The 44,743-nt window shown below is 43.8% G+C and carries 44 protein-coding genes (1 of these 44 cut by a window edge); 22 read left to right on the forward strand and 22 right to left on the reverse strand.

Annotation, left to right across the window (positions count from 1 at the left end; genetic code table 11):
• The 13 genes from lpxB to rpsB all read right to left on the reverse strand — a co-directional run.
• A protein-coding gene (gene lpxB / locus ACXAH6_RS06200; protein ID WP_474875770.1) for a lipid-A-disaccharide synthase crosses the window boundary here: on the reverse strand, positions 1–368 show its beginning. 784 nt of this gene lie to the left of the window's left edge; 368 of the gene's 1,152 nt are visible here — the first part of the coding sequence; it begins with the start codon at positions 366–368; the stop codon falls past the left edge of the window.
• 3 nt (positions 369–371) lie between these two features.
• Complete coding sequence (lpxA, locus tag ACXAH6_RS06205) at positions 372–1,142, reverse strand: acyl-ACP--UDP-N-acetylglucosamine O-acyltransferase (RefSeq protein ID WP_474875821.1); 771 nt, start codon at positions 1,140–1,142, stop codon at positions 372–374.
• A 1-nt stretch (position 1,143) separates the two neighbouring features.
• A complete protein-coding gene (fabZ, locus tag ACXAH6_RS06210) occupies positions 1,144–1,593 on the reverse strand; it encodes a 3-hydroxyacyl-ACP dehydratase FabZ (protein WP_474875771.1) in 450 nt (149 codons plus the stop codon).
• Between the two features lie 206 nt (positions 1,594–1,799).
• Positions 1,800–2,315 carry an OmpH/Skp family outer membrane protein gene (locus ACXAH6_RS06215; protein ID WP_474875772.1) on the reverse strand — a complete coding sequence of 172 codons (516 nt, stop codon included), beginning with the start codon at positions 2,313–2,315 and terminating at the stop codon, positions 1,800–1,802.
• 48 nt (positions 2,316–2,363) lie between these two features.
• Complete coding sequence (bamA, locus tag ACXAH6_RS06220) at positions 2,364–4,838, reverse strand: outer membrane protein assembly factor BamA (protein ID WP_474875773.1); 2,475 nt, start codon at positions 4,836–4,838, stop codon at positions 2,364–2,366.
• Between the two features lie 48 nt (positions 4,839–4,886).
• On the reverse strand, positions 4,887–6,239 hold the full coding sequence (gene rseP / locus ACXAH6_RS06225; protein WP_474875774.1) for a sigma E protease regulator RseP: 1,353 nt from the start codon (positions 6,237–6,239) through the stop codon (positions 4,887–4,889).
• Positions 6,240–6,243: 4 nt separating this feature from the next.
• Positions 6,244–7,422: a 1-deoxy-D-xylulose-5-phosphate reductoisomerase gene (gene ispC, locus ACXAH6_RS06230; protein WP_474875775.1), complete on the reverse strand. Its 1,179-nt coding sequence runs from the start codon at positions 7,420–7,422 to the stop codon at positions 6,244–6,246.
• The gene (locus tag ACXAH6_RS06235; RefSeq protein ID WP_474875776.1) at positions 7,422–8,285 is read right to left on the reverse strand and encodes a phosphatidate cytidylyltransferase; all 864 of its coding nucleotides are present in this window, start codon (positions 8,283–8,285) and stop codon (positions 7,422–7,424) included. The genes ispC and ACXAH6_RS06235 overlap by 1 nt, the downstream gene beginning before the upstream one ends.
• Before the next feature lie 47 nt (positions 8,286–8,332).
• Positions 8,333–9,112, reverse strand: a complete 780-nt coding sequence (uppS, locus tag ACXAH6_RS06240; RefSeq protein WP_474875777.1) for a polyprenyl diphosphate synthase — start codon at positions 9,110–9,112, stop codon at positions 8,333–8,335.
• An 8-nt stretch (positions 9,113–9,120) separates the two neighbouring features.
• Positions 9,121–9,678 (reverse strand): ribosome recycling factor, encoded by a 558-nt coding sequence (frr, locus tag ACXAH6_RS06245; protein ID WP_474875778.1) that lies wholly within the window; start codon positions 9,676–9,678, stop codon positions 9,121–9,123.
• Positions 9,679–9,699: 21 nt separating this feature from the next.
• On the reverse strand, positions 9,700–10,437 hold the full coding sequence (pyrH, locus tag ACXAH6_RS06250; protein WP_474875779.1) for a UMP kinase: 738 nt from the start codon (positions 10,435–10,437) through the stop codon (positions 9,700–9,702).
• A gap of 188 nt (positions 10,438–10,625) precedes the next feature.
• Positions 10,626–11,498 (reverse strand): translation elongation factor Ts, encoded by an 873-nt coding sequence (tsf, locus tag ACXAH6_RS06255; RefSeq protein WP_474875780.1) that lies wholly within the window; start codon positions 11,496–11,498, stop codon positions 10,626–10,628.
• A 117-nt stretch (positions 11,499–11,615) separates the two neighbouring features.
• Entirely contained in the window at positions 11,616–12,347 is a 732-nt protein-coding gene (gene rpsB / locus ACXAH6_RS06260) for a 30S ribosomal protein S2 (RefSeq protein WP_474875781.1), read from the reverse strand.
• Positions 12,348–12,726: 379 nt separating this feature from the next.
• On the opposite strand from rpsB, the gene map reads away from it, so the two are divergent.
• From map to dapD, 3 genes are all read left to right on the forward strand, one after another.
• The gene (map, locus tag ACXAH6_RS06265; protein ID WP_474875782.1) at positions 12,727–13,521 is read left to right on the forward strand and encodes a type I methionyl aminopeptidase; all 795 of its coding nucleotides are present in this window, start codon (positions 12,727–12,729) and stop codon (positions 13,519–13,521) included.
• Positions 13,522–13,739: 218 nt separating this feature from the next.
• Complete coding sequence (gene glnD / locus ACXAH6_RS06270) at positions 13,740–16,382, forward strand: [protein-PII] uridylyltransferase (RefSeq protein ID WP_474875783.1); 2,643 nt, start codon at positions 13,740–13,742, stop codon at positions 16,380–16,382.
• Positions 16,379–17,203 carry a 2,3,4,5-tetrahydropyridine-2,6-dicarboxylate N-succinyltransferase gene (gene dapD, locus ACXAH6_RS06275; protein WP_474875784.1) on the forward strand — a complete coding sequence of 275 codons (825 nt, stop codon included), beginning with the start codon at positions 16,379–16,381 and terminating at the stop codon, positions 17,201–17,203. Before glnD ends, dapD begins: the two co-directional genes overlap by 4 nt.
• A 97-nt stretch (positions 17,204–17,300) precedes the next feature.
• Here dapD and ACXAH6_RS06280 read toward each other — a convergent pair whose 3' ends face one another.
• The 3 genes from ACXAH6_RS06280 to ACXAH6_RS06290 are packed head-to-tail and all read right to left on the reverse strand — an operon-like array spanning position 17,301 to position 18,844.
• On the reverse strand, positions 17,301–17,750 hold the full coding sequence (locus tag ACXAH6_RS06280; RefSeq protein WP_474875785.1) for a flavodoxin domain-containing protein: 450 nt from the start codon (positions 17,748–17,750) through the stop codon (positions 17,301–17,303).
• A gap of 3 nt (positions 17,751–17,753) precedes the next feature.
• A complete protein-coding gene (locus tag ACXAH6_RS06285; protein WP_474875786.1) occupies positions 17,754–18,530 on the reverse strand; it encodes a pseudouridine synthase in 777 nt (258 codons plus the stop codon).
• Positions 18,530–18,844 (reverse strand): YqcC family protein, encoded by a 315-nt coding sequence (locus ACXAH6_RS06290; RefSeq protein ID WP_474875787.1) that lies wholly within the window; start codon positions 18,842–18,844, stop codon positions 18,530–18,532. The genes ACXAH6_RS06285 and ACXAH6_RS06290 overlap by 1 nt, the downstream gene beginning before the upstream one ends.
• A gap of 90 nt (positions 18,845–18,934) precedes the next feature.
• Here ACXAH6_RS06290 and ACXAH6_RS06295 point away from each other — a divergent pair, with 90 nt between their 5' ends.
• From ACXAH6_RS06295 to ACXAH6_RS06305, 3 genes are all read left to right on the forward strand, one after another.
• Complete coding sequence (locus ACXAH6_RS06295; protein ID WP_474875788.1) at positions 18,935–19,987, forward strand: DUF3549 family protein; 1,053 nt, start codon at positions 18,935–18,937, stop codon at positions 19,985–19,987.
• Positions 19,984–20,289, forward strand: coding sequence for a DUF3301 domain-containing protein (locus ACXAH6_RS06300; RefSeq protein ID WP_474875789.1), 306 nt, complete (start codon positions 19,984–19,986; stop codon positions 20,287–20,289). Before ACXAH6_RS06295 ends, ACXAH6_RS06300 begins: the two co-directional genes overlap by 4 nt.
• Positions 20,290–22,050: 1,761 nt before the next feature.
• Positions 22,051–22,614 (forward strand): hypothetical protein, encoded by a 564-nt coding sequence (locus ACXAH6_RS06305; protein WP_474875790.1) that lies wholly within the window; start codon positions 22,051–22,053, stop codon positions 22,612–22,614.
• A 56-nt stretch (positions 22,615–22,670) separates the two neighbouring features.
• On the opposite strand, the gene ACXAH6_RS06310 is transcribed toward ACXAH6_RS06305, so the two are convergent.
• The gene (locus tag ACXAH6_RS06310) at positions 22,671–23,042 is read right to left on the reverse strand and encodes a DUF3192 domain-containing protein (RefSeq protein WP_474875791.1); all 372 of its coding nucleotides are present in this window, start codon (positions 23,040–23,042) and stop codon (positions 22,671–22,673) included.
• A 234-nt stretch (positions 23,043–23,276) separates the two neighbouring features.
• Here ACXAH6_RS06310 and ACXAH6_RS06315 point away from each other — a divergent pair, with 234 nt between their 5' ends.
• Positions 23,277–23,564 carry a hypothetical protein gene (locus tag ACXAH6_RS06315; protein WP_474875792.1) on the forward strand — a complete coding sequence of 96 codons (288 nt, stop codon included), beginning with the start codon at positions 23,277–23,279 and terminating at the stop codon, positions 23,562–23,564.
• A gap of 9 nt (positions 23,565–23,573) precedes the next feature.
• Here the strand turns inward: ACXAH6_RS06315 and syd are convergent, their stop codons facing one another.
• Positions 23,574–24,128 carry a SecY-interacting protein gene (syd, locus tag ACXAH6_RS06320; RefSeq protein WP_474875793.1) on the reverse strand — a complete coding sequence of 185 codons (555 nt, stop codon included), beginning with the start codon at positions 24,126–24,128 and terminating at the stop codon, positions 23,574–23,576.
• A 153-nt stretch (positions 24,129–24,281) separates the two neighbouring features.
• On the opposite strand from syd, the gene queF reads away from it, so the two are divergent.
• The 7 genes from queF (at position 24,282) to ACXAH6_RS06355 (ending at position 32,090) form a co-directional block, all read left to right on the forward strand.
• Positions 24,282–25,127 (forward strand): NADPH-dependent 7-cyano-7-deazaguanine reductase QueF, encoded by an 846-nt coding sequence (gene queF / locus ACXAH6_RS06325; RefSeq protein ID WP_474875794.1) that lies wholly within the window; start codon positions 24,282–24,284, stop codon positions 25,125–25,127.
• A 58-nt stretch (positions 25,128–25,185) separates the two neighbouring features.
• Positions 25,186–26,697, forward strand: coding sequence for a GGDEF domain-containing protein (locus ACXAH6_RS06330; protein WP_474875795.1), 1,512 nt, complete (start codon positions 25,186–25,188; stop codon positions 26,695–26,697).
• An 18-nt stretch (positions 26,698–26,715) separates the two neighbouring features.
• On the forward strand, positions 26,716–28,074 hold the full coding sequence (ppnN, locus tag ACXAH6_RS06335; RefSeq protein WP_474875796.1) for a nucleotide 5'-monophosphate nucleosidase PpnN: 1,359 nt from the start codon (positions 26,716–26,718) through the stop codon (positions 28,072–28,074).
• Positions 28,075–28,179: 105 nt separating this feature from the next.
• Entirely contained in the window at positions 28,180–28,554 is a 375-nt protein-coding gene (locus tag ACXAH6_RS06340; RefSeq protein ID WP_474875797.1) for a DUF3192 domain-containing protein, read from the forward strand.
• A 60-nt stretch (positions 28,555–28,614) separates the two neighbouring features.
• Positions 28,615–30,270, forward strand: a complete 1,656-nt coding sequence (locus tag ACXAH6_RS06345; RefSeq protein WP_474875798.1) for an HDOD domain-containing protein — start codon at positions 28,615–28,617, stop codon at positions 30,268–30,270.
• 335 nt (positions 30,271–30,605) lie between these two features.
• Complete coding sequence (locus ACXAH6_RS06350; protein WP_474875799.1) at positions 30,606–31,613, forward strand: isocitrate dehydrogenase; 1,008 nt, start codon at positions 30,606–30,608, stop codon at positions 31,611–31,613.
• A 150-nt stretch (positions 31,614–31,763) separates the two neighbouring features.
• The gene (locus ACXAH6_RS06355) at positions 31,764–32,090 is read left to right on the forward strand and encodes a ComEA family DNA-binding protein (RefSeq protein WP_474875800.1); all 327 of its coding nucleotides are present in this window, start codon (positions 31,764–31,766) and stop codon (positions 32,088–32,090) included.
• A 42-nt stretch (positions 32,091–32,132) separates the two neighbouring features.
• Here ACXAH6_RS06355 and galU read toward each other — a convergent pair whose 3' ends face one another.
• From galU to wecA, 4 genes are all read right to left on the reverse strand, one after another.
• Positions 32,133–33,026 (reverse strand): UTP--glucose-1-phosphate uridylyltransferase GalU, encoded by an 894-nt coding sequence (galU, locus tag ACXAH6_RS06360; protein ID WP_474875801.1) that lies wholly within the window; start codon positions 33,024–33,026, stop codon positions 32,133–32,135.
• A 342-nt stretch (positions 33,027–33,368) separates the two neighbouring features.
• Entirely contained in the window at positions 33,369–34,232 is an 864-nt protein-coding gene (locus ACXAH6_RS06365) for a glycosyltransferase family 2 protein (RefSeq protein ID WP_474875802.1), read from the reverse strand.
• On the reverse strand, positions 34,229–35,116 hold the full coding sequence (locus tag ACXAH6_RS06370; RefSeq protein ID WP_474875803.1) for a glycosyltransferase: 888 nt from the start codon (positions 35,114–35,116) through the stop codon (positions 34,229–34,231). Before ACXAH6_RS06370 ends, ACXAH6_RS06365 begins: the two co-directional genes overlap by 4 nt.
• A gap of 79 nt (positions 35,117–35,195) precedes the next feature.
• Positions 35,196–36,266 (reverse strand): UDP-N-acetylglucosamine--undecaprenyl-phosphate N-acetylglucosaminephosphotransferase, encoded by a 1,071-nt coding sequence (gene wecA, locus ACXAH6_RS06375; protein WP_474875804.1) that lies wholly within the window; start codon positions 36,264–36,266, stop codon positions 35,196–35,198.
• Between the two features lie 300 nt (positions 36,267–36,566).
• Here wecA and ACXAH6_RS06380 point away from each other — a divergent pair, with 300 nt between their 5' ends.
• From ACXAH6_RS06380 to galE, 8 genes are all read left to right on the forward strand, one after another.
• The gene (locus ACXAH6_RS06380; RefSeq protein WP_474875805.1) at positions 36,567–36,911 is read left to right on the forward strand and encodes a hypothetical protein; all 345 of its coding nucleotides are present in this window, start codon (positions 36,567–36,569) and stop codon (positions 36,909–36,911) included.
• Complete coding sequence (locus tag ACXAH6_RS06385) at positions 36,911–38,740, forward strand: polysaccharide biosynthesis/export family protein (RefSeq protein ID WP_474875806.1); 1,830 nt, start codon at positions 36,911–36,913, stop codon at positions 38,738–38,740. The genes ACXAH6_RS06380 and ACXAH6_RS06385 overlap by 1 nt, the downstream gene beginning before the upstream one ends.
• Positions 38,740–39,522 (forward strand): ABC transporter permease, encoded by a 783-nt coding sequence (locus ACXAH6_RS06390; protein WP_474875807.1) that lies wholly within the window; start codon positions 38,740–38,742, stop codon positions 39,520–39,522. Before ACXAH6_RS06385 ends, ACXAH6_RS06390 begins: the two co-directional genes overlap by 1 nt.
• Complete coding sequence (locus ACXAH6_RS06395; protein WP_474875808.1) at positions 39,519–40,169, forward strand: ABC transporter ATP-binding protein; 651 nt, start codon at positions 39,519–39,521, stop codon at positions 40,167–40,169. The genes ACXAH6_RS06390 and ACXAH6_RS06395 overlap by 4 nt, the downstream gene beginning before the upstream one ends.
• Positions 40,162–41,331 carry a KpsE/RkpR family capsule polysaccharide export protein gene (locus ACXAH6_RS06400; protein WP_474875809.1) on the forward strand — a complete coding sequence of 390 codons (1,170 nt, stop codon included), beginning with the start codon at positions 40,162–40,164 and terminating at the stop codon, positions 41,329–41,331. The genes ACXAH6_RS06395 and ACXAH6_RS06400 overlap by 8 nt, the downstream gene beginning before the upstream one ends.
• A gap of 228 nt (positions 41,332–41,559) precedes the next feature.
• Complete coding sequence (locus ACXAH6_RS06405) at positions 41,560–43,044, forward strand: peptide MFS transporter (RefSeq protein WP_474875810.1); 1,485 nt, start codon at positions 41,560–41,562, stop codon at positions 43,042–43,044.
• Between the two features lie 132 nt (positions 43,045–43,176).
• Positions 43,177–43,479 carry a DUF6170 family protein gene (locus ACXAH6_RS06410; protein ID WP_474875811.1) on the forward strand — a complete coding sequence of 101 codons (303 nt, stop codon included), beginning with the start codon at positions 43,177–43,179 and terminating at the stop codon, positions 43,477–43,479.
• Positions 43,476–44,495 (forward strand): UDP-glucose 4-epimerase GalE, encoded by a 1,020-nt coding sequence (gene galE / locus ACXAH6_RS06415; protein ID WP_474875812.1) that lies wholly within the window; start codon positions 43,476–43,478, stop codon positions 44,493–44,495. Before ACXAH6_RS06410 ends, galE begins: the two co-directional genes overlap by 4 nt.
• Positions 44,496–44,743: the final 248 nt, after the last annotated feature.

Consider the following 44,743-nt stretch of genomic DNA (forward strand, 5'->3'; position numbering starts at 1 on the left):
ACAGTTGGGCTAACATAATGAACGGTTTTGATCCCTGCTGCTTTAAGTTCTTTTTCTACGCGCAGGTTAAAATCTGGAGCGTCGACACCAATAAAGACATCGGGAGGATTTTGCAGAAAGTGAGCGACGAGGTCTTTCTTTACTTTGAGGATAGGACGAATACTTGATAGTACTTCGACTAACCCCATCACCGACAGGGTTTCCATATCAAATAAGCTATGACAGCCCGCGGCTATCATGTTGTCACCGCCGATACCTTCAATAATCGCGTCGGGGTGTTGGGCTTTAAGGGCTTTGATCATCCCTGCTGCAAGTACGTCGCCGGAAGGCTCTCCGGCAACAATACCGATTCTCAGTGGTCTGGTCATGGATTAACGAATAATGCCACGATCAGATTGCGCCAAGAAGGTAATTAGCGTACCCACTTCTGGATGACTTTCAGCCATGGTAGCGAGTTTGCGAATAGCTTCGTCAACGGTATTTCCTTCGCGATAAATTGCTTTGTAAGCACGTTTTATCGCCATGATGGTTTCTTTACCAAAACCTCGACGTCGCAAACCTTCAGAGTTAATGCCTTGTGGAATATGCTTCACACCGCTGATCATTACAAATGGAGGAACATCACGCAGGATTATCGCGCCGCCACCAGTAAATGCATGCGAACCAATTTTACAAAATTGGTGAATGGCTGTGTTACCACCCAAAATAACGTGATCACCCACTTCTACGTGACCCGCAATCGCGACGTTGTTTGCAACCACAATATTGCTGCCCAACACGCAATCGTGCGCGACATGGCAATTCACCATAAAGAGGTTGTCAGAGCCAATTTTGGTTAGGCTTTGATCTTGTACCGTACCGCGATGCACAGTTACGCCTTCACGGAAAATATTGTTGTCGCCAACAATCAACTCGGTAGGCTCACCAGCATATTTTTTATCTTGGCAATCTTCACCAATAGAACAAAATTGATAAAACTGGTTACCTTTGCCAATACGACTTGGGCCTTTTATCACAACGTGTGATTCTAGACGGCAATCGTCACCTAAAACCACATCGTCGCCAATCACACAAAAAGGTCCCACCGTGACGTTATTTCCCAGCTTGGCTTTCGGGGAAATCACGGCAGTTGAATGGATCACGTTATGCATTCTCTCTCATTGCACACATAAATTCAGCGCTACAGGCTTCCTCTCCATCGACCCTGCCTACGCCACGAAACTTCCAAATACCTCGTCGTTCTTTCACCAATTCGACATCAAATTCCAATCTGTCGCCTGGTACAACGGGGCGTTTGAAACGCGCATTATCAATGCCCGCATATAAGTATAGTTTATCGTTTTTACCGACAGATTTAAATCCAAGAACTCCGGCGGCCTGTGCCATAGCTTCAAGAATTAACACACCCGGGAAAATCGGGCGACCTGGGAAGTGCCCAGTAAAGCAAGGCTCATTGAATGTTATATTTTTATACGCCTTGATAGATTTACCCAATTCGTAATCAGTCACTCGATCGATCAATAAGAACGGATAACGATGTGGTAGTAAGTCTAAAATTTCTTGAATATCGATGGTATTTAGTGAATTGGCCAAAAAGTTTCTCCTCTGCCGCATACCCTTGGTAGGACGATAATTGCTTTGTTCAAGCAAGATCCCCGCCACACTACGTTTAATGGTGGGCAACCATACGTGTATTATCGCCAAAAACAAATCAGACCAACGTAAAAACGTTAGTCTGATGAGTGGGGTACGGCATCAAACTCACTGATTATCAGGGAGTTTGATGTTAATCCTAATACTTAGTTAATTTTGTTAACTTGCTCAAGTACGCGCTCTGACAAGTCATGCTCTTCTTTTGCAAACGCAACTGAATTCGCATTAAGTACCATGTCGTAGCCTTCTTTTGCTGCAACAGCGTCAATTGCTTGCTTGATCAAACCTAGCAATTTATTGCGCTCTTCTGTGCTGCGACGTTGGATTTCTTGTTGTAGTGGTTGGCCCTTTTCAGCAAGTTGCTGGCGAACACCTTGAATTTTCTTCTGTAGGTCTTCTTTTTCTGCCGCACTCATCGTTGCCGCGTCGCGTTGAAGACGTTCAGCGTATACCTGGCCTTCGCGCTGAAGCAAGTTTACTTCTTCGATTTGCTCTTTAAATTCTGCTTCGATAGACGCAGAGATTTCAGCCGCTTTAGGCATTGATTGAAATACACCTTGTACATCAACAACAGCAATTTTCTGTTCTGCCATTGCTGCGGTACTGAACAGTGCGCTGCCTAACATCGCGGTTGCGACGAACTGTTTTGCTAATTGTTTCAAAAGGAGCTCCTTTTTATTATTACCCACTAGCTCTGCCAGTGTTGAAAATTAGAATGTTTGACCAATGTTAAACGTGAAGAATTTAGCATCATCGCCATCACGTTCTTGTAACGCTTGGGAGAAACTGAATACCATGGGCCCCATTGGAGAGATCCATTGTACCGAAACACCGGCCGAACTTCTAAATAAAGTCCAGTCTGAGTAATCAATCAGATTTTGAGAGCTTACGTTATTGAGTCTGTTGTACTCATCAAAATCAAATTCGGTATCCCACACGTTACCTACATCTAGGAAAATACTGGTACGAACTGAGTTGTCTGACCCTTCTTCAATGAACGGTGTAGGCACAATCAATTCAACACCACCCAGCGCCATCGCGTTACCACCAAGGCTTCTTCTGGACAAGCTAATACTGTCATCTACCGTGTTACCCGGAATAGTCACGCCATCAGGGCCCGTAATAGTGGTACCAGATGCCGCACGTTGGATACCACGAGGACCAACAGTATTGTTTTCAAAGCCGCGGAGCGTATCAGAACCACCAGCTGTGAAGTTTTCAGTAAATGGCAAGATTTGGTCATTGCCATCAGTACTACCATAACCGTTTCCGTAACCTAAACGCAATCGCGCTAAGACGGACCAGCGTTGATCTCGCGATAAAGGGAAGTAAAACTTCGAGTCAAATACGGTTTTAAAGTAATTAACGTCTGAATTCGGTGTGGTCATGCTAAACGTAGCACGTTGCGATGAACCAGCTGTTGGGAACAAACCGCGGTTCAATGTGCTTCGGCTCCAACTCACACTCGCCAAGAAACTTGAATAATCAATTGGCGCATCAGGGTCGTCGTCGTTCTGGAATTGCTCGTAGAAGCGGTTTGTTTGCTCGTAATAACCACGGTTAGATAGTTCAACATCAGAATAGGTTAAACCAAAACTAATACGGTTAAATTCATTGATTGGGTAACCAATGTTCGCGCCGACAGACCATTGCTTAGAGTTATACTGAATAACGTTAAAGCTCGAACCATCAAACTCACTGAAGCCGATACTACCGCCGAGGCTGATACCATCAATCGTGAAATAAGGGTCGGTATAAGACAGCTGAATTGACTGCTGATAAGACACAGTGCTGACGTTCAAGGCAATTTTCTTACCTGTACCCAAGAAGTTGTCTTGTTGGATACCGGCTTGTAAACCTAACTTGGTACGGTCACCGTAGCTCACACCCGCGTTAAATGAACCAGATGGTTGCTCTTTAACGTTAAAGTCGATGTCTACTTGGTCTTCAATGTTTGGAATACGGCGTGTTTCAAACTCAACTTCTTCCATGTACGTCAAACGCGACAAGGCATTTTTAGACGACTCAAGCATGGAATTAGACAACCATGTGCCTTCCATTTGTACCACATTTTGGCGCAATACGTCGTCGGCAGTAATCACGTTACCATTGAAGTTAATTCGGCGAACATAAATACGCTTACCTGGGTCAACAGACAAGGTTAATTTAACCGTTTTATCTTCGTCGTTGATCTCTGGCACAGTCGTCACTGTTGGGTACGCATACCCAAAACGACCAAGGTACTTGCTGATAAACTCTTCAGTGTAAGTCACCGTGGCTTGGTTATATAACTCACCAGGTAGCAGAGGTAACACGCGTTTAATGTACTCTTCGTGCCCCAATACATCGCCCACAAGTTCTACGTCAGATATAGTGTATTGTTCACCTTCCTGCACGTTCATCGTTACGTAAATCGCAGACTTGTCTGGCGTCATCGAAACCTGTGTAGAGTCGATGTTAAATCGCAAATAACCGCGGTCCATATAGTGACTGCGAAGGGTTTCCATATCACCCTGAAGCGTTTGTTGTTGATAACGCGTTTCTGACAGGAAGTCCCACCACGCAGTATCAAACTGTAGTTCCATGTTCTCCATCAACTCTTGATCAGAGAAGACTTCGTTACCCACGATATTAATTTGTTTAATCGCCGCTGCATCGCCCTCTTCGAATAAGAGTTTGAGGTCAACGCGGTTACGAGGAAGCGGTGTGACGATGGCAGTTACATCTGCATTGTATTTACCAATGCTGTAGAAGAAGTCTTTTAAGCCGTTTTCAATAGATGTAAGAACGGTTTTATCCAAGGGTTCGCCGATGCGGACGTTATTGCCGTCTAAGCTCTCTTGTAGCTGCTCATCTTTGATGTCGTCATTGCCTTCAAAAATAATATTACTGATGGTCGGACGCTCAGCCACCCGAATGACTAAGGTATTACCATCGCGTAATACTTCGATATTTTCAAAGTGAGTAGAAGAATACAGCGAACGGATCAACTGCGTTACCCTAAACGCGTTAAGCTCATCTCCCACCTGCACAGGGATGTAGGTTAGTGCGGCACCTAATGCTACACGTTGTAAACCTTCAACCCGAATATCCTCGACCGTAAATTCACTGTCTGATGATGCAGCTTGGGCAAAGCTAGCACTGGATAACATCATTCCGGCTGCTACTAACTGTTTCAACTTCATCTAATTATAATCTTCCTGGCTGCGTTCGCTGTTATTGTTCACTCTCACTCACATTAAGCGAGCAATATCATTGAATAAGGCGATGCTCATTATGGTAAATAACAACATTCCGCCAATTCTAAACCCCCATTCCTGCACAGCTTCAGAAACAGGCTTCCCTCTGATCCACTCTATAGTGAAATACATCAGGTGACCGCCATCCAACATGGGTAGCGGCAATAAATTAATAATGCCAAGGTTTACACTAATGAGCGCCATAAAGCTTAAAAAGTAAACCAAGCCGTACCCCGCACTCATTCCCGCACCTTGTGCGATTGAAATGGGGCCACTTAAATTTTTTACCGAAACATCGCCGGTGATCAGTTTGCCTAGCATCTCTATACTTAACGTCATTAAACGCCAAGTGCGATCCATTGCTCTTGATAGCGCTTCAATCACGCCATACTGATGCTTAAATACATAACCTTCGGGCCATGCTTCAAACTGTGTTCCCACACCTAAATGGCCAATTTGCCCATCGGGTGTATCAAGACGGTCAATTGTGGCAGAAACCAACTGGGTTTGACCACCCCTGTTAATTGTGATTTCGACATTTTCTCCCGGCTTTGCGTGAATCATTTCCACAAAACGCTGCCAATTGTCGATTGTTTCGCCATTAAAGGCCAAAATTTTATCACCGACTTGCAATCCGGCTCGACTCGCTGCTGAATTTTCAGCGACAACACTGAGCACTTGAGTCGCTTTTGGAGAAAATGGCGTCAGCCCTAAGCTGTCTAATGCTGACGCTTCATCAGGATTAAAAGACCAGTGTTTTGTCACTAAGTTCAGTTGTTTTTCAAATCCTGACGTATCACTCACAGTGACCGGTACACTATCTTGACCAATAAAAGAAACAAGTTCCAGATTAACCGCTTCCCAATCGGGTGTTTCTCGGTCTCCTACTGCCACAATTTGTTGCCCAGCTAACACGCCGGCATCGGCGGCAATAGACGCAGGCTCGACACTTCCCACAACCGGTTTCACCGTCTGTAGACCAATTAAATACATGACAAACAAAGCAAAAACGGCAAACACAAAGTTAATAAACGGACCAGCGAAGATGATCGCCATACGTTTGGCCACATGCTTGTTATTAAACGCTAAATGACGCTTTTCATCTGGTACATAATCAATGCGCTCATCCAACATGCGCACGTAACCGCCTAATGGAATTGCTGCGATGACATATTCAGTGCCTAGCATGTCCTTTCTGCGCCACAGCGGCTTGCCAAAACCCACTGAAAAACGCTCCACGTGCACGCCACAGCGGCGAGCCACGTAAAAATGCCCCCACTCATGCACAGCAACTAGAATGCCTAAACAAACAATAAATGCGAGCACGCTCTGAATAATTTCGAACATCTGTCTACAACTCCTTGATCAGCTGTTCAGCAGTACGTCTGGCTAATGCGTCTTGTTCGAGAATATGCTGCACTGAATTTACCTCTACTGGCGCAAGGTTATCTAGCACTTTAGCGTTGATCTCAGCGATTTGAGTAAAACTCACCTTGCCGTTGAGAAATGCCGCTACGCTGACTTCGTTACTCGCATTAAGCCTAGTCGTAGCCGCCTGACCTTCTCGACATGCATCGATTGCCAGTTTCAAATTAGGGTAGCGATTGTAACAGGGCTGACTAAAAGTCATATCCGCAAGGTCGGCAAAATTTAACTGTGCAACCCCTGCGGCGATTCGGTCTGGGTATGCTAATCCGTACGCGATAGGCGTACGCATGTCTGGGTTACCCATTTGCGCAATCACGCTACCATCAACATATTGCACCATAGAATGGATAGTGCTTTGTGGGTGCAATACCACTTGTATATCGTCTGCATTTACGCCAAATAACCAACAGGCTTCAATAAACTCCAAGCCTTTGTTCATCATGGTTGCAGAATCCACGGAGATTTTACGCCCCATACTCCAGTTAGGATGTGCGCATGCTTCATCAGGAGTAATACTGGCGAACGTATTGACGTCTCGTTCTCTAAACGGTCCGCCAGATCCGGTTAACAAAATAGACTGAATCCCCGAACTGGCTAAATCACCGTATTGGTAATCATGTGGCAAGCATTGAAAAATAGCATTGTGCTCACTATCGATAGGCAGAACTTGTGCGTTTGACTGACGGGCAGCGTCAATGAATAGCTCCCCCGACATGACTAACGCTTCTTTGTTAGCAAGTAGCACGCGCTTGCCTGCGCGAACCGCTGCCATTGTCGGCAAAAGTCCAGCGGCACCGACTATAGCAGCCATAACCACTTCGACTTCGGCAGCACTTGCCACTTGTTCTAGTGCATCCGCACCACAGAGAATTTCAGATTCGAGTTGCATGCTTGCTGCAAGATCACGCGCTTCAGCGTACTTCTCGTCGTCAGCAAGCACAACGTATCTCGCTGCACACGCTTTCGCTTGTTCCAACAACAAGGCAACTTGACGATGACCGGTAATTGCGAACACGCGGTAGCGTTCAGGGTGACGCGCAATGACGTCTAAGGTATTTCGACCAATCGAGCCAGTAGCTCCGAGTACCGTAACAGTTTGCATTATGCCATCCACATCACGTAGCAAAACGCGAATACAGGAAAGGCAGCTGTTAGCGAGTCGATGCGATCGAGTACCCCACCATGACCTGGCAAGATTTTCCCGCTATCTTTAATACCAGCACAGCGTTTAAACATACTTTCATTCAAGTCGCCCAATGCTGACACCGCCACAGTAATACCACCAATAGCGATATTGAGCCAAATGCGGGAAGGTTCCCATTGATAATGCAACGCGGCGAAAGCAATAATCGCAAATGAAGCTGTAATACCACCGAATAGGCCTTCTAAAGTTTTACCTGGCGATACATTAGGACGTAATTTTCGGCGCCCAAATTTAACGCCAGTGAAAAACGCTCCGATATCGGCCGCCCACACTATGCCTAATACATAAAAAATCAACGACGCACCGTAATAAATATCGACATCATAAAGGCTGGTTCTTAGCGTCACGAGCGCAACCCAAGTAGGCACAAGGGTAAGCACGCCAAACCCCGCACGAATAGCGCGGTTATTGCGCCAAAACGCACTGTATTTGGGATACGCTAAAATCATCAGTAAGGAAAACGCCCACCACACCACGGCAACCATCAGTATGTGCTGATAAATGGGAACCAATTGCCCCTGCACCCAAATTTGTTCTGGGTGTACGAGCATACTGAGCGCCACACAGATAGACGCGACAACTACAGCGTATATTGCTTTTGCAGGTCGTTGGGTAATCCCTGACATATTGGCCCACTCATAAGCACCGATGGCGACAACGCCAGCAATAGCAAGAGCAAACCATGGAATTGAGAGATAGAGAATGGCAATAAGTGCCAAGGGTGCCAGAATAAGGGCGGTAATAATTCTTTGCTTTAACATACTCAGAAGCTACATGTTAGTGACAAGGCCAGCGAGAGATGAGTACATTAAGCCTCACTCCCGCAGGTAACGACTTGCTCTCCGGTCAGCCCAAAACGTCGCTGACGGCTACAAAATTCTTCAATAGCCTTCTGGAAAACTTCTTCGTTAAAATCTGGCCACAATACGTCGGTAAAGAATAACTCCGCGTATGCACATTGCCACAATAAAAAGTTACTAATGCGATGCTCGCCCCCTGTGCGAATGAGTAAATCTAACTCAGGCAAACCCGCTGTTGAAATGTATTGGTTGAACAGTGTTTCGTTGATCTGCTCTGCTTGCAAATTACCATCAGCAACTTGTTGTGCGAGCGATTGTGCAGCGTTAACAATGTCCCATCGGCCGCCATAATTAGCCGCAATGTTGAGTGTTAAGGCTGTGTTGTTCTCGGTTAACGCTTCTGCTTTGTTAATTTTTTCTACGAGTTTTTTATCAAAACGCGAAGTATCACCGATCACTTTCAATTTTACGTCGTTTTTGTTCAGTCGTTTTGCTTCCTTGTTTAATACAAGATTAAACAATTCCATCAATACGCTGACTTCTTCTTCTGGTCGCTTCCAATTTTCACTGCTGAAAGCAAACAGGGTAAGTGACGCGATTCCGTTTTCTCGAGCGAACTTAACCACAGCGCGCACCGACTCAACACCGGCCTTATGGCCAAATGTACGAATTTTCCCTTTCTTTTTCGCCCAACGTCCGTTGCCATCCATAATGATGGCAACGTGCTGAGGCATATTGCGTGTATTGTCTGCCGCTACCGGCGTCAATTCAGACTCACTACCCTGCATAATGCTTATTATACTTCCATCAATTCTGCTTCTTTATCACTTAACATGCTGTCCACTTTCTTAATGAACTCATTGGTCAGTGATTGAACATTTTCTTCACCAGCGCGACTTTCGTCTTCACTGATTTCCTTTTCTTTAAGCAATTCTTTGATGTCACTGTTTGCGTCACGACGAATGTTACGGATCGCAACACGTCCTTGCTCAGCTTCTTTACCTACCACGCGGATCAGGTCTTTACGACGTTCTTCCGTTAGCGGTGGCATAGGAATGCGGATAGTGGTGCCAGCGCTCATAGGGTTCAAGCCTAGGTCTGCTTGTAAAATCCCCTTTTCCACTGCTTGGATTGCACTTTTATCAAAAACAGTCAGCGCCAATGTACGGCTGTCTTCAGCAATCACGTTAGCCACTTGGCGAAGTGGTGTATCAGCGCCGTAATAAGAGACCATTACGCCGTCCAACAAGCTCGGGTGAGCACGGCCAGTACGAATTTTACTAAACTGGCTCTTCAGTGCACTGATGCTTTTTTCCATACGCTCGCGCGCATCCTGTTCGATTTCATCAATCACGATAACGTTCCTATCTTAATTTTAATCTTTGTCTGCGTGGTCAATTAGGGTCCCTTCTTGCTCACCCATTACGACACGTTTTAGGCAACCAGGCTTGTTCATGTTGAACACACGAATAGGCAAACTGTGGTCACGTGCTAGGGTAAACGCAGAGAGGTCCATGACCTTCAGCTCTTTTTCTAATACTTCTTGGTATGTCAATGTCTCATAAAGTTCCGCATCTGGGTTCTTTACAGGGTCATCACTGTACACACCGTCCACCTTTGTCGCTTTTAATACTGCGTCGGCTTCAATTTCGATGCCGCGTAAACAAGCTGCAGAATCTGTAGTAAAGAATGGATTGCCTGTGCCGGCAGAGAAAATAACAACTCGGCCTGATTTTAACAAGCTGATTGCTTCGGCCCAGTTGTAAGCGTCGCACACGCCATTAAGAGGAATGGCTGACATCAAACGAGCATTCACAAAAGCACGATGCAATGCATCACGCATTGCTAGGCCATTCATGACGGTTGCTAACATCCCCATGTGGTCACCCACAACGCGGTTCATACCGGCTTTTGCTAAACCTTCGCCTCGAAACAAGTTACCGCCACCGATAACAAGCCCGACTTGTACACCAAGTTCAACCAGTTCTTTGATTTCCTGCGCCATGCGATCCAGTACTTTAGGATCGATGCCGAACCCTTCGCTTCCCATTAGCGCTTCGCCACTAAGTTTCAACAAAATACGTCTGTAGGCTGATTTTGGTGTGATACTCATCTGTCTTTTATCCTCTGAACTCGGCTTGGCTCATTCCTTGACCTGCAAGCGCTGAGCCAAGCCGACTATTATAATCGTTTGATAATGGTAGAGTGGATTTTTCTTGTAAATATCTATAAAAAAGCACCTCCGAAGAGGTGCTCGATAGTCTAACTGACATTCACTGGATGCAAAAGTCAAACGCTGAATTATTTCTTAGCCGCTTCCATTTGAGCAGCAACTTCAGCAGCGAAGTCTTCTTCTTTCTTCTCGATACCTTCACCCACTTCAAAGCGGATGAAGTTAACAACGTCTGCGCCTTTAGACTTAAGCAAGTCTGCAACAGAAGTTGAAGGATCTTTAACGAAAGGCTGACCAGTTAGGCTGATTTCGCCAGTGAATTTCTTCATGCGGCCAACAACCATTTTTTCTGCGATTTCAGCAGGCTTACCAGATTGAATAGCGATTTCAACTTGGATAGCTTTTTCTTTCTCTACAACGTCAGCAGGTACATTGTCAGGCTTAACGTATTGTGGGCTAGCTGCAGCAACGTGCATAGCGATGTCTTTTGCTAGATCTTCGTCGCCACCGTTAAGGATAGCGATAACACCAATACGGCCACCGTGTACGTATGCGCCAAGGTTGTCACCTTCAACAGTTACAACACGACGTGGAGAAATGTTTTCACCGATTTTAGCAACCAATGCATCACGCACGTCGCTCACTACGCCGCCTTCAACTTCAGCTGCGTTTAGTGTTTCGATGTCGTTGATGCTGTTTGCAGCAGCAACGTCAATAAGTTTGCTACCGAATGCTAGGAAACCTTCGTCACGAGCAACGAAGTCAGTTTCACTGTTCAATTCGATCATTGTCGCTTTACCAGCGTCAACTTTAGTAAGGATTACACCTTCAGCCGCGATACGACCCGCTTTTTTAGCGGCTTTCGCTTGGCCTGATTTACGCATGTTTTCAATCGCTAGCTCGATGTCACCATCAGTTTCAACCAACGCTTTTTTACAATCCAACATGCCTGCGCCAGTACGCTCGCGCAATTCTTTAACTAGTGCTGCAGTCACTGCCATTTTTCAATTCCTCAGCAAGTAAATAGATAGTAATAGGTAAAAGGGGCAATTTGCCCCTTACTACATATTCTGCAAATAATTTAAGGCAGATAGATGACATCTGCCTTGGGCTAATAATTACTCAGCCGCTTCTACGAAATCGTCTTGCTCAGCTTGCACTTCAAGGTTGCTTTCGCGACCTGAGTTGATAGAGTCTGCTGCAGCGTTCAAGTACAACTGGATCGCACGGATCGCATCGTCGTTACCTGGGATGATGTAATCAACACCATCTGGGTTTGAGTTAGTATCAACAACAGCAACTACAGGAATACCCAAGTTACGTGCTTCAGTTACTGCAATGTGCTCGTGATCAGCGTCGATTACGAAGATTGCATCAGGCAAACCGCCCATGTCTTTGATACCACCCAAGCTGTTTTCAAGCTTGTCCATTTCGCGTTGAAGCATCAATGCTTCTTTTTTGGTCAACTTCTCAAAAGTACCGTCTTGGCTCTGTTGCTCAAGCTCTTTCAAACGTTTGATTGACTGACGAACTGTTTTCCAGTTAGTCAACATACCACCTAACCAACGCTTGTTTACGTAGAACTGGTCACACTTTTGTGCTGCTTCTTTAACAGCTTCGCCAGCTGCGCGCTTAGTACCTACGAAAAGTACTTTGCCTTTTTTAGAAGCAACGCCAGAAAGGTAGTTCAACGCGTCGTTGAACAAAGGAACCGTTTTTTCTAGGTTGATGATATGAACTTTGTTACGAGCGCCAAAGATGAAAGGCTTCATTTTTGGGTTCCAGTAACGAGTTTGGTGACCAAAGTGCACGCCGGCTTTCAGCATGTCACGCATAGATACGTTAGCCATGATATTTTCCTCTAAATGGGGTTAGGCCTCCATATACCCCTTGTATCGATCCGCTTTTCAGCAGACACCCCGATAAGCAAGTGTCGGTATATGTGTGTGTTTAAATTAAAGTTTTACAAGTTTCCTGCACCCTGTTTCACATCTAGAAAAACTAGGGGTTTGGAATTTGCGCGCGCTTTATACCATGACTACAACACAGACTCAAGTTTTTAGCGTTTTATTGGCCTAGATACACAGGGCTAAAAACCATTCATTACCACTGCTAAGCTATACAGAAAGCGCCGTATTCGCTACCATATATCCATAAAGAAGCATTATCGACAGTAAACCATGGGGGCGATTGTGTTGATTGCCTCCAGAAAATAGAAAGAGGGTAGCAGTGGCTGCAATTATAAAGACTGCGGAAGAAATCGAAAAAATGCGCATTGCTGGCAAGCTCGCCAGTGATGTGTTGGTAATGATTGGTGAACACGTCAAGAAAGGCGTTACTACCGATGAACTCAATACACTTTGCCACGATTATATAGTGAATGTTCAGGGCGCCATTCCTGCGCCATTGAATTACGGTCATCCGCCTTTTCCAAAGTCTATTTGTACTTCTGTAAACCACGTGATTTGTCACGGTATACCTGGCGACAAGAAGCTCAAAGATGGCGATGTGTTAAACATTGATGTGACCGTAATTAAAGACGGTTACCACGGCGACACCTCAAAAATGTTTGTGGTAGGCAAACCGAGTATTTTGGCCGAGCGTTTAATGCGCGTTACGCAAGAATGCTTGTACAAAGCCATTGAAATAGTGAAGCCCGGTGTGCGTTTGGGAGATATCGGCCATATATGCCAACAACACGCTGAGTCGCATAACTATTCAATTGTGAGAGAGTTTTGTGGGCATGGTATCGGGGCGAGTTTCCATGAAGAACCGCAAGTGGTACATTATGGTCGACCCGGCACAGGTGATGAACTCCTTCCTGGGATGTGCTTAACCATCGAACCAATGGTAAATGCCGGAAAACGTTATTCAAAAATTCTACCCGACCAATGGACAGTGGTAACTAAAGACCGTAGCTTGAGTGCACAATGGGAGCACACATTACTGGTCACGGACGACGGCGTAGAAATTCTGACTTTGCGTGATGAAGAGCAAATTGATCGCATCATTCGCCACAGCTAGTCAGCAGCGCCACAAGTATTGCTAATCCCACTAAACTGCTAGTAACCACTAGCAGTTTAGACATGCTCCTTATGAGTATTCTGAAACGTTTGATTCCATTAATGGAATAGCTATTCATTTTTCGTATGAATCTATGCGCAATCACCTAGTGCGCTCAACGTCAGAATCATGGTATGGTGCGCTCGGCTATTTATTGGATGTAAATATAAAGGCGCATTTTGAATCTACAGTTACTCTTTGATCGAATTGAACAACTGCACTCTATCGATAATCTTGCGGCCATTCGCGCTTGTGTTCAGGACAGTTATAGTTGGCTTGAATCTTCCTTCGAAAAAGAACCCATAGACAAGCTAGTTACCGGCCGAGCCAAATTTATTGATGGCTTGCTCGTTCGACTGTGGCAGTTAATTGGCCTCGATCAAGTAGACGATCTCGCTTTATGCGCCGTAGGCGGATATGGCCGAGGCCATTTACAGCCCTATTCAGATATCGACCTTCTCATAGTCAGTAAACGTTCACCAAAATCCGACGTCAAAGAAAAAATAGGTGCGTTTATTACCCTACTTTGGGATATCCGCCTAGACGTAGGTCAATCGGTACGCACCATTAAAGAAACCGTTAAGCTCGCAAAAGAAGATATTTCTATTGCCACTAACTTGGTTGAAAGCCGTTTACTCACCGGCAATACGTTAGTCTTCGATAAAATGTGGGACGAGGTTAACGGGAAAAGTACTTGGTCAAGCAAAGCGTTTTTTAGCGCTAAATACGAAGAACAACTTGCTCGCCATGCCAAATTCAATGGCACCTCATATAATTTGGAACCCAACGTTAAAGAAAACCCAGGATGTCTTCGCGATATTCAGTCGATTGGATGGGTAGCCAAAAAACACTTCCGAGAATACGACGGTATTAATTTGGTCGGCCACGGCTATTTTACCGCTGAAGAACACAAAGAGTTAGTTGAGTGTCGTATGCACTTATGGCGCATGCGCTTCGCGTTACACCTCACTGCTGGCCGCTCTGAGAATCGCCTTCTATTTGATTATCAACCTGACGTTGCCAAACGCTTGGGCTATGGAGAAGAAGGCAAAGCGTCGGTCGAACGTATGATGAAAGCGTTTTTCAGAATTGTGCGCCGCGTCTCAGAATTGAATCAAATGCTGTTACAGCGATTCAAGCACGATATGTTGAATCAAACTGTACAGAAATCAGTCGTCATCAACGCCGATTTTGAATTACACGATGGGCTTATCGCGCCAACGCACAACCACGTATTTTCTAGCCCAGAAGACATTTTCGACTTTTTACATCTAATAGCAGATACCCGCGAAATTAAAGGGCTTGAAACCAATTGTATTCGCCATTTACGCAATGCTAGACGCGCATTTCAACCTGAGTATTACGTCAACCGTCCGGGTTGCCGTGAACGCATTATTACGCTGTTCAAACACCCGCACTTTTTCGATTTTGCGTGGGACATCATGCACCAGTACGGCATTTTACAGTCGTACTTACCCCAGTGGGATCACATCGTAGGCATGATGCAATTTGACTTATTCCACGCCTATTCGGTAGACGAGCACACACACCGCTTAGTCAAGCATGTTAACCAGTATTTCCATGCCGAGAACCAAGCTTTTCCCCGTTGCCACAAGATTGTCCGTAATTTGGACAAACCCGAACTCCTATACATTACGGCAATTTTCCACGACATCGCCAAAGGTCGTAATGGCGATCACTCAGAGCTAGGGGCTAAAGATGTACTCGATTTTTGTCAATTACACAATATTGAACCTCAAGACGGCGCCTTAATAAGCTGGCTGGTTGAAAACCACTTATTGATGTCGGTAGTTGCTCAACGCCGCGATATTTATGACCCTGACGTGATCAATGATTTTGCCACAGCGGTGAGAAGCCACACTCACTTAAATATGCTGTATGCATTGACGCTCGCAGATATTCGGGCAACTAATGATAACCTATGGAACGATTGGAAAGCGTCTCTGCTGCGTGAGCTATACTTGATGACGCAAAAAGCATTGGACAACGGCTTGCAGTGCGATGTAACAATGCAAGAGCGCGTACTTGATCACAAGCGAAAAGCCAAAGCTTTGTTAGCCAATACCGAATTAGCCCAAAGCGACATAGATGCTGAATTATGGCAACGGTTCGACGATGACTATTTTGCGCGTTTCAAACCTGAGCAAATCGCCTGGCACACCCGCGTTATTATGAATGGGTCGTTAAATGAAGAGGCCAAACTGTTGGTGAAAACCAATGAAAATATAGCTAAAGGTGGCACTGAAATATTGATATACGGTGAAGACCGCCCAGCTTTATTTGCCCAAGTTGCTTCCATTTTGGACAGTCGTAATTGTACAATTCGCGACGCCCATATCGCAGTGACAAAAGACGGTTATGTATTTGACAGTTTATTGGTACTTGAAAGCGACGGCGAACGTTTATCATCTGATTCTCGCATAGCGAGCATTGAACAAGCTATTATTGACCAAATGTCGAAGCCCGGCCGGTCTCACAGTAATAACCGCAAGCTGTCTCGACAGCACAAGCAACTAGACGTACCGGTTAAAGTACGCTTTTATCAATCTCAAGAAGACTCTACCCTCGTCGAGCTTGAGGCGCTGGATGCCCCCGGCATTTTAGCGAAAGTTGGTCACGCATTTGTCGATTGTAATCTCACCCTAAAACTGGCCAAGATTGCGACTATTGGCGAGCGAGCCGAAGACGTATTTATTGTTAGCAACGCTGAAGGGAAAGCCTTGACCCACGAACAGCAAGTTGCTTTAAAGAAACAAATTTTACTTAAACTTAATCAACTCGAAGATATACACATACCATGAACGATTTAAAAGCCATTATCGAAGCGGCCTTTGAAGACCGCGACAATATTTCTCCTTCTGCGGCACCCGCTGAAGTTCGACAAGCCGTAGCGGACGCTGTTGACCTACTTAACTCTGGCAAAGCACGCGTAGCAGAAAAAATTGACGGTGAATGGGTTGTACACCAATGGCTGAAAAAAGCCGTGCTTTTATTTTTCCGCCTTCACAACAACGAAGTGATCGACGGTGCGGAAAGCCGCTTTTTCGATAAGGTGCCGCTAAAATATACTGATTACACAGAAGATCAATTTGCAGCTGAAGGCGTACGTGTAGTACCACCAGCAACCGTTCGTACTGGTGTTTATGTCGGTAAAAACGCCGTATTAATGCCGTCTTACACTAATATTGGTGCCTATGTAGGCGAAGGCACAATGGTCGATACATGGGCAACTGTTGGCTCGTGTGCACAAATTGGTAAAAACGTACACCTCTCTGGTGGTGTTGGTATTGGCGGTGTACTTGAGCCGCTACAAGCGAACCCGACTATCATTGAAGACAATTGCTTTATTGGTGCGCGCTCAGAGATCGTTGAAGGCGTTATCGTAGAAGAAGGCGCTGTAATTTCAATGGGTGTTTACATTGGTCAAAGCACGCGTATTTACGATCGTGAAACGGGTGAAGTATTCTATGGCCGCGTACCTGCCGGTGCGGTTGTTGTACCTGGAAACCTACCAAGTGCCGATGGCAAATACAGCCTATATGCTGCAATTATTGTTAAGCGTGTTGACGCGAAAACTCGTGCCAAAGTGGGTATCAACGCTTTATTGCGTGGCGCTGAATAATACAGTGAATTAACGCCCGACGTTTTTTGGGGGCGTTAAAACAAAAAAGCCGCTGGGTGATATTTATCCCCAGCGGCTTTTTTAATTCGTATTTTGCTTAGGATGTTAGGCTAGCTTGAATACCCTTAACCCATTCGACCACGTCTTTCTCTGGTTCAAAAGTTTCTAATGCGTCTACTTCCAAAAGTTCGCTAACGGCTTTGCCTTGTAGCTCGTTGAGTAATTCAAAAATTTGCTTCCCCGCACCGCAGAAAGAATCACCGTAACTGCTGTCACCCAATGCTGCTACCGCAAATGGCTTTTGATTGAGCAAAGGAAACTGAGTACGCAATTCATCAATTACCAACTCTAAATTTGGTGGAACATCGCCCTGCCCCGTTGTTGATGAAATTACCAGTAGCGCATCAGCGTCAACAAAATCACTGACTTCTGGATCAGTAAACAAGGTACAGTCAACACCTTGCTCAGCAAGATAACTCTCTGCTTCTTCGCCCACGTGCTGAGCATTGCCATATACCGAACCTACTATAATGTGCACTGTCGCCATTATTCACCTCTTATTAATATCTATTTTGTATGGCTCCCAACTCGTTAATAGCGCTTGGGTTGACGCATCGAGAGGAGCCGTAATCGTTAACCATTTGCCCGTGACAGGATGTGTTAATCCCATCTCGACACAACACAAACCAAGCTGACGGTAGCCTGCTTTGTCACGTAAATTCTTATTTTGCGTACCATCACCATGTGTAGTGTCACCAATAATTGGGTGGCGAATGTGTACCATATGCCGCCTTAATTGATGCTTACGCCCAGTTATGGGGTCCATTTCGACTAAAGTAAACCTTGAAGTACTATGACGACGATTTTCCCACGGTAACTCATAGTGGCAAATTGCGCGATACTCCGACACCGCGTCTTGCGGTGGTACCTGTTTGGTACGGTCGGCGTCAGCGTATTTGTCCCATTTGTATTTTAGCGCATAGTCAATAAACCCCGTACCGTGAACCAAACCCCGTACAATCGCCAGATAGCGCTTCGCAACGCGTTTTTGTTCCCATTGTTTCCCCATCGCCGCTGCGATTTCAGGTGAAAGTGCGAACAACAACACGCCAGAGGTTGGACGATCTAAGCGATGAATCGGGTAAACATGTTGGCCAATTTGGTTGCGTACCATTTGCAGTGCAAATCGGGTTTCATGTTTGTCTATTGGACTACGATGCACTAATAAATCTGCGGGTTTAAACACTGCTACCAGCGCCTCGTCCCGATAAAGAATCGATAGGGCCTGGTCTTGACTTTCATTATCGCTAAAGGGAAGAGCTGTCATCACTGGCGCACCGCATTATCAAGCTTGTGTAGAATAGCAATCACTTCTGGATAACTCGGCAACGTCTCTTCTGCCATTGGCGCAACCTGCATATGGCGTGGTAAAGGGCTGCCAGCCTCAATCAAAGCTTGCATACGTGGAACAAATATAAACTGCAACCATTGCTCAAAACGCAATGTATCGCAAGCGAACGGCTGCTGACTGGCCAAAGCCTCTGGAGTGGGCGGCCTAGTAGACCACAGCCCTTGTTGTTCAAGTACTGCGGTAAGTACGTCTAATTGTATTAACACTAAAGCGTGAGAAGAGTTTGTCATCAAATACACATTTACGGGTTTTGGCTGTTACAATACGCGCCAGAAACCAGATTATCGGCGAAAGCCCAGCATTATACCTATAGATTGACCATGAGCGCAGACACAATCGACTCCATTAGCGAATTTTTACTTCACGCCGGCACTGACTTCCGCATTTTTGATATGGCAAGAGGGATTTACCCTGTGTCAGCACAAGATTTTCTCGATATGGAAAACGGTAAAATACTCCCGCCGCGCCCACGGCAACAACACGCATGGTTTGGTATTTTGTTCTGGCATGGTAATAGCGCCCAACAACATTACATTTGGTTTGTTAAGTTGCCTCTTGATGAACAAGGCAAAGTTATCGCAGCATCGAGAAACCACTTTCTTCAAATTGTAGTAGAAGCGCTCGCCGCCAGCTCAGAAGCTAATGGGGGTCCAGAGCTTCCCGATAACCCTTACAGTTTTAAACCAAGTCAAATGCAGATGGCCCAGTTTTCCGTATTGAGTCGTCAGGCTCTTGGAAAACCCGAAACCAATGACAAAAAGCAAGCACTTGCTTACCTCAAAGCGCCAGCATTAATTGATTGGAAGCAAGTGAGTTATCAGGGTATCGTCGATGTAGCTTCAACACTTGATGACGCTAACCTCGCCAAGGTCATCGAAGATAATTACCACTTTTACCCACCAGAAGTGGTCGCGCCTTTGCTTCAAGGAATGGAAAATATCGAACTGACTCCATCTTTAGAACAATTTCTCTTGGCTCAGTTAAACAGCACTATGACCCCTGACGATCCGACACGACTCGATTTAAACCTCTTGCGTGCGCTCACATCAAAACAAGCACGTTTAAACCTGCAAGGGATGACGGCAGAAATATTTACTCAGCACGACGCGTTAGATATGAGTACCTTAAGTGTAATCAGTGGTCGTCATTACACGCAATTATCTCCTGCCTTGCTACTGCAATTTTTTGAACACGCAGCCAAAGCCGATGAAAAAGGGCTTCACAAAGGTGAATTGTTTACTGGCTTTTTTAGTGATTTAGTGCAGATTCCCAGCCTACGTCCGCATGTATTAGGTATGCTGCGTTCACCTGCCCGAAGTGAACAGTTAGCCAAAGCCATTGGCTATTTGTTTCAAACGGTGAAGCCATCATGACACTATTCGATATTGTGTTGTTGTTGGTAGTGGGCGTGGCGATGTTCCAATTCTGGCGGATCAGAAGTTTTTCGGAGCGAGCCAATGACTATTTACAACAATATTGCGATGGCCAAGGCCTTCAATTGATCAGCGTAGCACGCCTGAAAACACGAATTGGAGTGTCAAAAGGTAAATTGGATTGGAAGAGTCAGTTTCAATTTGAATTTTCTTCAACGGGTGAAGATCAATACGTTGGTGTGATTGATATGATTGGCAGCAAAGTGATCAGCACTTATACGCCGCCGTTTCGAGTGCACTAGCCTATTGCGCGAAACACAAAATTAACAACAAAAAAAAGCGGCCTACTCGCCGCTCTTTCTCATCAAATTGTCCATGTCTGCGTTCCATTGCAGCCGTGCATCCTTGACACGTTTCCTTAGTCCATTCTCACCGTCCTCGGCGAGTTGCTCTTCCAGAGCTTGTCCCTTTCCTTAATTCCTTTTATTACCGCCTATCCAAGTGCAGCATTCTCTCATCCAGAGAGTTGTCCTTTTGCAATCCAATTGCACCTTCCGTGTTACGTCCTGTAATTTTCCTTCCTAAGCGTTAATCGTTAACGCGCCTTCATCAATGAAGTTCCTCTCGTAACATCCTGTTACCCTATCCTTGTTGGCTTACCCTAGCCGTTCCTATCATCCTTTGACGTTATTCCTTTTAACGCCTCCCTATCCTTGGGTTCCTTTCCATTGTGAGTCTTCATGACTCGTCGTGTTTCCTTGTGACAGGATTAATAGTACTCCCTTCGACGAGGGGGATGCTGCTTAATTTCGATTTTTTTATCCTTTCGTATAAGCAACTAAGTAGAACATGAAATAAAAATACAGAAATTCATTGAGTTACAACTTTAGTATAGTATCTCACTGTCATAACAAAACGACTTTTCCTACACGCTTTGTAAGCAATTTCTTACAAGAAGATTCCATTTTTCCTACACAAAGAACCTACTAACTAGGTAAATCTTTAGTAAATTATCGCATCGAATAGAAACCAGAAAAGTCGCTGTCGACAGCAGCGTTCGGTAAAGAAACTGACGGCAAGAAATATACGAAGGTATAAGTTAGTAACTTATGAAGTGGTTGGCGTTGTGCATCACAACGAAAAAAAGCGGCATTCAGCCGCTTTTTGAATTTTGAGTCTCCGTCTCAGCGTTCCATTGCTTCCACACCTTCCTAGGTGCGATATCCATTAACCCTGTCCTTTCACTCGCCATCCGAAGCGAGTAGCTCTTCCTGAGCTTGTTCCCTTTCCTTTAATCCTATGTACACTGCACATCCTTAGTACAGTAATCCTCGTCCTGAGGTTGTCCTTAACGCAAATCCTTTGCGAACCATCCCTGCGGCAGCCTTGCCTATCCTGTCCATTAAACGCTTTGTCCTAAAGCATCTCCTCTAGTCCCTGAGGGTCCCTTTGCTACATCATGCAGCATCTTCCATGCAACCATCCTGGTTGTATCCCTTTCGTCCTTGATGCGCTTTCCAAAGCACAGACCGCGATGCGGTGTCCTAAAATCTCGACTGTCTTCCTGACTCGTCGTATATCCTTGTGACGAAATAAATAGTACGTCATTTCACTCGGAGGAATGTGTCAATTTGGAGAAATTTAAAACTTTGGTATAAACATTTTTCTAACATTACAATTTTTCTCTATAAATTTCATTGGATTACAACTTTAGTATAGAGAAAGGCCTGCATCACAAAACGAATTCACTTACAAACTATGTAAGCGATCTCCTACAAAAAAACTTACAAAAGCTTACATTCACGCTGTGGCGTTACACGCACCTGCGGGTTTGGCCCAATATGAGGTTGCCTTTAATAAGTGAACAAAGTGAGTGAACTACGCTGCAGATATCGCCCAGTTGTCTACAAGCAGCGACGGTGTTAATGTTTTTATTTATCATTAACTCAAACTACAGACTTGCCAAAAGCGTGTTTTAAGAACCTAAAGCTTCTGAATGTAGTATCAACAGAGGTCTTTGTTTTAACAAGGTTTATGCCCTAAGCAATGATAACGGAATGATCATGGCCCCACGTTCTTTAAACTTAAAACGATTATACAAAGACATAATACTCATATTGGTTTCGCTGTTGTTACTGACCCCCTCGATTGTATTTGCTCAAGAAAAAGAGGATGAGTTAACGCCTTCAGAAATGAAAGCGATCTTAGAGAAAGAAGACACAGAGGTAGTAGAAGTGCGGGGTCGCAAGTTCGAAACTCGCATTGACCTTAAAAAACAAGTCAACATAGCCGAGCTTAACTTTTTCGAACGATTTAACGAATTGGCTGAAGATGAACGCTTTAAGGTAAGTTGTCGTCGAGAAGCCTATGTTGGGTCACGCTTAAAACGACAAATATGTTACCCAAGATACATTTTAGATAGCATGGCCGAAGCCACCCAAGATGCCCTTGCTTTTGGAAATTCTACACCGACGATGAAAGAAGTGGCGATGGCTAACAAGCGCACTCAGCGAGAACACTTTGCCTATATAGAGGCACTGGCCAAAAAGCATCCAGAGCTAATTGAACTTATCGAAGAAATGAACACGGCACAGTCGCGTTTAAAAGCCTGGGATGACAGTAACTAATTGAGTAATGGGTGCGAGGCCTTTGAAAGGCTCGCACGACATTGTTATGACACGGCTTACATCAATTCGTAAGCAGTATCGCCCCATCCAATTAAACGGTCATTCTTAAACACGAGTGGAGTACACTCTTCTTTGGTGGTGACGCCATCGTCCATTGCACGCTGCGTACGATAGAAGAGCACTCTGTATGTACCATCATCTTTTTTGTACATTTCGGTAAAGTCAGCCACCCCCATCTTTCTCACAACATCTTCAAAGTGTGTATTGTTCTCTAGATTTGAGATGTGCTTACGATTGTTGTACTCACGTTTCTCCCAATTTGCGCTCGTGCTATAACCGCCATCTGAATCATCACCGCCGACAGAAATAACACAGCCAGAGAGTGCCAAAGGTGCGCTTAAGGCCAAGATAAGTGCGAATCGCTTCATTGTTCTTCCTTTTTAAAATAAGAATCGAGCGACTATCTGCAATACAAGACTTATGCAATGACAGTCGCTTTCTGTTTTGACTTTTGCTGTTTACTATACAAATTCAAGACCAATGTTTAAAAACTCATAATATTCAACTAGTTAATAACAAATGGATAAAAAACACCTCTCTACCTTTAACTAATTTTGCTATAAAGTGGTGTTTTTCACTACCAGATAAGCAAAAAGGCAAATATGAAAAAAGAGTTAGCGATTCAAGACCTAGTTGCAATATGCCGAGTGCTGGCATCAGAAGGAAAAACACCGAGTGTAGGTCTATTAAGAGCAAAAGCGCCGGGTAAGGTGTCGGTCTCAGAGGCTATCTCTGCCATACGTTATTTCAATAACAGTCAAGGCTTACCATCTTCCGATGAAAAACCAGAGCCCAAACCAGTTACAACACTGGCGTTAGAAAAGCGCGTAATAGCACTCGAAAATGCGGTCGCTACACTTGAAGCCCGACTGGCAAAAGCCGGGCTATGAGTCAGCCAATTACTCTACAATAGCAGGGGTCAGGCCCGACAAAAATGTACTGAGATCCTTTGCTAGTATACGACTTGGCTCCTTCCCTACGTGTTCAACGACGACTTCTCCCGTGTCATTGTTTACACAAAGAATAACGTCTTCGGCATCAGTTAATCCAAAAAACAGCGTCGGCGTTTGTTTTAACCGGTGCTTCATCAATACATGACCAATGATATTTTCTTGTAATCGCTCCGCATCATCCTGATTCCACACCTGCAATAGCTGGCATAGCCCGTCTTCTGCTTTGGCATTAAGCGGCTCACTCCAATAGCGAGAGAAAAACTCACAGTATTGTTTATCTAATTTAAGCGACAATGCATCTTCAATATTTTGAAAAGACAATGGCGAAGACTGCTTCACAGGGCGCCAATTAACCCATTCACCATCTTGTGCTTCAGACTGATAACACGGCGATGGCCAACTCGCGTCATACTCTATTTTTAATGTTTTTTGTGCATCATCATAAGCAGCGAGGTAGCGACGAATAAACGCGTCGAGAGAATCTTGAATATTATTTTCCATGTTTTATGGTCATATGCGTTACAATATGGGTAGACAAACACGATTCACTCCCCAAATCAACGCTGTTTGTACTGTTATCGTTTTTTTCGTTGGGAGCACCGAAATTCTTATTTCGTCTGAATCACTTATTTGATGTTCATTTAAAATATTCATATGAAAAATACCAGCCACGCAACAACCTTTACTATCCCCGACAACTTAACGTTGGGTAAAACCGTTAGCTACATCGAAACCTACACCCCCGATTTGCTACAAGGGGTACCTAGATCGCTAAGTCGAGATACCTTAGCACTAGGAGATGCCCTGCCATTTGACGGAATAGATATCTGGAACGGTTATGAATTGTCATGGCTTAATACAAAAGGAAAACCCTGTGTTGGTGTTTTACAATGTCGCATCCCTATTCACTCTCCCAACCTGATTGAGTCTAAGTCGTTTAAGCTTTATCTGAATAGTTTTAACCAAACCCATTTTGCCCACGTAGATGACGTAAAAGATGCGCTCACACGGGATCTATCCGAATGTGCCGGGGCAACTGTGGAGGTGAATGTCTATCAACCCCACGAGTTTGCTCAATTAACAATGGAAGAGTGGGAAGGAGAAGTCATCGATGATTTGGATATTGAGATCAACTCATACCAACCTGATGCTTCCTTGTTACGCACCGACGATGAACAAGTGGAAGAAACCCTCATCAGTCATTTACTTAAATCGAATTGCTTGATTACGCATCAACCCGACTGGGCAAGTTTACAAATAAGGTATAAAGGAAATCGCATTGTTCATGAGCAATTACTCGCGTACATTATCTCTTTTAGACAACACAATGAGTTTCACGAGCAATGTGTAGAGCGGATATACTGCGATATTATGCAGTACTGTAAACCAGAGCGACTTTCGGTTTATGCTCGTTACACAAGAAGAGGGGGATTGGATATCAACCCACTTCGTACCAACTACACACACACATTCAATAACGCACGTCTAGCTAGACAGTAGATGGGTCATGAGGCGCTGGAACCGATGAATCAGCGCCTAAGCTTGAATAAGGGATAAAATGGATTCCAAACAAATCCAAGCATTAAAGAAGCACAGCAGTGAACTTGCTCAGTTCATTACTCGTTTGTCGAGCTTTTACGAAGGCATTGACGGTGATATCGACAAAGAGTTGCAGGTGTTACGCAGTCATTTAGCCGGTAACCCAAACTTCACACTCGCGACTGTCAGTATGTCAAAAGTATCCAAGCTTTTGATGACCAATCAAAACACGTTGAAAAAAATCACCTCATCGCAAACACAACAGATGCAAGAGGACATCAAAGAATTACAAAAAATTGAGGGGCTACAGCCCGATTGGTGCAAAGATGCAACAGATTTACTTATCTCTCTCAATCAGCCAGTGTCTTCAACAATATCGCTTTACTCGTTGTTGTTACGTACCTATGAACTGCAAAAAAGTGCCCTTTACTCGCCACTAGACAACGAAGAAGAAAATATCACTGCCGCTTTTTCGAGTGATCCAGAAACGAAAAAATTACGACAAACGATCCTCGATGAACTAAGTCAGTTAGTCGAAACTTATTCAATCAGTAACCCAGAAGATGCCAATATTGCCTCGTTGCGTGAGCGCATAGCGATGGGGCTTAACGATGCCGAATTATTGCACTCTTGCCTCGTTGTGATCCGCCTCATGGTTAAAGACTCCATGACGGAAGCAACCGCGACTGGCCGAGTTATTCAGCACCTTGAACAATCATTAAGCCTGTTAGAACAGAACGTTAATGATTCCATCGATATGTCTGAACAAAGTTTTGAAGCGCAAAAAGCCACACGCAAACAACTAAAAAGCGCAATTGATACAATTGGTGAAGCGGTTAATCAAAGTGAATCTCTCGAAACATTAAAAAACCAAGCGCAATCACATTTAGAAAAAATGAATAGTACGCTAGACGAGAGAGAAATAGCAGAGAAAGCGGAACAAGCTGGGTTAATGAGTTTATTAACCAGTATGCAATCTCAGTTAGTCAGTTTACAAAAACAAACCCATTTCTATCGCAAAAAGCTTAAACAGCAGCGCATGTCTATTTATACCGACCCCTTAACCAAGGTGCCGAATAGAATGGCCTACAACGAGCGCTCAGCAAAAGAATGGCAACAAAGCCAAACGAAAGGAACACCTCTGAGTATTGCATTGGTGGATGTTGATCACTTTAAACGCATCAATGACCAATATGGGCATGCCGCGGGCGACAAGACATTACAGGTCATTGCTCGACATCTAAAAGATCAATTAGAACAAAGTGAATTTATTGCGCGTTGGGGCGGAGAAGAGTTTGTCATCCTGTTCCCAAATAGTGCGCTAACGGCCATTGAAAGTCGGTTAGATACCATTAGAGAGTCTTTGTCTAAACTCCCATTTAAGTTTAAACAAGAACGCGTCACTGTCACAGTATCCATCGGTGCGACTCAGTGCCAGCAACAAGAAGAACTTGAAAAAGCGTTCGAACGGGCCGATAACTACTTATATGATGCAAAAAATGCGGGACGTAATTGTGTAACCGCAAAATAAGCAATATGAGGAGCCATCATGAAAAAGGTGCAGTTGAATCCTTTAGGTTGGATGAGCCAGCTTTCTCAAGTTGAGGTAACAAAACTCCAAGATACTACGAACAGCGAGTTGTACACCTTATTTAGAAATTGTGCGCTAGCGGTACTCAATAGCGGTGTGGATGAAGACAACTACGAAACCCTATTTTCCCCCTACAAAGATTTTGATATCCGGCTTATTCGCAGAGAGCGAGGGGTAAAGGTCGAATTAATAAACCCTCCAGAAGTGGCGTTCGTAGACGAAAAGTTAATTAGAGGAGTTCATGAGCATATCTTTGCGGTATTAAGAGATATGCTTTTTATGGGCAACAAGTACGCCTTTACCCATCAAAAAGCGCCGGCCGACAGCGCACAAATTACCGACATGGTTTTTGATATGTTGCGTCACGCTCAAGCGCTGGAAGGTAATGACGAACTCAATACTGTCGTTTGCTGGGGCGGACACTCTATTAATCAAAAAGAATACAAATACACCAAAGAGGTGGGATACCAACTCGGTCTACGACAAATGAATATTTGTACTGGTTGTGGCCCAGGTGCAATGAAAGGGCCTATGAAAGGTGCAACCATTGGTCACGCGAAACAACGTATCAACAACGGCCGATATATCGGCATTTCTGAGCCAAGTATCATTGCTGCTGAACCCCCTAACGCGATTGTGAATGAGTTAATAATCATGCCTGATATTGAAAAACGCTTAGAAGCGTTCGTTCGATTTGGCCATGCTATTGTTATCTTCCCGGGAGGCGTGGGTACCGCAGAAGAGTTATTGTATATTTTGGGTATACTCACCAATGAGCGAAACGCACAACAGCCATTTCCACTTATATTGACCGGCCCAGCTGGCTCAGAAAGTTACTTCGAGGCCATTGATGATTTTATTGGTGCTACGTTAGGACAAACCGCTCAAGAGAAATACCAGATTATTATTGATGATCCCGTTGAAGTGGCGACTACGCTCACCCGTGGGATGCAAAAAGTAGAACAATTCCGAAGAGCAATGGGTGACGCGTTCAGTTTTAATTGGTCGCTAAAAGTAGACGAAGCGTTTCAGCACCCGTTTGAGCCGACCCATGCCTCGATGGCCGAATTAAACTTACACCTCGAACAGCCACTAGCCGACTTAGCCGTAAACCTGAGAAAAGCATTCTCAGGTATTGTCGCTGGAAACGTGAAAGCAGAAGGGGTGAAACAAATTCGAGAGCGCGGCCCATTTCAGCTCAATGGCGAAAAAAACCTCATGGCCAGAATTGACGGATTACTAGAATCGTTTGCGAAACAACAACGTATGAAACTTCCCGGAAGCGAGTACATTCCGTGTTATGAAATACAACAATGACACATTTTGAAGTAATTTTTCCAACATTGATTGGCGTGAACACTATTCCATCGACACCATTTTCAGGTAAACTGATACTTTAGTTGAAATTACATTGATAGACGGATGAATAATAGGGTTATTCGACTTATTCTGCTGGGCGCATGTGTCTACGCGTTATTTGTTTTTTTGGTGATCAGTTTTTATCCTGACAAACCAGAAAACATGGATTGGCAGGATAGAGAAGAATACAACAAAGTACAAATAACCAAGCTGAAGTTAGGTAGTACCCGAGAGGAAGTACTCGCCCTGCTCGGCTCGCCTGATATCACCGAAGCGAAAATGCAAGGTGTTAAGGAAATTCAAGTGATGTTCTATCGCACCCAACACGTGCGTGCGGATGGCCTAACAACACAAGATGAATGTACGCCACTATTATTTGAAAATGAGCAACTGATTGCTTGGGGTGATGGCGCCTATCAAAGCTATTTGCGAAGTTAATCATTAAGCGGTAACGTTGCGTTACCGTTTTTGTTTTACGCTCATTGTTTATTTCCCTTGATGACCCCTGCCACTCTCTCTGAAACCGCTGTTTCGCCCGAAGCATGGCTTGAGCAGATAGCGAACTCACTGCGCAAAATTGCATCTTCAACAGGGAGCTATACCTCTCGAATTAAATCATCACTCACGCTGAGTGGGCAATGGATAGCGTTTACGAGTGAATACCCAGACTGGCTCAGCGCCATTGCTATTTTAAAACATGATTTGCCTTGTTTAACCGCTTCAGCGGTGTTTAGAGACCTTGCTCTATTCACACTGTTGCTAAATTTCGACAATGAAAACGCACACTCAAAAAAGCACTTGATTGCAGCAGTTATACTCTATGACAGCAACCTAGCTACACTGCCAAAGGTGAAAGTGGAAGCTCACAAAAAAACAGCTTATGCGTTAAAAACGTTACAACTCGGTTTAATAAGAGCAGCTTATGTCACATTGGCCCAAGGAAAGTTAAACAAACATCGCTGGCGCGCTATGCAAATACACAAACTATGGTTTGCCAAAGCCCTCAGCCATCAGATAAAGCAGTACCCAAACCAGGTTTTTGCGAATGTATTACATCATCTCAGCAGTAAATTGGCATGTCATGATCTGAAATTACTCGACGCATTCATCCACTTTCCGGGACTCGTACCTATTGGCAGTAACGTCAGTATTGCCAAAATACCTGTTAGTATCATTGCCCACACGGCGACTTCGCTTGTTCACGTTCAAACTGAAGAAACCCATCACACTGGCTTATACGACAAACTAAAACCGGATGTTGTGGTGAAAACCCAGTTAAGCGTAAAACAATGGCACAACTTATTGCACAAAGTTGAGCATTTTGACACTGACAATACAAGAAACTGGCAAACGAAGCCCCCCTACCCCATTCATCGTCTTCCAACCAGTTTACGCGCAATCTTGAGCCAGCTAAACAATGCGAATGTTGACCTAAACCGACTAGCTGAGGAATTTGAAAACGAACCGGCCTTCAAAGAATTTATGCTGAAATCAGCGTCTCAAGCCAATCGTTTAAAGCTTCCGGTGGGGAACATAAAACAAGGGTTGATGACGTATGGCCTTGAACGCGTCGGCAATATGCTGACTCAATTTGCGTTGTCAGAGAGGTTAACGCAAAACGATTTTCTATTACAAAAAGAATGTCGTCATTTATTGCATTTAGGCTGTTATATCGCGAGTGAATTAGCCATGGAAATAAAAGGTGTCACACCGCAAACCTGCGCGCTGTTGATGACCTTTGCCATGTCACCGTTGTTTACAATTGCCGAAATAAAAACCCAAACAAGACTGAAGCTCTCTCCTACTCGTTTGTTCAGCCCTGATTCGCTGTTTGACAATAAGAACCAAGGAGAAATAAAAGCAACCCTCTATGAGTTGGCAAAAGCTTGGCAGCAACCCGTCCCCATATGCAAACTTATGCTGCAATTTGGTCATCAACCTCATCAGGTTACACCAAGGTTGAGAACCGCTTATTGCGTTGTAGGTCAGGCTTTAGTATGGCTAAGAGAATGGTATTTTAACACTGCCCCATGCGTTGAAACGAAACAGTTCTGCAGTCAAAGCGAAAGTTACTTAGGCAACACGTCCTCATTCCGCAGAACAATAAGACTCAAAATATCAGAGCAGCTTTACTGTCCAATAAACACGTTTTGAAAAATTAACCGCTTTGTTGGTTATTTTGCAACGAAATGATGACAATAGACGCAATTTTTCTGGCTTAAAGCTTAAATAGTTGTGGTATTACTACCTTAGCAGGCCACATTAATATACAATTCCGCCCATAGGTGCACGTAATCCGGTTGACGCATAATAATGTCGATACCTGTACTTTCTTCAAAGTTTAATGTGGCGGTTTACAGCTCTGTGCAGCTCACTACCACGCCATACAAACTGCGCTTAAATTTAATCACAATCTAAGCTAGCACCTCAATTTAACGAGCTATAATAACCTAACGTTACAGTACATGTACTAAAAGGATCCTTCCAAAATGACTCAGCAACGTATTACAGTCATTCGCGGCGACGGCATTGGCCCAGATATCATTGACGCTGCGATTCAAATTCTCGAAAAAGTAGGATGTGACTTTGCCTACGATTATGCAGATGCAGGTTTAGTTGCATTAGAAAACCACGGTGAGCTATTGCCTCAAGAGACTTTGGATCTTATCGCAAAAAATAAAGTGACCTTAAAAGGGCCATTGACTACGCCAGTAGGTGAAGGATTTACCTCTATCAACGTCAGTTTGCGTAAACAGTTCAAACTATACGCTAACCTTCGCCCAGTGCTGTCTTTTAAAGGCACTAAAGCTCGCTACGAAGATATCGATATCATCACTGTTCGCGAGAATACGCAGGGCATGTATTCTGGTCTAGGCCAAGTGGTCTCTGAAGATGGTACAGAAGCTGAAGCGATGAGTAAGATCACACGAGACGGCGCTGAAAAAATCGTAACATTCGCCTACGAACTAGCGCGTCGTGAAGGTCGTAAGAAAGTCACTGCTGTTCACAAAGCGAACATTCTTAAATCAACATCTGGTTTATTCCTAAAAGTTGCACGTGAAGTTGGCGAACGCTACCCAGACATTGAGTCTGCGGAAATGATCGTAGATAACTGTTGTATGCAATTAGTGATGAACCCGCATCAATTCGACGTTATCGTTACCACCAACTTATTTGGTGACATTTTGTCAGACCTTTGTGCCGGCCTAGTTGGCGGATTAGGTATGGCACCAGGCGCCAACATTGGACAAGACTGTGCAATTTTCGAAGCTGTTCACGGTTCAGCGCCTGATATTGCGGGTAAAAACCTAGCAAACCCAACTTCGGTTATCCTTGCATCAGTACAAATGCTGGAATACCTAGGTATGGCAGACAAAGCGGATAAAATTCGCAATGCACTGAAAGACGTGATTGAAACAGGTGACCGCACTACCCACGACTTGGGTGGCCAACATGGCACCACAGAGTTCACTCAGGCGTTACTAGACCGTCTTTAATCGATAACATTACCTTATTGAAAGCAGCGCAAATGCGCTGCTTTTTTGTTTCAAAAACTGTCCTTTTCCTGTACTAGTCAGTGCCCTCATTACGCTTTACAGTTTTTATCGCTGAATACTCAGCAAGCAACCCATACAAGGAACTGAAAGATGAATGTACTGAAAACTATCTATATCGCACTTTTGACCCTGCTCACTAGTGCACTATACATACCACATAGCAACGCTGAGGCTGTTATTGAAACACCGGCAACGAGTACGGTTAACACACGACTAGTAGGTAAAATAAACCTCAATACCGCTGATGAGCTAACACTCACCCAACTGCCCGGTATCGGCAAAAGTAAGGCTCAGGCGATTATCGCCTATCGCAAAAAACACGGAAAGTTTGTTTCTTTGGAGCAACTCAAAGACGTAAAAGGTATTGGACAAGGCATTGTCAGTAAAATTGAATCTTCGGTTATTTTGAAGCAATAAAAAAGGGCTTCTATAGAAGCCCTTTTTCACAATAATACATGATTAGCCATTTAGACTAGCTAAAAATTCTTTGAATTCTTCACCAATCGTAGGATGGCGTAGCGCGTATTCTATATTGGCTTTCATATAACCAAGCTTGCTACCACAATCATGACTCTTGCCTTTCATGTAATATGCGTCGACCTGCTCGATCTTCATAAGAGCAGCAATCGCGTCGGTAAGCTGGATCTCACCACCAGCACCTGGTGGAGTGAACTCCAATAGTCCCCAAATCGACTCAGGGAGAACATAACGACCCACTACAGCTAAATCGGAAGGTGCATCTTCTAAATCCGGTTTTTCTACCATTTGATACATTTTTGCAGACTCGCCCGGAGCTATCGCGGCTCCTTCTAAATCAACAATACCAAATTTAGTGATGTCTTCTTGTGGTACCTGTTCAACCATAACCTGACTAACACGCGATGTATTAAAGCGCGCCACCATTTCAGCTAGATTGTCTTTTTTGGGATTTGCCGCCGCATCATCAATGATTACATCGGGTAAAACTACCGCAAATGGTGCATCACCAACCAAAGGGTGTGCACACATGATCGCATGACCCAAACCGCTCGCCACACCCTGACGCACGTGCATAATGGTCACGTCTTTCGGACATATCGCTTGAACTTCTTCTAGCAACTGACGTTTAACACGCTTTTCCAACGTTGCTTCTAGTTCAAACGAAGTATCAAAGTGGTTTTCGATACTGTTTTTACTTGCATGTGTAACAAGGATGATTTCTTTAATCCCTGCTTGTACACACTCTTGCACAACGTATTGAATTAACGGTTTGTCTACTACTGGCAACATTTCCTTGGGGATCGCCTTAGTCGCTGGTAGCATACGTGTACCCAATCCGGCAACCGGGATCACCGCTTTTCTAACTTGACTCATAATGTTTCCTTTTTATGATAATCCTCGACTTGTCTCGTCAATGCAATCATTGTTCCTAACTCAATAAAAACAGCCATTGCTGTCACAACGAGATATTTCATCTGTCGAATTAACGCCCCTATCCAGACGCAAATACATTAACTCTTTGTGATTCTTACAAAGACTTCTATTATACATTTATATTAAATAAAAATTTGTCTAAATAAACTCAGTCCCGCACGCCATCTCAAGGTGCAAGGTCTCGCCTTAAAATCCAAAAGAGTGCAAAGAACGCACCAAAAAAGAGCGATTCAATAATACGATTTCACACACAATTTGCCAATATCGCCCTAGTATATTTAACTAAAAGTTCACTTTCCCTGACTTCCTGCGCAGCCCGTGAATAAGCCCCGTAAGCATATATCGAATACGCGCCTTTCTCTCTTGCATCAATACAGCATTGACAATAAATCGCAATGGCATAGCGCCTAGGTTTCGGCATTTCCAGTAGAGCGGGACGTAAGAACGTGTTGAGAGTAAGAGTATATTTCTAAACTGATAATAAAGTCTTACTGGCACGCCTTTTTTAAACGTCAAGCCCATGATATTGAGTCGTCCTTCTCCTTGTCGATGGGGCAATTGTAAACCGGTATCTCGCAGTATGAGATACCCTTTATGGATAGCTCGCCAACACCATTCATGATCAACGCCATCAATAAAAAGTGATTCGTCTTTCAACCCGACATCATCAAGGCAACGCACATTAATAATCATCCCTGATGCGATAATTTGCCGAACAGAGATAACCGAGTCTGACCACTTTTTGGTTACATCAATTCGGTTTTCATGTACTTTTTGCTCAAAACCGCAGAAAATTGAAGGGCCGATTGCAGCTACGTCGCGTTCGCTTGCAATCTGCGCCGCACATTGAATCAGTTGACCGATAAATAAAGAAGATAGACGGCTATCTTGATCAAGTAACAGTATTTGTTGAGCATTGCGTTGGCGAAAAAAACGGATCCCTTCATTTTGTGCACGGGCAATACCCACATTACCGTTCAGATATAAATAGTGCACGTCCGGCTTTGATAGATATGACCCCGTCATTGCCATAGGCGAATTATCGACAACACAAACAGTAATACCTGCGGCGACTAAATGACCGACATTTTCAGACAATAGTGATTCATCAGGGTGGTAGGTAATGATGACAGCAGCTAAGTTCAATGTTTAAAATACTTTTCTAATAAGTGACGATCAAGCTTATAAGCCATTTTAACTAACTTAGAGGGCAACAATCTTAAGGTAAAAACGGCAATGGCATAAGTTAGGTTGTACAGGGTTAAGCGCTTGAGCTTAAACATTGCGCCAAATCTTGCTTTAAATTCATTTATTGACTTACTCAGGCCTCGTCTTTTGTAAAAGTCATTTACCCGACGAAACATGAGCAGTTGCTCTTTCAAATTCCGAAAAACATACCCTGCTTGAGCTAACTCTATCCACAGAAAATAGTCCTGCGTGTTTCGAAGATGCTGGTTGTACCGATACCCATCCAAAAACACCTCATATCGAATACAGACAGTTGGATGGTTGATCGTACACCTGCGCGGCAGTAAACGAATGATTTGTTGATTAGAAACCGGCATCATTCTAGCACCTACCTTTTCATTTTCTTCATTAATTTCAATCAAAGCCGTCCCTAAAATTGACACATTAGGATGAGTCTGTAAGAACTGAATTTGTGTTTGAAATCGATTCGGCAATGACACGTCATCCGCGTCCATACGAAAAAAGTAGGTGGGTTTTAGTGAGAGAGACCAGTCTAAAACAAAATTCATACAAGCAGCAAGACCTTGATTTATCTTGCTTTCTATCACTACTACTCGCTCGTCAAGTTGAGCTTTAACATCAATGATTTCCTGAATTTCAAAAGACACAGGACCATCAATAACCACCACGAGAAGAAAATCTTCATAGGTTTGCTTTAAAACACTATTAAGGGCTTGTTCAACCCAAAGTGGTTCATCGTTACCGTATACAGCACAACCTACTATCGCCTCTACAGTTTTGACTGTGTAGCGACTTTGAACGATAGAAAAAAAAGCAGACAAGATCCAACCAAATTATGTATTTTTATGTTATTCGATACAAGATAACAGATATCAATACACAAAAACCAGTGATTCGATTTTAATTACTCACTCGACTTTTGTTTCTATAGAGTCGAATGAGTTTCCATACATTTTGGATAACTAGGCTGTAGCAAAATAGCAACGCAATGAAACCCCAAAACATCAACCACTCTGGAATGAGGAATATTTCGCCGACTATACCTATTGCGCAATAACAAGCACCAAGCAACAAAATGGCTAATAATGCTTGCTTAGACGATAGGCCTGCGCGCATAAAAATATTGTGAAGATGCTTTCTATCAGGGTGTAGTACAGACTGACCTTTTCTTGCTCTTCTGTACATAATTGCCGCCATATCCATTAAGGGCAAACCAATTAACCATACTGCGGTTATTGGACGCATAGACGCAACAGGGCCCTGAGTATGATCAACTAACAACCACACGATTGTTAGGCCAACAAACATACTACCGGCATCACCCATGAATATCTTATTGCCCTTAAACCCCTTCCAGCTTAAATTGAACGCAAGAAAAGGCACTATCGCAGCGACGATCACTAAAGGCTCCATGATGGCAGAGCCATTTCCTGAGTGAAGTAGCAAAACGACTACACTACTCAATACGACTAAACTCATACCGCCTGCGAGGCCGTCAATACCATCAATCATATTGATGGCGTTAATGACACCTACCACACAAACCAGTGTAAAGAAGTACCCTATTAAACCAAGATGAACCTCACCAAAGCCGAATATATCTCCGAGCGATGTGATGTAGTTTTGCGCACTCCACGCCATAATGGAAGCCACACCGAATTGACATACCAAACGACCTTTTGCGCTCAAGTCAAAGCGGTCATCTAGCAAACCAAGTAATACGATAAACGCTGATGCTGTGAAAAATAAGGGGTTATTTTTCATCCAAACATCGGTAAGAACGCTCGCCACTAACACCGCAACGAAAATAGCGACACCGCCGGTAAGTGGAACAATACCCGCATGGCGTTTTCGGTAACTGGGTTGATCAACAAGACCAAATTGATGTGCCAATGGCGTCATCACGACAAGAAGAATGAGTGCGACGAAAAAAGCAGTGAAAAGTGGCACAAACTGCAAATAGCTCAACATTCGCTTAGCATCCCGAGTCTTTGAAGACAAAAATAAAACACGTTAATGTGCACAAACAGAGCAAGAAGTGATCCATATTTTACTACTTCGTCCTTTGGTTCATGAAGATACCACAGATGTCGTCAATTTATAACGACTCCATAATAGTAAACTATTCGTGCACTTACTAGGGTGTCGGCTAGATTATCTTAATTATAACTTGGACAGAATGGGTAATTAATTAAAGACAAACTATCCAAAAAATAAAAAGACTTATGATATTATGCGCAAAAAGCTTTACTGCATGGACGAAAACTTCTAATGAAAAAACAAGCTACGTGCCTATTGTTGATGACACTTTTCTCGACTGGTTGTGCATACACGCCTCCAGATGTCGAGGCCTCAATCTCTTTAGTTCCAATGCAAATGGAAAACAACCATTCCACAACGTCTGTAGTCTTTGCCGAAGATGAGATAACACTTGGGAACAGCCTGACCATTAACGGTCATATGTATCAGGTAACAAAACGTTATTTTTCTGCTTTAGGTCACCCCTGCGCAGAACTTTCAGCGCCTTCACAAAAAAAGTTACTCGCTTGTAAAGTCACACAGGGCTGGGTGCTACAAAACTCGCTCTCTACATCAACAGTTTGGAGTGCCAAATAATGTCACTGGCAACTAAGTTTTCACTCGTTTTATCACTTACTCTAAGTTGTTTAGTGTTCCCAACCATTTCCAACGCACAAACGATTGAGCAATTACAACAATTACGCAATCAAGCCTCAGCTTCCAACAGTACAGGTACGTCGGCGACAGGGAATGCCCGCATTTCACCACTGGAAGTGAATAGTGAATCTAACCTAAGCTCAGCGACGTCTCCGACGTCTTCCCTATCGCAATACAGTACTCAAACGCGTAATGGACTGGTTCTTCCTGGCGAGCCGACGGTTGCTGATGTTTACCCTTATCAAGAAAAGCTAGAAAACCCACCATTTGCAGCGAATTTATTCATCGGTGGTTTTGAATCAGAAAGAACTGACGGATTAAATGACAATTACGCTATCGCACCGGGCGATAAACTCAACATCTGGCTATGGGGAGCGGTAAATTTCGCAGATGTGGTGACTGTAGACAACCAAGGCAACATTTTCATTCCCAACATTGGCCCCCTTGCCCTTGCAAACACCCCCGCAAGCAGTGTCAATGCAACTGTTTCAAATAAGATCAAACAAGTCTACACCAATGATGTCAACATCTACGTAAACCTACTAACCTCTACACCTGTTTCTGTCTTTGTATCGGGTCCAGTATTAAGACCGGGGCAATATGCAGGCCAAGCTGCAGATAGTGTACTTTATTTCCTAAAGCGCGCGGGCGGCATTGATTTTCAACGGGGCAGCTTTAGAGCAATCGACGTGATACGCAATGGTCAGACTGTTGAAACTATCGACTTGTACAAATTCTCCCGTTCAGGAGTTATGCCCTCACTCTCTTTCAAAGATGGTGATGTGATTCTTGTCCACCCCATCGGCGATACGGTTACCGTGACCAGTGGAGCGAGAAACAGCTTCACTTTTGAATTGGCGAAAGCAGAACTTGATGGCAATGAACTAACTCAATACGCCCACCCCGGGCAGTTTATTTCACACGCAACAGTCACAGGGATTCGTCAGGGTAATCAAGTCGCCAAATATGTCTCCATTGACGAGCTTGCGGACCTAAAACTGTACTCTGGAGACCAAATTGAGTTTATCAATGATCATGAAACACAAGTCTATCGTATTAATATTGCTGGGTCGTACAATGGCCCGTCACAATATATGGTTCCGAAAGGAACGCGTATTCATGACGTACTAGCTCAGGTCGCAGTAGATCAAAACTTAGCGGATTACGAAAATGTATATTTGCTCAGAGAAAGCGTCGCAGCGAAACAGAAGCAAATCATTGATTCGGCACTTCAACGTTTGGAAAGAAGTGTCTACACTGCGCCTGTAAGCTCTACTGGCGAAGGAGCCATTCGCGTGCAAGAGGCTCAATTAGTCTCTGATTTTGTGGCAAGAGCCCGACAGGTTGAACCGTTAGGCACCGTGGTCATTTCCGATGACGGCAATGTCGCCAATATTCTACTTGAACCTAATGATACCATCGTTATTCCCGAACGCTCTGATTTGATACATGTAGGTGGCGAAGTATTAATGCCACAGTCTATCGTGTTTAATCAGCAGGCCGGGTTAACAGATTATATTGCTTGGGCTGGGGGTTTCGCCGAACGTGCTAATGCAGAGCGCATTCTAATTATCCACCCCAATGGAACTATCGACTTTACAAGCGTCGATGACGACACTGACTTTAACAAATCTGACGGTCACGCCTTAATAGCTGGCGATAAGCTTGTCGTATTGCCGAAAGTGGATGCCAAAACACTGCAAGCCGTTAAAGATATTACTCAAATTGTTTATCAAATTGCTGTTGCGGCCAACGTTGCGGTTAACTAATGGCTCCGACGTTCAAACAACAGCTTAGGCAGTGGAAAAGCGTTATTTTTGCTCTGTTTTTAAGGGAGTTACAGAGCAAATTTAACGATAAACTCGGTTTAGGATGGGCTTTCATAGAGCCTTTCCTATTTATCTTTACCATGTCGTATGCTCGTTCATTCGTGAGTGGCACAGAAGTTCATTCAGTACCTATCATACTTTTTATGATGGTAGGCCTTATATCTGTCCAGTCTTTTATGACGGGTATGGGATCAATATCCATGGCGAGTAAACGGAACAAACCTCTTTTTGCATTTCGTCAAGTAATGCCAATTACTGCTTTTTTAACGACGCTAATTATCGAGTTTTCAATTAAAGCAGGAGTTATATTTCTATGCTTTATGGCAAGCTATCTATTAGCATTGGACCTAAAAATTGATAACCTTCTGTTGCTTATCATGCTTTTTTCGATTCTTTGGATTTTTTCGTTCAGTGTAGGCGTTATCTTCGGTATTGGCAGTGCCTTCATACCTGAGTTAGACAAGGTAAAAAACTTAATCAACAGACCCATCTTTTTCATTTCTGGGACATTTTTCAGCTTACAGGACTTCCCTCCATCTGTTTGGCCCTATTTAAATTGGAACCCATTACTTCATTTTATCGAAATAGGCAGGTACGCTTGTTACGAATCCTATGGATTACACGGTGTATCCATTGAATATGCTCTTATTTGTACAGTCACCTCCCTTTTCCTCGCGCTTTCGCTTTATCAAATTACTTGGAAACGAGTACTTTCACAATGATAAGAATTGAAAACCTCACAAAGTCTTATCCCAGTAAGTTAGGGCCTCAGTATATTTTTAAAAACCTTAACTTTGAGTTCCCCACTGAAAAAAATGTGGCCATTTTGGGTAAGAATGGCGCGGGTAAATCGACACTTTTTCGCTTGCTTGCACGCAGTGAATACCCAGACAGAGGGAGAATTATCACGAATCGCTCAATGTCTTGGCCAGTGGCTCTGCAGACTGGAATTCACCCGCACATGAGCGGTAGAGAAAATACGCGATTTATCGGCCGAATTAACAATGTTAAGTCTCTGTCTAAATACGAAAGAGCGGTCCAAGAATTCGCTGAAGTCGGTAAACGTTTTGACTTACCCGTTAGAACCTATTCTTCAGGTATGAGAGCTAAATTAGTCTTCGCTTGTTGTATGAATATCGACTTTGATATTTACCTCATTGATGAGGCTACTTCAGTAGGAGACGCACAATTTAGAAAAAAAGCCAAAGAAGCTCTTGCTGAAAAAGCGGACTCGGCTGGTATGATTATGGTTAGCCATGAAGTCGATCAAGTTCGAGAATTTTGTAGTTCAGCCATCATCATTAATGATGGTCAATTAACTTATTACGAAGATTTAGAAGAAGGCATAAAGGTCTACTCCAATGATTAAAGCTGTTAAAAATTTTGCCAACAAGACCAAGGAAAACAACGAGAATATTTTTATTATTCTCGCAGGCCTTTTAAATAAAATAAAAGCAAAGCCCTTGTATATCATAGTGATCCCCTGGATTGCCTATGCATTATATTTAATTGCTTTTGCTTCACCTCAATTTGAAAGTCAAAGTCAAATCATCGTCAAATCCAGTGACAAAGCTAGCAGTTTCGACGCGTCAGCCTTACTGGGCTCTGCTGTTTCAGGGGCAGGATATTCTAATGACAGTCAGCTGATAGAAGCATTCGTCAAATCTACCGACATGCTCGATTATCTCAACAAAACCATCCAAATTAGCGACCATTACTCATTGCCGGATGCTGACGTATTCAGCCGCCTAAATAGCGATCACACTAGAGAAGGCTTACTAAAATACTATCTAGACCATGTTGAAGTTGAAGTGGACTCAACCTCTTCGATTATTACCTTAAAAACACGCGCATTTTCAGCCGATTATGCGACATTAATTAACCAAACCATCGTCGAGCACGCAGAAAACTTTATCAACAATATTGGAAATAACCTTGCTAAGTCCCAATTAGCGTTTGCTCAAAGTGAACACGATATCGTGGAGCAAAAATTACAAGAAGCTAAACTTGGCATTTTGGAATTTCAGTCTAAATACAATGTGCTCGACCCCACTGCTGAAGGAGCGGCATTCCAACAAATCGCGTTTTCTTTAGAAGCGACACTAGCCCAGAAAAAAGCTGAACTTAACACTCTACGCTCGATGATGTCTGAGACAGCACCTGAGGTTTTAACTGCGAAACGGCAAATTAAAGCGTTGGAAGAACAAATTGAATCTCAGAAGAGTAGAGTGAGTGACAAATCTCAAGGCGAACACTCGCTCTCGGTAAGTGAGCAAATGGCTCAATATAGCAATTTAAAAGTGCAGTTAGAGTTGGCAATACAGGCGTTTTCTTCATCACTAATGACATTAGAAAATACCCGTGTAGAGACATACCAACAATTACAGCACTTGGTTACCATCGAGTCACCCACACACCCGGAAGACAATAAATACCCAGAAGTCATTTACAACCTCGTTTTAGTAGGTGTCGTGCTCTTTATGCTCTTCGCCATCATTAGAATTATTATCGCCACAATTCGCGAATTGTGATGCACAAATGGCCGATACTGATTAAGTATCGGCCATTTGTTCACCCCCATTGACAGTTTCTATCTTATCCAGTGCTTCATATGCCTTAACTTACTTGTGTCAAACACTAAGCTTTAGTATAAACAAGGCTTCATCCAAAGATTCGTAGATAATAATGGTGACGAGGCCCACAGCTACGTCCATGACAAAGAATCTTTAGGCTTATAATTAAAACTACGGAACTCAGTTGTGACAACAAATACATCTAACGATACGCGTTTCTTTGGCCATCCAGGGGGCCTGTTTACGCTGTTCTTCACAGAAATGTGGGAACGAATGAGCTACTACGGTATGCGCGCCCTACTTGTTATCTTTATGATGATGAGCATTAATGAAGAAGGCCTCGGCTTCTCCAAAGACAATGCCTACGCCATCTATGGCTTATACACTGGTGCGGTGTACTTCATGGGCCTATCGGGTGGCTGGCTAGCCGACCGCTTGTTTGGTGGACAAAGTGCAATTTGGTACGGTGGTATCATTATTATGATGGGCCACATTGTTCTGGCCATCCCCAGCACTGACACATTCTTTATTGGGCTTATTTTGGTGGTACTCGGTACGGGCTTACTCAAACCAAATATTAGTGCCATGGTCGGCCAGTTGTATTCCGACAAAGATGCTCGTCGCGACAGTGGTTATACTATCTATTATATGGGTATCAACATTGGCTCGGTTATCGGTAACTTAATCTGTGGTTACCTTGCCACTAACCAAGGCTATCACTGGGCTTTTGGTGCGGCAGCCATTGGTATGGCCGTTGGTCTAATTCAATTTAAGCTGACCCAAGGTCGTTTAGAAGGCATTGGCAGTCAGCCTTCACAGCCAATGACCGCGACAGGTAATCGCAACACAAAAATTGGTGTTGGTATATTCCTATTAATTGTCGCGTTGATCACCTATTTAGTGAGCCAAGGAACTATCGTCATTGATGCAGTAAGTATTGCTCAAGATGTAGCAGTTATCTTTACTGCGATTTTCTTGATTTACTTTGGCGTTATCTTTTTCTTCGGTAACCTACAGAGTTACGAGAAAAAACGCATGGGCGCATTGTTCTTAATCTGTGTTGCGTCTGCGTGCTTCTGGGCTGGCTTTGAACAAGCGGGTTCATCACTTAACGTGTTCGCTCATGAAAACACCCAGCGTATATTTGGTGATTTTGAACTACCAACGGCTTGGTTCCAAACTCTTAATGCCGTATTCATTGTAACTCTTTCTCCGTTCTTCGCAGCATTGTGGATTAACTTAGGTAAACGCATGCTCGATCCTTCTTATGGCATGAAGAGTGCGATTGGTATTTTGATCATGGCTTCAGGCTTTATTGTGATGTTCATTGCTGCACAGTACGCTGCCAGCGGTATGAAAGTGGCACCATACTGGCTTGTCGCTACCTATTTCCTTCACACTGTGGGCGAATTATGCTTGAGCCCCGTTGCGCTAAGTGCGGTGAGCAAATTGTCTCCTAAGCGCTTCGCCGGTCAAATGATGGGACTATTTGTACTCACCTACTCTATCGGTAATGTGATCGCCGGTGTACTCGCTGGTGCATTTGGTGGTGAAGAATCTGGCAATATGAGCGAGCTATTTATGCAAGTCAGTAAATTCGCTATTGCTATCGGCGTTATCGTCTTTATTCTTTCATTTGTCACGCGTAAGTGGGAAAAAGCCTCTGCATAGAGGTTTCACCTACTCGTACAATCCAATACAATAAATGCCGCGTGTTACGCGGCATTTTTTTAGCCGCGTCAAAGTAACCCCACAAAATTACTTTGATCACCCAGCACCAGACATGACCTTGAGACAATTTCTATGAAGTTTTATTTTTCGACACGGCACATTCCCAGTATTCGCGATTTACCGCTATCAAGGCGAATGGAAGCGATAGAAAAAGCAAGTAAGCAGCTATCGGTGCCAGAAAAAACCTTACTTAATATCTTAAAGCTTTGTGTCATTGTGCCTATTTTTGCTCTATTGATGCAGTCTGTTAATAATTGGCTGTCGCTCTTATGGGCTTTGCTCGTCTTTCTTCTGTACCCCCTAATACTTAAACCCATTCAATATTCACTGAGTGCTAAATATTTGCCTCAACAGCATGAAAAGGAAACATCATGAAACAAATATTAGTGACCGGCGGTGCTGGTTATATCGGCAGCCATACTGTATTACAACTACTAGAAACGGGGTACGGCGTTGTGGTGTTGGACAACCTGTCCAATGCTTCAGAGGAATCTCTTAAACGCGTCGCTGAAATTACCGGTAAAACAATGACGTTTATCAACGGTGATATTCGCGATGTCAAATTACTTGACCGAGTGTTTACCGATTATGATATCCATGCAGTCATTCACTTTGCTGGTCTAAAAGCGGTGGGAGAATCTGTACAAAAACCTCTCGAGTATTATGACAACAACGTATACGGCAGTATTACGCTTTGTAATGCAATGAAAAAACACAATGTAAAAAACATCGTGTTCAGTTCATCTGCAACCGTATATGGCGATCCTGTCTCGCTGCCATTGAGAGAAGATATGGCCGCAGGCCAACCCACCAACCCTTACGGCATGTCGAAGTCGATGGTCGAACGCGTACTCTCTGATCTTTATATTTCTGATGAATCTTGGAATATTGTCCTGCTTCGCTATTTCAACCCGGTCGGCGCACACAAATCCGGTAGGATTGGTGAAGACCCGAATGGTATTCCCAATAACTTAATGCCTTATATCGCTCAAGTCGCAACAGGAAAATTAACACAATTGAGTGTTTTTGGTGACGATTACGATACTCACGACGGTACAGGCGTACGCGATTATATCCACGTCGAAGACTTAGCTTACGGCCATTTATGTGCGCTCGAACGCCTCAACTTATCAATGGGCTTAGATCTCTATAATTTAGGCACAGGCCAAGGTTACAGTGTATTAGACATGGTAAAAGCATTTGAAAAAGCGAGTGGTAAGACAATTAATTACACCATAGCGCCGCGTAGAAGTGGTGACGTGGCCAGTTGTTATGCTGACCCAACCAAGGCAGCAAAAGAACTCAATTGGCATGCGAATAAGACGTTAGAAGATATGTGCCAAGATGTATGGCATTGGCAATCGAATAACCCCATGGGCTATGAAAAATAACAGCAAATGTAAAGGCCGCGTTTAGCGGCCTCAGATTGATGATAAACCCCTCTTTTTTCAGAGGGGTTTATTTTTTCTAGCAGCCGAAGGCTGCGATCGCGATATTTTTTATAGCAGCTTTATTGTTCGAGTGTTGGTGTAAACCTCCCCTAAAATAGCGACATACCTTTTTAGAGTTCTTCGGCGTAAACTGAGCCAAGAAAGGAGAACTCCTGATGAAAAAGTCTCGATACACAGAAACGCAGATC

Source organism: Alteromonas sp. ABE4_545, from assembly GCF_056161325.1.

What these genes read in the sequence shown, in the direction of transcription:
- bamA (WP_474875773.1), bottom strand. Translation starts at nt 4,838, where the DNA reads ATGAAGTTGAAACAGTTAGTAGCAGCCGGAATGATGTTATCCAGTGCT.
- rseP (WP_474875774.1), bottom strand. Translation starts at nt 6,239, where the DNA reads ATGTTCGAAATTATTCAGAGCGTGCTCGCATTTATTGTTTGTTTAGGC.
- ispC (WP_474875775.1), bottom strand. Translation starts at nt 7,422, where the DNA reads ATGCAAACTGTTACGGTACTCGGAGCTACTGGCTCGATTGGTCGAAAT.
- ACXAH6_RS06235 (WP_474875776.1), bottom strand. Translation starts at nt 8,285, where the DNA reads ATGTTAAAGCAAAGAATTATTACCGCCCTTATTCTGGCACCCTTGGCA.
- uppS (WP_474875777.1), bottom strand. Translation starts at nt 9,112, where the DNA reads ATGCAGGGTAGTGAGTCTGAATTGACGCCGGTAGCGGCAGACAATACA.
- pyrH (WP_474875779.1), bottom strand. Translation starts at nt 10,437, where the DNA reads ATGAGTATCACACCAAAATCAGCCTACAGACGTATTTTGTTGAAACTT.
- tsf (WP_474875780.1), bottom strand. Translation starts at nt 11,498, where the DNA reads ATGGCAGTGACTGCAGCACTAGTTAAAGAATTGCGCGAGCGTACTGGC.
- rpsB (WP_474875781.1), bottom strand. Translation starts at nt 12,347, where the DNA reads ATGGCTAACGTATCTATGCGTGACATGCTGAAAGCCGGCGTGCACTTT.
- dapD (WP_474875784.1), top strand. Translation starts at nt 16,379, where the DNA reads ATGAACGATTTAAAAGCCATTATCGAAGCGGCCTTTGAAGACCGCGAC.
- ACXAH6_RS06280 (WP_474875785.1), bottom strand. Translation starts at nt 17,750, where the DNA reads ATGGCGACAGTGCACATTATAGTAGGTTCGGTATATGGCAATGCTCAG.
- ACXAH6_RS06285 (WP_474875786.1), bottom strand. Translation starts at nt 18,530, where the DNA reads ATGACAGCTCTTCCCTTTAGCGATAATGAAAGTCAAGACCAGGCCCTA.
- ACXAH6_RS06290 (WP_474875787.1), bottom strand. Translation starts at nt 18,844, where the DNA reads ATGACAAACTCTTCTCACGCTTTAGTGTTAATACAATTAGACGTACTT.
- ACXAH6_RS06295 (WP_474875788.1), top strand. Translation starts at nt 18,935, where the DNA reads ATGAGCGCAGACACAATCGACTCCATTAGCGAATTTTTACTTCACGCC.
- ACXAH6_RS06300 (WP_474875789.1), top strand. Translation starts at nt 19,984, where the DNA reads ATGACACTATTCGATATTGTGTTGTTGTTGGTAGTGGGCGTGGCGATG.
- ACXAH6_RS06305 (WP_474875790.1), top strand. Translation starts at nt 22,051, where the DNA reads ATGGCCCCACGTTCTTTAAACTTAAAACGATTATACAAAGACATAATA.
- ACXAH6_RS06310 (WP_474875791.1), bottom strand. Translation starts at nt 23,042, where the DNA reads ATGAAGCGATTCGCACTTATCTTGGCCTTAAGCGCACCTTTGGCACTC.
- ACXAH6_RS06315 (WP_474875792.1), top strand. Translation starts at nt 23,277, where the DNA reads ATGAAAAAAGAGTTAGCGATTCAAGACCTAGTTGCAATATGCCGAGTG.
- syd (WP_474875793.1), bottom strand. Translation starts at nt 24,128, where the DNA reads ATGGAAAATAATATTCAAGATTCTCTCGACGCGTTTATTCGTCGCTAC.
- queF (WP_474875794.1), top strand. Translation starts at nt 24,282, where the DNA reads ATGAAAAATACCAGCCACGCAACAACCTTTACTATCCCCGACAACTTA.
- ACXAH6_RS06330 (WP_474875795.1), top strand. Translation starts at nt 25,186, where the DNA reads ATGGATTCCAAACAAATCCAAGCATTAAAGAAGCACAGCAGTGAACTT.
- ppnN (WP_474875796.1), top strand. Translation starts at nt 26,716, where the DNA reads ATGAAAAAGGTGCAGTTGAATCCTTTAGGTTGGATGAGCCAGCTTTCT.
- ACXAH6_RS06340 (WP_474875797.1), top strand. Translation starts at nt 28,180, where the DNA reads ATGAATAATAGGGTTATTCGACTTATTCTGCTGGGCGCATGTGTCTAC.
- ACXAH6_RS06345 (WP_474875798.1), top strand. Translation starts at nt 28,615, where the DNA reads ATGACCCCTGCCACTCTCTCTGAAACCGCTGTTTCGCCCGAAGCATGG.
- ACXAH6_RS06350 (WP_474875799.1), top strand. Translation starts at nt 30,606, where the DNA reads ATGACTCAGCAACGTATTACAGTCATTCGCGGCGACGGCATTGGCCCA.
- ACXAH6_RS06355 (WP_474875800.1), top strand. Translation starts at nt 31,764, where the DNA reads ATGAATGTACTGAAAACTATCTATATCGCACTTTTGACCCTGCTCACT.
- galU (WP_474875801.1), bottom strand. Translation starts at nt 33,026, where the DNA reads ATGAGTCAAGTTAGAAAAGCGGTGATCCCGGTTGCCGGATTGGGTACA.
- wecA (WP_474875804.1), bottom strand. Translation starts at nt 36,266, where the DNA reads ATGTTGAGCTATTTGCAGTTTGTGCCACTTTTCACTGCTTTTTTCGTC.
- ACXAH6_RS06380 (WP_474875805.1), top strand. Translation starts at nt 36,567, where the DNA reads ATGAAAAAACAAGCTACGTGCCTATTGTTGATGACACTTTTCTCGACT.
- ACXAH6_RS06385 (WP_474875806.1), top strand. Translation starts at nt 36,911, where the DNA reads ATGTCACTGGCAACTAAGTTTTCACTCGTTTTATCACTTACTCTAAGT.
- ACXAH6_RS06390 (WP_474875807.1), top strand. Translation starts at nt 38,740, where the DNA reads ATGGCTCCGACGTTCAAACAACAGCTTAGGCAGTGGAAAAGCGTTATT.
- ACXAH6_RS06395 (WP_474875808.1), top strand. Translation starts at nt 39,519, where the DNA reads ATGATAAGAATTGAAAACCTCACAAAGTCTTATCCCAGTAAGTTAGGG.
- ACXAH6_RS06400 (WP_474875809.1), top strand. Translation starts at nt 40,162, where the DNA reads ATGATTAAAGCTGTTAAAAATTTTGCCAACAAGACCAAGGAAAACAAC.
- ACXAH6_RS06410 (WP_474875811.1), top strand. Translation starts at nt 43,177, where the DNA reads ATGAAGTTTTATTTTTCGACACGGCACATTCCCAGTATTCGCGATTTA.
- galE (WP_474875812.1), top strand. Translation starts at nt 43,476, where the DNA reads ATGAAACAAATATTAGTGACCGGCGGTGCTGGTTATATCGGCAGCCAT.